The sequence below is a fragment of the Bifidobacterium sp. LH_450 genome (assembly GCF_056356715.1).
The window spans coordinates 173,014-230,684 of sequence record NZ_JBKEUU010000003.1 but is presented as its reverse complement, the minus strand read 5'-3'; the positions used below and the strand labels follow the sequence as shown (position 1 = coordinate 230,684).

Here is a 57,671-nt window from a genome sequence, read left to right as displayed (position 1 = left end):
CTATTCCCGAGGCGACGAGGACTCTGTGTATAGACCCGTCCTTACGGGAGACGTCTACGAGAATCTTCTCCTTCCTGGCTCCACTGGGAAGGAGAAGAAACGCACTGTTATGATTCTCCAGCATCCTTGTTCTATGCGGACCAATGGGGTTGACCTCGCGTGGCACATACTCGCCGCAGAAGTGACTCAGTATAAGCCGCTGACGCCGCAGGAATGGAGTGAGGGGAACTTCCGCCTCATGCCGTTACCCGAATTACGTCCAGAACTCACTACCGGCAAACGAGATCAAGCGGCGAATTTCGTGAACGCGTATACACTTACGCCGGCGCAGCTACAGTCAGCTACGCGAATCGCATCACTGTCTGAATTCGGCATCAACCTGCTCCTGCAAAGATGGGTTCACTACTCTTCCAGGGTGGTGATTCCGACATTCCAATTCCAAACAGTAACCGAGGGCTTCTGCATGGAGGCGGACTTGCTCGAAGAATGGTGTGAGACATTGTCTGACGACGACAGCCCGCAATCCATACACGATGCCTGGGGTGAGTGCATGAACTGGCTGAGAGAGGATCGCGGCGGTTATACCTATCAGGAGATGCTACAGGATGCTCAAAAACGCAGCACCGTCCGCAGGGAAATGCGCAAGGAAATGAAGCGTCGTCTTAGTGGCATCGGCGCGGCGTAGGGTTCAAGTAATCACGAGCTGATACATCCAAATCGCACACTTCGACCTTACGTAGCTCTGTGTCGTAGCAGGGGAGGGCCGGCACTTTTCAGTGCCGGCCCTCTCTCTCTCGATTGAATGGATTCCAAGGAATCCCCATCAGCTTCGGCCATTCTTAAAGCTTTTCAATAGCCTTGAGAGAATGGTAGACGCCCTCCGCTGACGGTTCTTGATTATGATACAGAGATCGGCAACGTTGTGCGCGCTTTCAGGGCCAGCGGCTCAAGCCATGTCAGGAACCGCGCTAAACCCATCGAAGATGCGCAGATCCCCACCACACCAATGCTGCACCAGCTCCTCCGGCATCAGCAAGAAACCACGGATTGATTGGATTGAAACAGCTGGGTGCCGGAAATCAGTAACGTCGCCAAACGCGGAGGCAAGAACCTGCTTGAAGAGGGTTGGATGGCCGCATTCGACTTCGACTGGTTCCACGCGGTTCCAGTGACGATTAGCCATCTGAATGCGCAGTGAACGCACACGGTCGGCGTCTAGAATTCCCAGGCTCGCGCCGCGCGAGATCAGTGCCGCAATGGAGATGCCCCAATCAGCCTTGAGATTGGCATACTGGTCGAGCGTCGTGTGCCTGCTGATGGACGCTCGAGCGTCCTCCTCTGGCATGAGCAGCGCGCCGGCGAATCGATGGGCTTCAAACTCGGCCTGCGCGTCATCCGAGGGCCGACGGAAACGGTGTAGGACGAGGTGGCCCAGCTCGTGAGCAAGAGTAAAGCGTTCACGGTCACCCGGCTTACCAGTGGGAAAATAGCCGACTACATTGTGTGAATGCGGAGCGGCTGGGCAACTGACGCCATCGCCCGACGAGTCCTCGACAGGGGAGGCCATTGGCACCACGAGAACGCCGCTGCGCTCCATATTCCTCATCAGCGCTTTAATGGGGCCGTGGGCCGACTGTTCCCAAACCGTTCTCGTCTCCATGGCGATCCGTTCGATGTCGGAAGGGGAGGGGTCGATGCGTGGAGCGATGCCTTCAAGCCATTTGGCTTCGGGCATCGCGCGGGTCATCCCGGTCAGCCTATCCACAGTCTCCAGCAGCATTGAGAATTCAGACTGCACTCTCATGTACAGCGCTCTGGGCATTTTGGAGAGCTTGCGGAAGGTGAATTGGTCCGTAACGGATTGAGGCGCAGGGGCAGCTAGGAATCCTATGGGGAATTCAGTGACGAATGCGAGACGCTCCGCATCCGCTTCGGTGAAACGGATGCGGTCGTTGAAGATGTTGGACAGGTGATAGGAGGACATGTCGGCACGCCCCGCCAGCTCTGCTTTCGTCCAGCCTCGGTAACGGCGTGCCAGCTCCAACCGTTCGGGGCTGTATTCGCTCATTGATCCTCCATAAAAAGACCGTAAGGCATGTCTGCAAATTTCTCTCAGATTGCAAATTTAGTACGCAAATGTAACATCCGCCTCCGCGTGGACAGCACTGGTTTCAGTGGAATACCAGGCTTTGCGTCCCGCGCAGGTTCATCTCAGAGGTTCCCGTCCTGCGCGTCTAGGCAGCTGAAGAGCCGGATTCCGGGGTATTCGCGGAATCCGGCTCTTGCTCTCGGTTCTGAGAGTGATGAGAGAGATTGGCCTTTATAGAAAGTACGTCTCACTCATCGGTTCCAGCTTCCGTCTCTGCCGGAGCGTCAGCAGTACCCGGAGCAGCCGAAGCATCAGCAGCATCCGCAGCGCCGGCTTCAGCCTCCGCAGCTCCCGTAACCTCCGCGGCGCTCAACGCATTTGCACCGTCCGCGCCGTTCGCGCCTTCCAGCGTGACCGAGTCGGCCGAAGCCTCGGCGGCTTCCAGCGCTTCGGCAGCGGCAGCCGGCGAGGCACCACCTTCCGAGGCAATGCCAGCTCCAGCGCCAGCTTCAGCACCAGCCTCCGAAGCGCCGGCTTCCGAAGCGGCAGCAGCAGCGCCCGAAGTAGCGCCCTCGGCAGCCGGAGCCTCGGTAGGAACGTAAATGGTTTCCGTCTGGTCGGTGGTTTCGAGTTCGGCGGGGACCTCTTCGGGGGAGAACTCGACGACGTTGAGCACGGCGATGCCTTCGTCGGTCTTGACGAACACGTTGGCACGGCCGCCGATTTCCTCAATGCCTTCGAGCAGGTGCGAAATAGGCTCGGAGTCGAGCACGGGCAGCACCTGCGCCACCCCCTCGTCGTCGACGATGCGCAGCGTATCGTCGAGCTCGCCGGTGGCGAGGATCTCGTCGATGCGCGCTTCGAACGCCTTCAGGTCCTTCGCTTCGGCGTCCAGCTCTTCTTCGCTCTCGAAGTTCCCGGTATTCCCGTTATCCTGTGTCGGTTGCGTTTCGGTCATCTGACCCTCCTTAAGCGTTGCCGGCCAGCCAGTGCTAGCCAGTGGTAGGCAATGACTTGAATTGTTCCATCCTATTCGCCTTCTCGACCAGATTACGTTACATGTGCGCAATGTGGCCGTTTCGAAGGCCCGCCCCCTTCCGCCATACTACGCCGCCGCCCTGTGCCGGGCCCGTACGCTTCCACCGACCGCCCGTCTCGGCTCTCCGGAACGTTCCCAAATCGGCGCACGACTTCCGCCACCGTTACATCCAGCCGCTGCATCCAGCCGCCGCGCTCGCCGCCCGGTCCACCCGCCCAGCCTCCCGCATATTCCCAATAAAATCCGTCCGTTATTCCGCAATAAATAAGCTGAACCGCTCCGACCAACCGCTATAAAACACTTTGTGAATACACTGGAAAACATCCGCAAAAAATCGTTATGCTTTGGTACAGTGTTCTGTCGGTACGCCATAAGGGTCCGCATGGGTCAAGGCCGTCCGCAAGGCCGGCTTCTGGGAGGGTTGAGCGTTGACGCAAGGGAAAGTTGCTTCGCATCTTGCCGAATTGGCGCAGCAAGAGGGCGCCAAGGTCATGCACTGGCGGTTCTTCCTGAACTTCTCGCTGATGCTGTTCGATGCCGCCATGTACATCCTCGTGGCCTCCATCTACTACATGGACGCGCTCGAGGAAGCCTCCCCGGTTTCGCACCGCTTCAACTTCGGCATCAACATGGTCGGCTACATCATCGGCTGCGCCGTCATCTGGGTGGTCTGCATCCGCGCGGCCGGCGTCTACCACCGCCATATGCTCGGCGACGGCTACCGCTTGAACCTTACGCTGCTCAAGGGCACGGTGTTCGCGTGGCTCGCCATCTGCGCGCTCAATTTCGCGCTCAACTCCACCATTCCCTTCTCCTCGGTCACCTGGATCTGCCTGCTTGCCTGGGTCGCGGTGATGATTACCCGCTGGATCGTGCGTTTCTTCCTCACGCGCCAGCGCCGCAAGGGATTCTATATGTACCCGACGGTCCTCGTCGGCTCGCCGGAAGGCATCGGCCAGATGCTGCGCGTGCTCGGCAAGCGCTACCAGCTCAACTACCGTCCAGTGGCGGTCTGCCCGATCAAGGTGAACCGCGCCACCGGCGAGATTGAAGCCGACGGCGACTACGACCTCATGCGCCGCAAGCTCAAGGAATGCTGGGGCCAGAGCCTTCCCGTCATGAAGTACGATCACCGTTTGGCGGAACGCATCGCCACGATGGGCGGCCAGACCGTCATGATCACCGACGTCCTGGAACGCTTCTCGGACAATCTCAATACGTTCTCGCTGCGCATGGAATCGATGAACCTTGAGATTGCGCTCGCCACTTCCGCCGTCGACATTGCCGGCCATGTCACGACGATGCGCAATCTGCAGGGACTGTCGATCATGACGATTACGCTCCCGCAGTATTCGCTCTTCTCTCGCTTCAAGAAGCGCGTTTTCGACATCGTCGTTTCGTCGCTCGCCATCATCGTTTCGTCTCCGGTCATGCTCGCGGTGGCTATCGCGATCAAGATTGAGGACGGCGGTCCCGTTTTCTACAAGCAGGAACGCATCGGCTTGCATGGCAAGCCGTTCTACATCCACAAGTTCCGCTCGATGCGCGTCGACGCCGACGCCCACCTGAAGGAAGTGCTGGCCGCGCAGGGCCAGGAACTCGGCGCCCGCTACAAGCTCAAGCAGGATCCGCGCATTACGAAGGTCGGCAATTTCATCCGCAAGACGAGCCTCGACGAGCTTCCGCAGTTCTTCGATTCGTTCCGCGACGTGATGAGCGTCGTCGGCCCGCGCCCGCAGCGCCAGTTCGAGGTCGACGAATACGACAAGATTTACGCCACGCGCCTGCTCGTCAAGCCGGGCATTACCGGCCCGTGGCAGGTCAGCGGCCGCAACGACCTAAACGAAGAGGAAAGTCGCCAACTCGACGTCACCTACGTCCAGCAATGGAGCATCCTCGGCGACATCGTCTACATCCTCAAAACCATCGGCGTAGTCTTCCACCCCAAGGGCGCCTACTGATACAACCCGCCCACCACCCCCACCTGCCTCGCCACCCCCGCGGGCGCCCGCCGCTGAAATATGCAAACGCGGAAGCGTTTGCGGCCTTGTTCGGGGGTCGCTGAGAGCAAGCCGAAGGCGCAGCTCGAAGCGGGGGGGTGGTGAGCAAACCGGCGTCAGCCGGTTTGCGCGAAGCCGAATTTGCCTACGCCTCCAACGCCGCCGGCTCGTCCGATTCGTCGTCCTCCGCCGCCCCGTCGTTCTGATAAGCAGCGAAATGGTACGCCTTCCCGAGCTTGTGGATGGAGTCGAGCAGATCGAACGACTGGGTGAAAATGATCAGCGAGAAGATCTCGTGCGACACCTGCTCGACCATCGTTTCGCCTCCGGGCAGCCGGCTGAGCAGCACGAACGTGAAGAACAGCGTGGGGTAGATCAGCTGACGCTGGAACATGAAGAAAAAGCTCTGCCGTGCCAGGTGATGGACAATGATCGGTATGAGGTTCACGGCAAGGAAAATGATCTGGATAAGGAACAGAATTCCAATGCCTTTATTGAAATTATGGTAGAAAACGACGCCGAAAATTCCGAGGAACAGTATGTCGTAGAGGTTGCAGAACATCAGGTATCCGAACTGCAGCTTGCGTGAGTTGGTGAAGAATCCGGCGACGAAGGCGATGATGACGGAGACTTCGATGAAGATGTCGCTGTAGAACTGCGAGTCGTCGAAGCAGGAAATCACGAGCCCGACCAGCATCGCCGCGAACAGCCCGATGCACACCTTGAAGGCAAGCGTCAGCGGCGCCCATTCGACGGTTGCGGCGGGGGAGGAGCCCACGTGCCAGTCGTAGGTGTTCCGCGCGTCCATGTCGAGTTCGGTTTGCTTCATGCGCATGCGCCGTGCGCGCTTGTTCTTCCCATTCGCCATGCTTTCATTCTGGGGTCGGCTTGCGTTGCTTTGCCCAAGATTGCGCACAAGACTGAATCGGCGCCGGTTCCGCCCGCGTCTTGCGCCATTTCCGCGGCGGCGAGGGAGGGGGCTTGGTCAGTGAAACTCCTATCCCGGGTCTGCCGGTGGGGAACTGAAGAAGCGTAGCGAACCGAACGTCCATCCATGTTCGGTTGTCCACGAGTTGGACGCCCATTCCACGGCGTGTCGAATTTGCACAGCATCTGCACTTAAGCGCATAACCCCTTGCGCTGCCAAACTTTCTTTGCCAGCGAACAGCTTGTTTGCTCATTGAACAAACTGCAAACGTGTGCGGAATCGTCAATTGGATTTACGACACGCGCCCGAAAGTCGTAGAATATATGCACTGCCAACGATTGCAAAACGACCGCTGGGCAGGGAGGAGAAAGCGCTGGCGCAATGATTGGGCCAGTTCGTTTGCAGGGAAGTTCGCCCACAAGGCGGACGGAAAGCTCTAGACAGCTACGCCAAAGTGAAGTGCCGTACCGAGGGGTCTCATCGTTGAAACCGTCAGGACCGCGGGGAGGGCGCTGCACGCGCTCCTGAACGAGAGGGGGCATGGCGAAGCCGGCCAGGGCGCAAACAACCATCGCCGCCGTCCGGCGATTGCGTGTCGGAACATCCGCCACGGAAACGAAGGGCGGCAGGGAACCCCGGAGTACCCGAGACTCGGGGGAGAGAAAGGAAGCACTGTGTGGTCTGAACCCACTGATGAAATGTGCGAAACCTCAGGGGGCATCGCCTTCGGCGACGGCTCCCCGGAGAACAACACCGCACGGCATTCTGCGAAGCGCATGTCGCAGAAGGCAAAGGCACAGAACATTAAGGAACGCACCGGCAAGATGGCGAAGAAGATCGCCGCGCTGGTGCTTTCTGCTGCTACGGCCGTGAGCGGCATGGCCATTGGCGTCTCTTCCGCCAATGCGGCCACCGTTCCGACCACCAGCTACGACCGTACGCTGGGCAACTCCACGTTTGAAACGGCCCGCAAGAACTACGGCCTGGCGCAGGAAATGAGCTACGGCTCCATCCTGCACGCATGGATGTGGTCGTTCAACACCATCAAGAACAACATGGAGGACATCGCCAAGGCCGGCTACACCTCCATCCAGACCGTCCCGATCAGCGAAATCAAGGGCCCGGTCGAAGGCACCAAGTTCACCGAGAACTGGTACTACGTCTACCAGCCGACCGGCACCAAGATCGGCAACGCCGTCGTGGGTACCGAAGACGACCTCAAGGCCATGTGCGCCGAAGCGCACAAGTACGGCATCCGAGTCATCGTCGACGGCGTTATCAACCACTTCTCGTCCGACTGGAGCGCCATTGACCCGGATTGGCAGGACACGAGCCTGTTCCACTCCCGTAACGGCATCTGCTCCGGCTCGAACGGCGACAACATCGACTACTCGAACCGTTGGCAGGTCACCCAGTGCCACCTGCTGGGCCTGTGGGATCTGAACACCCAGAGCCAGACGGTCGCCGACCGCATGGCCTCCTACCTCAAGCAGGCCGTGGCCGACGGCGTTGACGGCTTCCGCTACGACGCCGCGAAGCACATCGAGCTGCCGAACGAATTCGACACGTACTCCCCGTACTACGACACCATTCTGCCGAATGGCGCCCAGTACCAGTACGGCGAAGTCCTCCAGGGCGATTCCGGCCTGAACGCCGCCGCATACCCGGCGCTGTTCGACAAGTATTCGTCCAATGGCGGCGGCAACACCGCGTCGAACTACGGCAAGGCCGTGCGTTCGGCCATCGGCTCCGGCCGCCTGAACGCCGCGTCGCTGCGCAACCTGCAGGGCGACGGCGTCAACGACGACCAGCTGGTGACGTGGGTGGAATCGCACGATACCTATGCGAACGGCGATAAGGAATCGACCTCCCTGAATTCCTATCAGATCCGCATGGGCTGGGCCATCATCGGCGCTCGCGCCGGCGGCGCCCCGCTGTTCTTCAACCGTCCGGTCGGCTCCGGCGGCGACAACCCGCAGTTCTCCGAGCAGACGAAGCTCGGCGACAAGGGCGACGACGAGTGGAAGAGCGCCGAAGTCGTGGCCGTCAACCACTTCCGCAACGCCATGGAAGGCGCTCCGGAGAACCTGCAGAACTGCAAGGACAACACCTCCTGCCTCATGATCGAGCGCGGCATCTCCGACGACACCTCCGACAACAACGGCGTCGTCATCGCCAACATGGGCGGCCAGCAGGACCTCTCCGGCCAGTCGACCACGCTTGACGATGGCACCTACAAGGACCAGGTCAACGGCAACACCATCACCGTGTCCAACGGCACCATCACCTCCGGCTACGCGACCGGCTACAAGGTCTCCGTGTTCTGGAACGCCACCGGCGGCTCCACCGTGGACTCCGAGTCGATCTCCGCGTCCCCGATCAACACCACCTTCACCGGCAACGGCATCGAGGTGACGCTGCGCGCCCAGAACGCCACGAACCTGCAGTGGAGCACCTCCGACGGCAAGTCCGGCACGTTCGTCACCGGCGACAAGATCACCGTCGGCGCCAACGCCGAGGTCGGCGACACCATCACGCTGACGCTGACCGGCACCGGTACGGGTTCCGAAGGCAAGAGCTTCAACCTGAAGTACACGTATACGAAGGTTGAAAGAGCCGCGCAGAACCTAGCCAGTTACTATTCGACGAATACGACCGGCGCAACGACGAAGAAGACGATCACCGTTGACGGCAACGTGAGCGACTGGGACAGCTCCATGCTCATCGCCCAGGGCGCAGCCAACGACGATCCGCGCGTCTACCGCGAGAACTCGATGTACGAGGTCCCGATCGATCTGTATGCGCTCTACGGCACATACGACGACGACAACCTCTACCTCATGTGGGAAATGACGAACGTCCAGGATTACGTCGATCCGGGCGACACCTACCCGATCGGACGTCCGCTGTATGGCGAACTGAACTGCCCGCTGTGGATCGTGCTTGACACGGGCCGCTCGGACAACAAGATCGGCAAGAACCTCAACCTCACCACCGGCGGCACGATCTGGGCTTCCAACAACCAGTGGGAGCAGAGCATCAACAACCTCGTTGCCATTTCGTACAACGGCGCCAACGGCCCGTGGATGTACGGCGGCGATGAGGACGGCCTGAACTCCAACGCCATCTACGGTCCGGGCGCCAACGCGGCGACCAACACCGAGAAGACCGGCATGAAGTTCGCCTATGGCAAGGGCATCAAGAGCACCGAGGTGTGGGGCATCGACGGCGGCTGGGGTGAGAACAACGGCCGTGTCGTCGGCGACATGACCAACCAGAACGCCAACTGGGTGAACTTCAACAGCAAGGGCCACGATTCCGCTGGCCAGGATTCGAACTACGAGCTGTCCATCCCGCTCTCCGAGCTCGGCATCACCGCCGAGGACGTCGCCTCCACGGGCGTCGGCGTGCAGGTCGTCGCCACGATGGGCCTGTCCGGCATGGATTCCCTGCCGTACGACCTCGCGGCCAACGACAACGCCGATCTGCCGGATACCACCTCGCAGCCCAACAACTCCTACGAGAAGTCCGATGACGACAGCTACTCCGTCCCGCTCGCCCGCATCGGCGCTGCCGGCGGCGTCGTCGAACAGATTCCGGTTGAGTCCGTGACCGTTTCCGGCTCCTCCAGCATCGACCTGGGCTCCAGCCGCTACGCGCAGCTGTCCGCCACGGTCGCCCCGTCGAACGCCTCCAACAAGAAGGTGACGTGGAGCTCCTCCAACGAAACCATCGCGACGGTGGATTCGAAGGGCAAGGTGACGGCGAACAAGGCCGGTACGGTGACCATCACCGCCAAGGCCTCGAACGGCGTGACCGGCACGATCAAGATCACCGTGACCGGCGAGCTCGTCCTGCCGACCACCACGACGGTGTACTACCCGTCCACGGTGTACGGCGCCAGCTCCACCTACCTGCACTACCGTCTCGGCACGGGCACCTGGACGACCGTTCCGGGCGTGCAGATGACGGCTGCCTGCGATGGCTACCTCTCCTACACCATCGACAACCCCGACCAGCTGCAGGTTGAGTTCGTGTTCAACAACGGCTCCGGCACCTGGGACAACAACGGCGGCAACAACTACACGGCTACCGGTGAAAGCGTTCTCGTGAAGAACGGCGCGGTAACGGTGGATGCGCCTCCGTGCACCGTCGACGTTCCGGTGACGTCGGTTTCGCTGTCGCCTTCTTCCGCGAGCGTTGCGGTTGGTTCTTCGACTCAGCTTTCTGCGTCGGTGAGCCCGAGCAATGCGACGGATAAGACGGTGACGTGGAGCAGCTCGAATACCGCCGTTGCGACGGTGGATTCGTCGGGCAAGGTGACTGGCGTGAAGGCCGGTACGGCGACGATTACGGCGAAGGCCGGTTCGAAGAGCGCGACCGCGACGGTCACGGTGACGGCTTCTTCGGTGGCGGTCACGGGCGTGACGGTCTCCCCGAGCTCGCTGTCCTTGGCGAAGGGCGCGACCGGCCAGCTGTCGGCGACGGTCTCGCCGAGCAATGCGACGGACAAGACGGTGACGTGGCGTTCGAGCAACACGGCGGTGGCCACGGTGGACGCGAACGGCAAGGTGACGGCGGTCAAGGCCGGCACGGCCGCGATCACGGCCACGGCCGGCGGGGTGACGTCGAGCGCTGTGGCGGTGACGGTGACGGATTCGTCCGTGGTCGAGGTCACGGGCGTGAAGGTGACCAGCCCGTCTTCCAAGAAGCTGTCCATTGTAGAGACGGCATCGCAGACGGTAACCGCTTCCGTGCAGCCGACGAATGCGACTAACCAAAAGATTGATTGGTCGTCGACGAATGCCTCGGTGGCGCGCGTATCTTCCGATGGCGTGGTCACGGGCATGAAGGCTGGCACTGCCAACATTATTGCAAGTGCTAATGGTCACTGTGACATCATCGAGGTGACGGTGACGGCGTTGCGGTTCTCGGACGTGCCTGCGTCGCATTGGTTCTATGACGACATCGAGTGGCTGGGCGCGAACGGCATCTCGACGGGCAACAACGGCAAGTTCAACCCGTCGGATTCCACGACGCGCGCGGAGACGGTGCTGTTCCTGTACCGCCTGGCCGTCAAGGAAGGCGACATGAGCGCGATCACGTATTCGCCGACGGCGGCCGAGTACCAGAAGTTCCCGGACGTGAACGAGAACTCGTTCGCGGCGAAGGCGATCCTGTGGGGCGCGGCCAACGGGATCATCAACGGCAACAACGGCAAGTTCAGCGGCAATGACGACGTGCTGCGCGAACAGACCGCCGCCTTCCTGCACCGCCTCGACACCTACCTGAACAAGTAGGGGCGCATATCTCTCCAGTGGCCGTATAGGCATCACTGACCGAATCGGGCTCCAGCAACAATCCTGCTGGAGCCCGGTTTTCCTTCCCGATTCGTACGGATTCGGATTCATCAGGAACTAAATAGCAAGAGTCAAAAGAGAGCCTTCATGAGATCATCATCATTTGCGGGCACCCTCCGCAAAAAGGTAACCGGTGGCATCGCGGCCGCCGCGATGCTGTTCGCCGGGCTCGGCGTCAGCGCAGTGAAGACGGAAACGGCCGAAGCGGCCGTCACCCGCGACAGCTATTCGGCGACCCGTGGCAATGCGGCCTTTGAAACGGCCCGCAAGAAGTACGGCCTCGCTGAGGAAATGGTGGACGGTGCCACGCTGCACACGTTCATGTGGTCGTTCCAGACCATCCGCGAACACCTCGAGGAAATCGCGCAGGCCGGCTACACGTCCATCCAGATCAACAACGTGTCCGCCATCAAGGACAACCGCGAGCTGGGCCAGGGCAATTGGTACCTCAACTGGTACTACATCTACCAGCCCACGAACAACACCATCGGCAACTACATCCTCGGTTCCGAAGAGGAATTCATCGCGATGTGCGACGAAGCGCACTCCTATGGCCTGCGCGTCATCGTCGACGCCGTCGCGAACCACTTCACGTCAGACTGGGATGTCATCGACGAATCCTGGCAGAACACCGACTACTTCCATCCACAGAAGAACATCTCGGACTACAACGACCGCGAGGACTGCACGCAGAACACGCTCTCGGGCCTGTGGGATCTCAACACGCAGAACAGCACCGTCGAGGCCCGGATGACCGAGTTCTACCAGCGCATCATCGCTGACGGCGCCGACGGCTTCCGCTACGACGCCGCCAAGCACATCGAGCTGCCGGGCGAATTCGGCAACTCCACCTACTGGACGAGCATCCTCAACAACGGCGCCCAGTACCAGTACGGCGAAGTGCTGCAGGACAAGAACGTGCGCGAAACCGATTACGCCGCCATGTTCGCGGCTTCCTCGGTCGGTGGCGGCGGCGTGACGGCTTCCGACTACGGCATCGAGCTTCGCGGCGCCGTGCAGGACAACAGCCTCAACACCCGCTTCTTCACGAACACGCGTATCGACGTGCCGTCTTCCCAGCGCGTGAACTGGGTGGAGTCGCACGATAACTACTGCGACCGCCAGTCCGAGAAGTACACCGAAGAGCAGATCCGCCCGGTCTTCGCTGCCATGAACGCCATGGGCGAGGGCATGTCGCTGTTCTTCAACCGTCCGTATGCTTCCGGCGGCACCCAGGAGTGGTTCTCCGAGAAGTCGAAGATCGGCGACGTCGGCTCCGATGACTGGAAGAACCCGGGCATCGTCGCGTCGAACCACTTCCGCAACGCGATGGTGGGCAATGCCAACAACGTGTCCAACTGCAACAGCGACAACTGCATCATGGTCGAGCGCTACAAGTCCGACGGCAGCTCGGCGAACGACGGCGTCCTCGTCGCCACGAACGCCAACGGCGCCACGTCGCTCGTAGGCCTGTCGACGAAGCTCGACAACGGCACCTACACCGATGAGGTTTCCGGCTCGACGATCACCGTCTCCGGCGGCAAGATCACCTCCGGTTCGGTCGGCGCGAACACCATCGCCGCGTTCTACAACCCGACGATTTCCTACACGTCGATCTCCTCCGCCGAAGCGATGCCGAACAAGGGCAACTTCGACGACACCCAGAAGGTCACGCTCCGTTCGTTCAACATGGCGAATGCGCGCTACACCACGTCCGACGGCCAGTCCGGTTCCTTCTCCGATGGCGACGTCATCAACGTTGGCGCGAGCACCGCTTCGGGCGGCTCGGTGACCGTCACCGTTACGGGTACCGGCAACAACGGCAACACCATTTCGCACACCTATACCTACACGAAGAACAAGGTCATCGACGTCGACTCCGTCGCGATTTCCGGCCAGGGCACTGGCTCGATCAACCTGGCGAACGGACGTACGAAGCAGCTGACGGCTACCGTCAGCCCCGCTGACGCCACGAACCAGACGGTGACGTGGACCACCTCCGACTCCACCGTCGCCACCGTGTCCTCTTCCGGCCTCGTGACCGGCAAGAAGGCCGGTACCGTGACGATTACGGCGACGGCAGGCGGCAAGTCCGCTTCGGTGACGCTGACGTTCACCGGCGAGGTGACGACGACCGACACGACGATCTACTATCCGAGCTCGGTCTACGGTTCCGATTCCACCTACCTGCACTACCGCATCGGCACCGGTGCGTGGACGACGGCTCCGGGCGTCAAGATGGATTCGGCCTGCGACGGCTGGGTGTCCTACACCATTCCGGACACCGACGACGCGACGATCACCTTCGATTTCAACAACGGCTCCGGTTCTTGGGACAACAACGGCGGCAGCGACTACAGCGCCTCCGGCGAAACGATCGTCGTCAACAGCGGCTCGATTTCCGCCACTGTTCCGTGCGGCACCGGCGGCGACGTCGAAGTGTCGTCCGTCTCCGTGTCGCCGACCACGGTGTCGCTTGACCTGAACGGCACGACGACGAAGCAGCTGACGGCCACCGTGTCGCCGAGCAACGCCACGGACAAGACGGTGACCTGGACGAGCTCTAACACGTCGGTCGCTACCGTGTCCTCCTCCGGCCTCGTGACCGCCAAGGCCACCGGCACTGCCACGATTACGGCGAAGGCAGGCAGCAAGACGGCAACGGCTACCGTGACCGTCACGCAGTCCTCCACGCCGGTTGACCCTGAACCGACCCCGGGCACGTCGTCGACGACGATTTACTATCCGTCGTCGAAGTTCGGTGCTGATTCAACGTATCTGCATTACCGTGTTGGCGGCGAGTCTGGTACCTGGACGACTGCTCCGGGCGTCAAGATGACGCAGTCGCCGTGCTCTGGCTACGTGTACTACACGATTGAGAATACGGATGGCGCCGAGGTCGAGTTCGTGTTCAACAACGGCGGCAGCTCCTGGGATAACCGCAATGGCACCTCCGGCCTGAACTACTCGGGCTCGGGTGAAGTGCTGACGTGGCTGAACCAGTCCGGCGACATGTCCTCGACGGCTCCATGCTCGGTGACCGTTGATGTCACGAGCGTGACGGTGTCTCCGACTACTGCTTCGGTGACGGTCGGTTCGACTACGCAGCTGTCGGCTACGGTTGCCCCGTCGAACGCGACGGATAAGACGGTGACGTGGAGCAGCTCGAACACGTCGGTTGCGACGGTGGATTCGTCGGGCAAGGTGACTGGCGTGAAGGCCGGGACGGCGACGATCACGGCGAAGGCCGGTTCGAAGACGGCTACCGCGACGATCACGGTGACGGCTTCTTCGGTGGCGGTGACCTCGGTGACGGTGTCCCCGACGTCGCTGTCCTTGGCGAAGGGCGCGACCGGCCAGCTGTCGGCGTGGGTGTCCCCGTCGAACGCGACGGACCAGGCGGTGACGTGGCGTTCGAGCAACACGGCGGTGGCGACGGTGGATGCCAACGGCAAGGTGACGGCGGTCAAGGCCGGCACGGCCGCGGTCACGGCCACCGCGGGCGGCGTGGTCTCCAGCGCTGTCGCGGTGACGGTGACGGACGCCTCCGCGGTCGAGGTCACGGGCGTGAAGATCACGGACCCGTCCAGCGGCAAGCTCGACGTGGCCGTGGGCGGCACGGGCACGGTCACCGCGACGGTGACGCCGAGCAACGCGACGGACAAGACGATCAGCTGGTCGTCGTCCAACGCGTCGGTGGCGCGCGTGTCCTCGGACGGCGTGGTCACGGGCATGAAGGCCGGCACGGCGACGATCATCGCGTCCGCGAACGGGCATGCCGCGTCCGTGCAGGTGACGGTGACGGCGTTGCGGTTCTCGGACGTGCCTGCGTCGCATTGGTTCTATGACGACATCGAGTGGCTGGGCGAGAACGGCATCTCGACGGGCAACAACGGCAAGTTCAACCCGTCGGATTCCACGACGCGCGCGGAGACGGTGCTGTTCCTGTACCGCCTGGCCGTCAAGGAAGGCGACATGAGCGCGATCACGTATTCGCCGACGGCGGCCGAGTACCAGAAGTTCCCGGACGTGAACGAGAACTCGTTCGCGGCGAAGGCGATCCTGTGGGCGGCGTCGAAGGGCATCACGACGGGCCGTTCGAGCGGCAAGTTCGAGGGGTCGGCCACGGTGACGCGCGCCGAGATGGCGATGTTCATGAACCGGTTCGCGCGCATGCGCGGCGATTCGGCTGCGGCCACGTTCACGGCGTCGGCTTCGGACCTGAAGAAGTTCTCGGACGTGGACGGCACCGGGTTCGCCAACAGGGAGATCCTGTGGGGCGCGGCCAACGGGATCATCAACGGCAACAACGGCAAGTTCAGCGGCAATGACGACGTGCTGCGCGAACAGACCGCCGCCTTCCTGCACCGCCTCGACACCTACCTGAACAAGTAGGGGCGCATATCTCTCCAGTGGCCGTATAGGCATCACTGACCGAATCGGGCTCCAGCAACAATCCTGCTGGAGCCCGGTTTTCCTTCCCGATTCGTACGGATTCGGATTCATCAGGAACTAAATAGCAAGAGTCAAAAGAGAGCCTTCATGAGATCATCATCATTTGCGGGCACCCTCCGCAAAAAGGTAACCGGTGGCATCGCGGCCGCCGCGATGCTGTTCGCCGGGCTCGGCGTCAGCGCAGTGAAGACGGAAACGGCCGAAGCGGCCGTCACCCGCGACAGCTATTCGGCGACCCGTGGCAATGCGGCCTTTGAAACGGCCCGCAAGAAGTACGGCCTCGCTGAGGAAATGGTGGACGGTGCCACGCTGCACACGTTCATGTGGTCGTTCCAGACCATCCGCGAACACCTCGAGGAAATCGCGCAGGCCGGCTACACGTCCATCCAGATCAACAACGTGTCCGCCATCAAGGACAACCGCGAGCTGGGCCAGGGCAATTGGTACCTCAACTGGTACTACATCTACNCGGCAAGTTCAACCCGTCGGATTCCACGACGCGCGCGGAGACGGTGCTGTTCCTGTACCGCCTGGCCGTCAAGGAAGGCGACATGAGCGCGATCACGTATTCGCCGACGGCGGCCGAGTACCAGAAGTTCCCGGACGTGAACGAGAACTCGTTCGCGGCGAAGGCGATCCTGTGGGCGGCGTCGAAGGGCATCACGACGGGCCGTTCGAGCGGCAAGTTCGAGGGGTCGGCCACGGTGACGCGCGCCGAGATGGCGATGTTCATGAACCGGTTCGCGCGCATGCGCGGCGATTCGGATGCGGCCACCTTCAAGGCGTCGGCTTCGGACCTGAAGAAGTTCTCGGACGTGGACGGCACCGGGTTCGCCAACAGGGAGATCCTGTGGGGCGCGGCCAACGGGATCATCAACGGCAACAACGGCAAGTTCAGCGGCAATGACGACGTGCTGCGCGAACAGACCGCCGCCTTCCTGCACCGCCTCGACACCTACCTGAACAAGTAAAACGGGCCGGGACACGCATCCCGGCCCCAGGGCGCGCCCCCTCAGGGCTGCGCCAACCACCACGGGGCTCTCTTCTGCCCGACAACCACAGGACAGAAGAGAGCCCGCACACACATTGCTTATACCAGTGTCTGCAAAAAGAGCAGCTATTCCGCTGCAGCCTTTCCCTCTGCCTTATCCCGAATCTCCCTCCAAATGGTAAAGGCTGCTAAAGTTAATCCATCGACTATCTTCCCCTCCACAATCATCTTGCGGAACGAGGAGACGGGAATCCATTGAAGTCGGGTAAGTTCCCAATCCTTATGGGAATTCGAAGGCATATCGCCATAAAAGGAGTCACTGGTAATCTTCACCACGGCAATGGAATCTTTCACTACCCCTCCATCAGCATGGAGTTCCTGTAAAAAATCAATATCTTCGTTGACGGCCGTATAGCCAGTTTCCTCGCGAAGCTCACGAATAGCGGTGTCTTTGACCCCTTCTCCCTGCTCTCCCATCCCTCTTGGGAATTCCCAACACCACTGGCTAAGAGCAACGCGCCAGTGCAATCCTAAAAGCAGCTCCTCGGTCCTTACCCCGCGATGAATCATTTCTCTTTCACAGATACAGATGACGCCTGTACGTCCTTCCTTTACACTCGCATAGTGAAAGGTCAGCTCTTGGGAGAGTCCACTTATTGCTACTTTCTCCTTCGTAACAGTAAAGTCAGCCCCACCGTATTCCCGAAAAACGCAGGTCGAAGAGAGGGAATGAGGGGAATGCAGTTCATCACTTACTTCACGGGCAGCAGCACCCTTACTTTCCTGTGACATGCTATCCGCTCCCTCCGTGCCCTCCAAATGGAAAGACATTGAGTGTCAATTCCTATACGTCAGGATACACAATCGTGTTGGTACTCGACTTCACACGAAGTATCGTCTTGACGGTAGAAACAAGATCCATATTAGAGATGACGTTAATTGCCCATGACACAATTAGAGCCAGCGCAAAAGGAAGGCTAGACATATCCCATGCCATATCTGCAAGTACAGCCAGTCCAGCAACAACGGAAATAGCTATTAATCCTATTGCCGAATTCCACCCTTCACTTTTTAAAGTGTCCTCATCGTTCATGGCCAAGGCATAATAGGCGATATTTCTGCAGCATTCACGTTTCTTTCGTGTTGGCGTGCTCTTCCCACATGCACGCCATTTTCTAATCGATTCACGATGCTCATAGCAAAAACGCGTAAAGCATACAGCAGGCATCCCGGATAGAATATCAGTTATCTCGCCGCTTAGGATTAGGCCTAATTCGTTCTCCGCTTCATCAGATCCTTCAAGAACGCCTCGCACCGAACAATCTGCTACATCTACTGCTATGAGAGGAGCTCCTAAATACTCTGCAAAGGATCGTTGATACACTACCTGATACCAATCTTTCAGGGCGCGTTTTGTATAAGGAAGCGAGCGGGAATCAGCATCCTGACTATTCTCCGGCAAGGATGACTTGTCGATTTCATTGAACGCCTTCGATCGCTGCGGAATTCTGCTTATCGTTTTTAGCAGCGTAGCGAATTCTTGGCGACAGGAAAAGGGGGATTCCTGGTATCGGATTGAATCAAATGCGTAATGCCGCTCCATTTTCTGCAGATATACCTTTGAAAAATCAGAGAATATATCTTGATAGTTTTCCCCATCATTGGGCTGCTGGATGTAGACTACACGGCCCGATTCCGCTGCATCAAGCCATCGCTTCCAGCACATTCCCAATTCATTAAACCAATCAACACGCTCTCCCTTAGAAGCTTTCTCAGACAGAGAGTAAAGAACATGGGCAAAAGTGTCTGGCAGCAAATCGTCTCCCCACATTGACTGGCTTGCATTTTCAAAACCTGAAAGGTCCATCCCATCGACTGCCCATCCTCCCAGCGAGGAATAAACCATCTGTTTCAAATGCGGAGAGGTTTGAGATTCCTTTAGAGGTTCACCAAAAAGGAAGGCCTCGAAACTCTGGCGCAGAGTAGGGTATTCCCCTAGGATTGCAAGGACTGGTTCGTCGTTATACGCGCACCCGAGAATGCTGTTGATGCGCTCCGGCCCAAGAGCCAAGAAAAAATCCCGTCAAATACTTCAGGAACCGTGACAACAAGCCTCTTCCGATAGAGGTATGCGGTACGTGCAACCCCTGCAAAATAGGTCGAAAACGCCGGAATACGATTAATCAATAAAACTGGATAGTCCTCATCCGCCTTGTTCCATGATATAATTTCACGCTGCTCTCCACATAATGCATTCCAAACCGCTAATTGTTCCGTGGAATCAAAATTAGCCACCATCACTGCATCAATCTTTTCGCTCGGAAGCATGTTGCGCACAGTCCTCTACCTTCCAATGCAACCTAACCATTCCGGATTAGGCAGATAAAATCAGAATAAGGATTTCATCGTACTCGAATATCGACGGCCAGTATTAATCCATACCCTCCCTTCCGAACCCCATTCCATAATTATTCATTCTTATTAATTGATATATTATTAAAATATTTTAATACAACGAGTTAGAAAATAAACGCAATCACTATTTTACCATAAGAACGACTCTGCACGTCAGGACGTTGACGCCATGCTACCCTCGCCAGAGAGAACAATTAACCCGCTATCAGCGCTCAAAGCGCCCCATGGACAGCAGAAAGGATTCCTGGGGCAAGAAGAAATGCTTGGCGCTTGTTAGCCAATCAATTACAATAGAATATGCTTTTAGGAGGAAGCTTCTTGAAGCGACAATGCCTAAGTTATTTTTAAAAAACTAAGGCTCTAACTTTAAGATGGATTAGGAGACGACCACTTGAAGCAAGCTGATTCGAAGGACGGCATGAAGCAGCAACCCGATATTACGGTAATCGTTGCCACACATAAGCCTTACCGCATGCCTACAGACAGCATGTATCTTCCTTTGCACGTTGGAGCGGCTCTTCACCCGGAAGTAACCGCTACTATCGAAGGCGCATCTCCTGACAATACAGGCACTCACATTTCCGACCGGAACGATTTCTATTCCGAACTTACGGGCCTATATTGGTTATGGAAGAACAACCGGAGCAATTACAAGGGGCTCGTACACTATCGGCGTCATTTAGGGACACGGAAGAACCATAGTGTATCTTCCAAGGATCCCTTTGACAAAATCCTGACAAAAAAGGAAGCTCTAGAATTATTTCAACACACTGATATTCTACTCGCAAAACGCCGTAATTATTATATTGAGACCGTCGCTTCTCATTACGAGCATACCCTCGAGAAACGCCATCTCGATGTCTGTCGTGAAATAATTCAGGAGCAGTGCCCTGAGTATCTAGGCGCCTGGGATAAGACCATGCATTCTCGTGGTGCGCATATGTTCAATATGTTCATCATGAAGGAGGAACTTTTTGATTCATACTGCGCTTGGATGTTCCCCATTCTATTCGAGCTGGAAAAACGAATCGATCCAAAGCAATACGACGCTTTTCATGCACGGTTCATTGGCCGCGTAAGTGAGATGCTACTTGATCCCTGGATCACAACACATGGCTATAGCTATGTTGAATTACCTGTCGTGAGTCCCGAACCAATCAACTGGCGCAAAAAGATAACTTCGTTCCTAATGGCAAAATTCTTCGGCAAGAAATACACAAAGAGTTTCTAGGAATGAATATTTTGCAGGTATTGAGTCCGGTGGTTATTGCCTTTTGATGCCAGCATTATTCTGGATTGATGCAGGTGGTTATCGTGGGCGCAGGCCGGCCGGGTTATTGTCCTTTGATGCCGGGGCACGCCGGAAGGCCTGCCGGTGGGGATTTCGTTGCCCGGCCAGCCTTCCGGTTTTCCGGTCATAGCGTTGCGATGGCATTATCCGCCGCGACAAGCCGCGGTTGCGAAGCACGAAAAAAAACCAACTTCCTCCTTCTCTTGCGCTCCACGAAGATGAACTCTTCTTCTCCGCGCCCATCGTGCGGTAAAGGAGCATGGAAACACAGCTGGCCTCAAAGCACAATAACCGTTCCAAAACTAGACGTCCTCAAAACACGGAAACGCTGGCCTCCAAGCACACTGATGTTCGCAAACAGCACGGGCTCCTTTCCGAAACGTCACCTTGACGAAATACAAGACTTCCTGACACGCATCCCCGAAACGAGAGTTTTATTTCACAATCCTTGATTTCTTCTCGTCCTACGTGACAGGTGCAATCCATTAAATTTCTGCCGGCTTCATGTCCACAGTCTTCGATGTCTTCAAGCCGATACTCCATGGAATGAAACGCCTGATGAGCCAATCCTCTGCCCAGAGCAATCCCAGGCAGAATGCAGTGAGTAACAGCCCGATTACCCACTGAACCGCAACTGCACTTTCAGAAACATTGAGGTTCAGAACCTTGAAGAAGAGGATCTTCCCGATATTCAAGGTGAACGCGTTGACGCAATAGAACGAAATGGAATGGCGACCTATATAAGATAACCATTTTGTTCGCCAACAAATCAAAGAGAGGAAGACGGTAAAGGCAGTGCCGAGAAACGCTCCCGCAAATTTAATCCAAAAGTTTAACCATCCGTTTGTGTCCGACGTTTTCAAGAACCACACGGCAGTGATAACGAATAAAACAAGCGTGCCGATGCCTGCAATACCGACTATCCTCTTTTGCGATGGATTATTATCACGGATACCGTGCCAACAAACACTCAGCCATCCTTTACACGCGATGCCCAGTAGAATGAAACCGGCAGCCTTCACCCCAAGAACAAGTTGGAAGGGGATTTTGGAGACAAGGCCAATGTCTTCCATCCTCATACCGATAAATATAAATACTAAACCCATTATTATGTTACCGGCACCGGATAGAGTAATGGCCCGATTAATGCAATACACTAAAAGCTCACCAACAAAATAAGCCCATAAGAACCAGAGACCAGACCCAAAAAAGAGAACCTTGACAAATTGCCAACCGATATCTCCATAATCACGGGATACTCGCATAGCGGCATTCAACTGAGGTGCGATTAGCGCGGAAATGGGCTTTGCTAGGAAATAAAGGGAAAAAACATAGTAAGGCACCAAAAGAGTCTTTGCCTTCCGAGCTATGAATTTTCCAAAAGGAACCGAACCTTTGAATGTCAAGCCACCAAGGAAAAAGAACAAAGGCATGTGGAAAAGATAGACTGCGTCAATTGATCCGTCCAGCGCTGGAAGCCATACGCTCTCTCCACTCCCATTCCGAATATGCCCGAAGCACACCAGAATGATGCCAATTCCCTTAGCTACATCAATCCACTCCACCCTATGGCGTAGACGTGATTCCTTCATCTTCAGTCTCCCTTCTTCGCATCGCTCAACGCCAGGCTGCACGAAATGCTGCGCGACCACCGCGGCCAAAGCCTCACGCACCGGATGCACGCCATCTGCTGGCGGCGCCAGCAGCACACCGAGAACCCGGACCCCGCCAGCAGCCTGATCGACCACTACTACACCAACGAACAGATCGTCCGGCTCTACGAACAGGCATGCGAACACAGCCCGCAAGGCCGGCAAGCCGTCTACGGCATCCCCGCCAGATACGGCACCGGCATCGACTGGAACGAATTCCACACCAGCACCCCATACAACGACACCGACTAGCACCACCCGGCGTCAGCACAGACGCCAGACAACTTTAGCCTATAGCTCTTACTCCGAGCTTGACAGATGCTTCTTTTTCTGACGCTTGTCAGGTCCGGGCTGCCCCGCATTTGAATAGTAGTAGTAGCTACTTCCTGCAAGCTTCTTGCTAGCCTTGGCATAGTTGACGACGAAGCCAGTTAACGAAACCTCAAGATTATCAAGCTCCACCATTATGTCACGCAACTGCCGTTTAAGGGTGTAGCCACAGCGAGAAACGAGAACCAAGCCGCCACCTTGCTTTGCGAAGATTGCCGCTTCATTCGCAACAATCATGGGGGCGGTATCCACGATGACATAATCGTACTGCCGAAGCGCTTGGGCAATCAGCTCTTCCATCAGAGGCGAATTAAGAAGCATGGCAGCGTTAGGAGGTGTTGGGCCAGCTGGCATTACATGGAAATTCGACTTCCAGTACTTCTGTACAACATCCTTCACAGTAGCCTGCCGCGAGAGAACATGGACAAGTCCAGCGCTGCCATCAATTTCCAGCTTCTTGGCAATTGAAGGATGCCGCAAATCAGCGTCAATGAGGAGCACGCTCGATCCTGTCTCGGCCAATGCGGCAGCAAGATTAGCGCAGACTGTCGTCTTACCTTCATTGACCCCTACCGAAGAGACTATGACAAGCTTCGAGTTCGTCCCGCTTACAGGAGTAAAGAATGAGAGATTGGTACCAATCCGCCGGAAATCTTCAGCAATTGGGCTACCCGGTTCATTCATGATAACCGGCACCGTGTCTTTCAGCTCCTCTGTCTGCGGAATTCGTCCAATAATAGGAGCACCGATAAAGGATTCTAATTCAGACTCATCATGAATACGGGTAGAGAAGAGATCTTTCAGGAGTGCCACAAGGATTGCCAGGAACAGGCTGACAAAGAAGCCTATCGCTATATTCATTTTCACTTTAGGAGTGGTAGGTGAACTCGGAGCGACGGCAGGTTGGACGATAGTGAGTTTAATGGGTGATTGCGCACTATCGGAATAAAGAGAATGGCCGACCACCTCCGACAAAGATGCTGCCACCGCATTGGCCATAGCAGCTGCCATCTGTGCGTTGCCATCCTGGGCAGTGATGTTAATAAAGGATGTATTGGTTGGGACAGAAGCTGTAATCTTACCCGCCAATTCTTGTGCAGTTATTCCTGTGCCTAAACTCTCGGCTGCAGGAGCAAGGACAGCCTCTGTGGTGGTCAGAGAGGGATAGGATTTAATTTGGTTTGTGATGTAGCTACTCGCATTATTCGCATTAGCTGATGTCTCATCGCTATTAGAATTTTGCGAATATGTTGCGAAAAGTTTGGCAGTAGCTGTATATTTTGCAGGTTGCAGTAGAGTGAAAACACACACACCAGCGAAGACAATCACAAAGGTTACAATCATAGAGATGATGTGCTTACCCAATAACTCAATGAAGCCAGATAAAGTCATTCCACGTTCGTCGTTAAATTGACCTCTTCGGGGGTCTTCTTTCGCAGAGGTTTTATTCACCGAGGTGTTCAAATCCATTCTCCTATATTCAGTATGCGGCATTCAATGCATACGACGATGCAAAACCGACTATCGCTACATGCTCATATATGAATAATAGTTTATATCAATTCAATATGCATAGGTCGCTCCCGGACATTCACCACTTTTGCCCCTATCTCATCAATAACTCCTTAATGTATATTTTGCATATGATACAGACACCTAGTTGTAGGTCGAATACGGGTCAAAGGAGAAAGCATACGGCAATGGTGTATCATAGTTTCCCTGTACAGGGTATGTGAAGAACCATATTGTTACGAATATAAGAACAAAAGCGCCAATTCCGATCTTTATATATATATTCGGAATCAATCGTAGGAATAGAGGGAATGTAATGATATGGAAAGAAGCGAAAAAGAAGGCAATGCGGAACATCAGCGGAACGCCTTGAAGGAAGCTAACGCTTAGCGCAATGGATTCCATAAAGAATGCAATATAGTGCATCCTTGAAGCGTTCTTTTTCCACTTTAATAATATAATGAGCATGATAATGAAAAAGAACGCTTCCATTAAGACCATCGAAAGACTATCTCTTCCTTGGAAGACCGAATCTATATAGCTCGCAAAACGAGTCTGGGACATGAACCGTAGGACTAGAGTTACTAAAACAGACCTCAATAGGAAAAAGACAATTGGAATAATTATAGAGATTTTCAGTAAGAGATTATTGAAATTCTTTAGGAGTGCAATAATCACAAACGCCACTGCAACGATCACTCCCGACGAATGGATGCATACGCCGAGAATAACGCATACTATTCCGATGGCACGGTTCGGCACTGATTCTTTCCGCCCGAATAGTAAAGCGAACGCTAAAAGGAACATAGCGATAGCCGTGTACTGAGCAACCATTGAAATGGATTTAAAATAGCTGTCATCAAACAGGAATAACAATGTCGAATAGGCAACCAGACCGGTACATAGATATGCCGAGATGAAAACAGAGAGCACCACTAGGGCACCCGTGATGATAAACAAAAGCTGATAATCATCCGATATCCATTGGCTAATACGATATATCGCATTAAAACCAAAGTCGGAATGCACTTCATCACCTATGCGATATCGATAATAATCAGAGACATAGGTAGGGAAGTAATCATAGCCGACACCGTACCGCAAGCATGTAATGAAAAGGACAGGAAGAGGGGCACATAAAAGGCACAACCAATGGATGCAAGGAAGAGCTCTGTTTTCAGCCGGATTCCTCCGTGCGGTTGCATCCGCTATAAGCCCTAAAAGGACAGACATTCCGAAGGCAGAGAGATACACCACCATAAGCTAGAAGCCTCCCTTAGACACGAGAGCGGAATCACTAGTTTCATCCAGCCAGTCCGTAATATTCTTTAGTCGTTTCTCCTGGACTTCATTCAAATGATTGCTGGTCTTATATATCCATGTATCTTTGGAACACAGCTTTTGCAACGATGCGTTCTCCAAAGGGATGTTCTCCAAAACAACGTCCATGATCATTTCACAATGAGTGTTATTATCTGGAACCTTTTCATAGCCTTTTTCCACCGCAGGAACGGAACGCGCGAGGGCAGCTAGATAATACATAAAAAAATAATCGACACTGTATTTATATTTTTCAATATATGATTCAATCATCTTCTTGAATACTTTGTAAAACAATGCATGCGGCTGCGCGCCGAGATAATATATCTGCCACTGAGTTCCATCGGGTATGTACTGAGAGAATTCAAATGGCTTGAGCCCCTTGACCGAATACATGGGGTAAGAAAGAACATCGTCAGGAGTGGGTGCAATTTGAAAAAGAGTAAGATCCATCCAGATCCCTCCATATCGTTCCAAAAGTGCAACCCTGATGTAATCAACTAAATGAGCCGGGGAAAGCATCCCCTTGTGGAAACGCTCCATGATAACTGGCGGTACTTCAATCAGTTCGCATGCACTGGATAAATCCAAGCAACGAACCGTGTAACCGGGATTAAGTTTATGGATACGTTCAAGATTTGTCTTTAGAGTTTGGGGCATCGATTCAACGCCCTGAAGCCAGCATGCCCAAATTGTCTTATCTGAATCGGCCGTAAAAGGAACAGCCGTCTCCGAAGATTCAGCATAACCGTCGACTATGGCTCCAAATTGTTTTGCAAACCAAGTTTCCAGACATCGCACTCTTTTAGAATTGAGCCATCGCCCTGCACAGGATTCAGTAAGATGCAGCTTGCGGAGAACAGTCTTAGCGAACTGCATAAAAGGATATAGAGGCGAAACACTAAACCACATCGCTATTTTCTGTAGTTTTTCCATAGGTTTCATCCAATCTGCCTATTTCTAACGTTGCACATCTGTTCGCACAGCCAGAACCAGTGCAACCGTATCGCCATCGCAAAGATCCTTTTACTAACACTAAGCGTATTAAGTTTAACATTGATAATTGATTTGTGGAAAATGTCTTGCCGGATAAGTCCAGAGAAAGCATCCTTTCGCTCTTTTTTAGTTAAATCGCTATTCGGATTAAAAATATAGTGGACGATAATCATTATTTCATGAAAAACAACACAAGAATCAAAATATTCTGATATTTTCTGGTTGTTTGTCGATAGGACACGTTGCTCAATTACGCTCAAAAATCGAAGGATATCCTCTTCATAATCTCTCCTAAAGGAAGTGACGGTCGATTCCCCATTCCTTTGATAGGCATACAGCTCCTCCGGATAAACGCCAATGCGGGAACTGCGAGATATCGTATCAAATACGAATACGGTATCTTCCCCTAGGGAAAGTGAGGTATCAAAAAGCAAATCGTTTTCCCTGATTAGCGCCGTCCTGTAAATCTTTCCCCACACATTCGCAGTTCCTTGATCCGGAGAAAGAATGCTTCCTAGAAATGCAAAGCGATCGTCAGTATCAGAGATGACTCGCGGACTCCCCTCTTTTCCGTGATGCTCAACGCTATGTCGCATTACGGTCTTATAACCACCCTGCACTACATCACACGTGTTTTTCTCCGCAAATTTGACCATCTCCAGAAGAACAGCATCATCCAAATCATCGTCTGCATCTAAGAATGTTACCCATTCCGTATCAGCATGCTTCAGCCCCTCATTCCGGGCTGCTGACACGCCTCCGTGTGGGATGCTGATTACCTTGCACTGCTCTCTCTTGGACTCATCGACGAGAATTTTCGACATATTGTCTTGCTGTCCATCAAAAACAATAATAATTTTACATTTGGGATTATTTATATATTTATCAATTATAAATTGAATCGTTTGAATGTGAACGTTATAGACCGGTACAATAATGCTTATACTTTGTTTCATCAGTCATTTACTTTCGTTTTGCGACGGTTATGAGACTTTTCAGGGCCGGAAGGACCTCGATAGCTTGGCAGATGATGATGGCAGCGAAAAGAACACAACCCAATACACTTGAGAACGATAAGTCCATCGCACGTATAATGCCTTGGCCAAGAAGAAGCACCTGGGTGGGAATGAGGGTAAGCCAAGATATGGGGAATCGCATAATTCTCCTAGAATCGATCATGCGCAGAATAAGGATTATTCCATTCCCGATAAGCATCGCTACTCCAGCCCCCTGCAATCCGAGCCAGTGAATGAAGATAGGGGTAGCTATAACAACGGCGACCGCACCCACAATGGTCGTTATAAACAGAAACATCGTCTTCATGCTGGCCGTATACAGGGAAGCAAAGAAAGAGCTCATAATGCTATAGAAAACCGCAATCACCATGATAGGGATCAGGACCCATCCGGAATAGAAATTTCCCTGCAGCATAAAGGATGCAATCCATGGAGCAAGCATAATGATGGATGAAGTCAATACAGCCGCTATAGCATGATAGACTTTAAAAATAATGGAATAGAAATTTGCTATATTATTATTTTTGAATTCTTGAAATGCAGAAAGATTCCATGCAGACATAAAAATCTGACTTAGCATGTTAACGATATTCGGAATTTTCCAAGCCGCCGCAAAAATTCCGGACGTAGCAATACCAAGCATGCTGACAATGAAGAATCTGTTGATATTGACACCAATCCACCACGATAATGCATTAGGCATCAACGGGACGGAATAAACAAGCATCTTCTTTAAATAGCCCGAAGAGTTACGTAGTACTTTAAAGTGAATGAAACGATATTGGCGTCCCCCGATCATATAGACGAATATCCCGAAAGAGCCGCCCAAAATAATCGACCAGTAGTAGCCAATAAGCCCCATCCCCTGAGCTCCGATGAGGTACCACGCCAAGATAGCCGTAGAGAACGATACCGCTACCGATGACCATGGGATGAGTTTAATCTGATTGACACCTCTCGCAATATATCCACAGAATTGCTGTATTGCCGCCACGGAATAAGCAACCGTAAAAAAGACCGCATACTTTCCTAAGCCTCCAAAAATACTGGCATTCAGAAGGGGGGAGGCACATCCAACCAGTACACAACTGAGAATAGTGATTATAAAGCCCCACGTTATGTACTTCTGCTGATGATCAGTATCATCGATGCTGAAACGTAAAATGGCTTCTGCAATTTGAAGAGTGGCAAGAGGGAGCGCTAAATTTATTACCGTAGCCGACATATCAGATATTCCGAAATCGACTTCATTCATATAGGCCGTATAAAGCGGGACTAGAAGAAAAGTTATTAACTTAGTTGCTACCGAATTCAGAGCGAATAAAGCTATATTAACGGCTAAATTCTTATATTTAGTCCATTTGCTTCCATGCGAGGCTGCCGGGGATTCCACTTCTTTCCCATCCTCCCTTGTTGCGCCTATAAGAACCGCTTCCTCATCATCCATTATTGCGTGGCTCTCCCTTACAAAATGTCAATCGGCTTAGAACACTCGTATGAATTAAAATAATGCATATATCCTAGCAGCGCCTATAACCGCGAGGGATTTGCGGATATCACTTCCTGCACACTGTACGGATAGCTTCATCAAGCTGCTGGAGTCCTTGATAGGAGAGATTCGCGGCATCCTCTATAGAATGCTCATCACTATACTCTGATGAGAAGGTTGCGAGTTTCTCGCGATAAGGAATTGGTTTTATAGCGACCCCACAGACGACACCGAGAATGCATGCATGCATACGTCCTGAAATAACAACTTCAGCAGACGACAAATCTTCCATAAATTTCTCAAATGAAAAATCATTAGAGAGAACAATCTTATGATCCGTTCTTTGCTGAACTAAGTCGGCAAGGTGCTTAACATAGGGTAGATCACCCTTAACCGTTGATGAGAAAAGAACCGGAAGGTTCGTCTGGTTGAATTGGCTTATCAGGTAATCAGCGTACTCTTCTTCAGTGTGAAGACCCATCGAACTGAATTGTTCACGTGAGAAGGGTACAGGAACACATAGAAGATGCCGAGAGGAGTTCTTCGGCAAAGAATAGAGTTTCTGATACGAGAAAACAACATCAGGCGCATAGGCACATTTAATGCCATATTTATCCAGCATCATTTTTTCTGTAGAATGATCACGCACAGATATATATGCACATTTATGCAAAGCAGCACGATACCGCTCCGCCCTATAATCGTTTGGATAGTTCCCGCTTACGCCAGTAACCAGAACCGGAATACGTTTCTTGTGGAAATAATTGCATAGAGTAGCAAAAGACGAATTAAATCCGCGGTGATCAGCCAACAATTCCCCTCCCCCTATCACAACCGCGTCAAGAGGAGGCATCAGGCAGAGGCTATCTTCCAATCGCGTCAAATTCATATGGTCAATCAGTGGATACACGCGTCGAACCATTTTCGGCAAAATCTCTTTGCGATCTAGCGCGGAGGCAAAACGCTGCTCTACTTGAACCTCATAGGGAAATTCATAGACCTCATGCTGTTGCCCCGACAAGAACTTTGATAGAACCTTGTCAATTGCCTGATCACCAAGATTATTTGTATGACCTTGGTTCACCAATAGGATTCGACTCATCGATTTCCTCCGTCTCTATCGTTCTTCCAGTGAGTTCCCGAACAGCAACGCACTCAACGTTGAATTACCTTCATCATCTTTGAATGGGTATTTTCCCTTCCAAGTGAGTTTATATATAAAAGTATCACCGTTCATAAGTTCATTAAATTTTTCAGCATTCACGGGAGGAGCTGTCATCAGATAATCGCCAAGTTGCTCACACATAAGATTATTGTTAGGCACTTGCGCATACTCCGCTGCACCTCCAGGCAAATCCTCTCGTGCGATCTTTGCCAAATATGAGAATAGGAAGTAATCGATTAGCGTATCGTAATGTTCCCAATATTTCATAAAGCATGCATATATAAAAGAGTATGTCACAGATTGAGGCTGGGAGGCAATGAAATAAGCCTCCCACCCCGTCGAATCACATGCTACCGCGTCACGCGTTGCGTTTGGCTTAATGCCCTTAACGTTATAAATAGGTAGCCCGAAGACTTCTTCAGGAATTCTTCTGGTTACGAAGATGGAGGCATCAATCCACAGACCGCCCCGCTGACAAAGAAGGGCTGACCTCATGGCATCCGCAAATTGCTGCTGCGGCATCTGCCCTTTTTTATATTTGTCGACAAAAGATTCTGCTAATGTACAGAAATCACAATAGTTATCTTTATCAATGAAATACACCGGATGAGTGCCAGCGAACTTCCGGACGCGTTCCACCATTTGCTTTACAAAACTGGGGGCCTCGTCCTCTCCTTGGAGCCAGCAAACCCAGATAGGCGACGATTCCGAATGACCATTGGGCTTGGCAGGATCTTTTTGCGAAAAAGAATGTATCTCCTCAGCAAAAAATTTCCTAGCCCATTTCATGATGTATTTCTCTTTATAGGAAAGGAGCTTATGAGAGAAAGGTTTACCAATCTTTAAAGAAATAGGGCGATCGACTACCGATAGCATTTCTATAAACGCATATTGAGGACCGAAAACACGCACATGCTTCGAGAAACGATTGGCCAGTTCATGAAGAGGCATTATCGTTATCCATCCTTTTCTGTAGTTCTCGATACAACTTTTCAGATGCAGGCAGCGTGAACTTACGCGCAAATAGTATATCTGGCGATTCGAGAAAGGGAAGGTCTTCCTCCGTCAGCACCTTAGGAGAGCAATCATGCGGCCCGAATTGTTTCCATTGGATATAGCGTAAGTTGCCCCTGGAAGAAATTGTATCTTTCAACGGGGTATTCCAGATTTCCGAAAGGACAAAGACCTCATCGCAACAATAGGTCCAGCGATACTCTCGGGAGATACGCGCGCGATTCTCGACTAACAATGAGACGACATCATCAGTTACGCTTATCCAATTTATGTGTCGCTTCATAGGGCGCCCTTTGAAGCGTTCAACTCCTACAGCCCTTTGAAGATAACAGGAGGCGAAATCAACATATTTCCAGAAATTTCTCTTCTTCCCAATCAACGAGTCTTGCAGAAAATGATACTGCTGAAACCTCATCTTGAAATTCGCAGATGAATCGTCGGCATCTTTAAGGCTAATAAAATTCTCACCATCATATCGTTCAAAATATGATTGAATATAGGGTTGACTCTTAACAGGATAGTCAATCCCCGAAAGCATGTGGAAATATCTGTAGTTGCCTTGTTTATAGGCAGCCTCAAATAAATCTAGCTCAACTTCGATTTGACTATTGCCTCCCCAGGATACGGATCGACGATCAATGAAGTTTAACGGGCTATATTTCGTCCGGCCTATAAAAGGTCGGAGATTCATCGTGGATTTTGCGTCAATATGCAGGAAGATTTCATTCCCCGGGTAATCTAAGGCATCAATTAAGGCGCCTAATTCGGCTGGCCTGTCGTGAGCAATTATAAGATAGGCGTGTTTCATTATCCTCCTGCATCATAGAACTGCTCTTACAAAGCTATCGCATGGACGACCCAAGTCTAAACGTCTTTCGTTTTTGATTGCAACTTCAGAATATTTTGCCTTCAATCTGTTCACATCTTTTCTAAAGAAAGACGCGTTGTCTGTCCGGACTGGGTTTGGAGGACTGTGAGACAGATGCGGAATATACGGAGGGACAGCAACATTGTGCTGCTGAGCGGCCATACAGAGTACGCCCTGTCGACAAGTAAAGCGATTAATGAGCTCCATGTCTCTCACATAGGTTGTCATGCTCATTAACCTTGATTACCAGAAACTCCCCTGATACTTTGATTCGTTCCGATTGTCCTCATTATTCTCGCATCTTCATTTAGCCTTGATGCACTCTGAGGATTATGCTGGAGAATGCGTCCATCTTCCAGCTCTTCGCACGGTACAAGGGCGCATACTGCAGTACTAGTGTCTCTGGATGCTCAAGCAAGGATTCTGAATATGCCCTTTTTCCCCGAACGCAATAAGACGCGCTGCTCTCTACGGAACATTCTCATAACTGGAGGAGCAGGATTCATTGGTTCCAATTTCGTCCGTTTTGTTTTTAATAAACATCCGGAAACTCATATCACCGTTTTAGATTGCCTGACATATGCTGGCAATTTAAAGAATATTGAAGATTTATTAGGAAGTCGCGTACATTTTGTATTAGGTGATATTCGAGATGAGGAATTGCTTGATGATTTAGTTCCCCAACATGATGCAATAGTTAATTTTGCGGCGGAGACGCATAATGACCGGAGCATTCGAAACCCCTTCCCCTTCCTCGATACCAATGTCATCGGCACATTTCGGTTGCTAGAGGCCGCACGGAGATACGGCATACGTTTCCATCAGATCAGCACTGATGAAGTATATGGGGATCTCGCGCTTGACGATCCCTCCAAATTCACGGAATCCAGTCCCTACCGACCCTCAAGCCCCTATTCTGCCGCCAAAGCCAGCGCAGACTTATTTGTGCGGGCATCATACCGCACTTATGGTACGCAAGTCACTATCTCCAACTGCAGCAACAACTATGGCCCCTACCAGCATGTGGAGAAATTCATTCCCCGTCAAATAACAAACATTCTTGAAGGGGAAAAAGCGAAGCTTTATGGGGACGGCCTGCATGTACGAGACTGGATTCATGTGAATGATCACTCTGCCGCCGTCTGGAAAATCTTGGCAGCGGGCAGAATGGGTGAGACCTACCTGATTGGCGCACAAGGAGAACACAGTAACCTTTATGTGCTCCAGACATTACTCGAATTAATGGGGCGTTCCAAAGACGATTTCGAGCATGTTGCCGATAGACCTGGGCATGACCGTAGATATGCCATTGATGCTACGAAGATTAGAAATGAGCTGGGATGGGAACCTGTTTATTGTGACTTTAAAGAAGGTTTAAAAAATACTATTGAATGGTATACCAACCATCAAGATTGGTGGCAACCGTCGAAAGAGCCTACAGAAAAAATGTACGCCCGGACCATCAAGGAATAATCAGTCTATCTCCTAGGACCTTTCATAAGTAAGTACTTTATAGGCGCGTGTGGGGGGCTCTTTTCTGTCCGGTGGTTACCAGGCAGGAAAGAGCCCCGGTGGGATTGGCGCGTCCCCTGAGGGGGCGCGCCCTGGGGCCGGGATGCGTGTCCCGGCCCGTTTTACTTGTTCAGGTAGGTGTCGAGGCGGTGCAGGAAGGCGGCGGTCTGTTCGCGCAGCACGTCGTCATTGCCGCTGAACTTGCCGTTGTTGCCGTTGATGATCCCGTTGGCCGCGCCCCACAGGATCTCCCTGTTGGCGAACCCGGTGCCGTCCACGTCCGAGAACTTCTTCAGGTCCGAAGCCGACGCCTTGAAGGTGGCCGCATCCGAATCGCCGCGCATGCGCGCGAACCGGTTCATGAACATCGCCATCTCGGCGCGCGTCACCGTGGCCGACCCCTCGAACTTGCCGCTCGAACGGCCCGTCGTGATGCCCTTCGACGCCGCCCACAGGATCGCCTTCGCCGCGAACGAGTTCTCGTTCACGTCCGGGAACTTCTGGTACTCGGCCGCCGTCGGCGAATACGTGATCGCGCTCATGTCGCCTTCCTTGACGGCCAGGCGGTACAGGAACAGCACCGTCTCCGCGCGCGTCGTGGAATCCGACGGGTTGAACTTGCCGTTGTTGCCCGTCGAGATGCCGTTCTCGCCCAGCCACTCGATGTCGTCATAGAACCAATGCGACGCAGGCACGTCCGAGAACCGCAACGCCGTCACCGTCACCTGCACGGACGCGGCATGCCCGTTCGCGGACGCGATGATCGTCGCCGTGCCGGCCTTCATGCCCGTGACCACGCCGTCCGAGGACACGCGCGCCACCGACGCGTTGGACGACGACCAGCTGATCGTCTTGTCCGTCGCGTTGCTCGGCGTCACCGTCGCGGTGACCGTGCCCGTGCCGCCCACGGCCACGTCGAGCTTGCCGCTGGACGGGTCCGTGATCTTCACGCCCGTGACCTCGACCGCGGAGGCGTCCGTCACCGTCACCGCGACAGCGCTGGAGACCACGCCGCCCGCGGTGGCCGTGACCGCGGCCGTGCCGGCCTTGACCGCCGTCACCTTGCCGTTGGCATCCACCGTCGCCACCGCCGTGTTGCTCGAACGCCACGTCACCGCCTGGTCCGTCGCGTTCGACGGGGACACCCACGCCGACAGCTGGCCGGTCGCGCCCTTCGCCAAGGACAGCGACGTCGGGGACACCGTCACCGAGGTCACCGCCACCGAAGAAGCCGTCACCGTGATCGTCGCGGTAGCCGTCTTCGAGCCGGCCTTCGCCGTGATCGTCGCCGTGCCCGCCTTCACGCCCGTCACCTTGCCGGTCGAGTCCACCGTCGCAACCGACGTGTTCGAGCTCGACCACGTCACCGTCTTATCCGTCGCATTGCTCGGCGCAACCGTAGCCGACAACTGAGTAGTCGAGCCGGCAGCCACCGAAGCCGACGACGGAGACACCGTCACGCTGGTGACGTCGACGGTAGTGACGCACGGGGCGACCGTAGACATCGTGCCGGAGTTGTCGTTGACGACGAACACCGAGCCGGTGCCGGAGTAGTTCTGGCCGGACACGCCGCCGACGTTGTCCCAGGTGCCGGAGCCGTTGTTGAACACGAACTCCACGACCTTGCCATCCGGGTTGTTAATCGTGTAGCTGACGTAGCCGGAGCATTCGCTGGCCGTCATCTTCACGCCCGGAGCCGTCGTCCACGCGCTCTCGCCGGCGGCGTCGCCGCCCACGCGGTAGTGGATATACGTGGAGTTGGCGCCGAACTTCGAGCTCGGGTAGTACACGGTCGTGCTGGTAATCGCCGGAGCGGTACCTGTCACCGTCACCTGCACGGAAGCGGACTTGCCGCCTGCGGTAGCGGTGATCGTCGCGGTACCCTTCGCCACCGCCGACACGACGCCGTTGGACACGGCGGCGACGGCGGAGTTGGAGCTCGTCCACGTCACCGGCTTGCTGGAAGCCTCGGCCGGGGAAATCGTGGCCGTCAGCTGCGCAGTCGGGTTGTCGGTGAGGTCCAGCGTGAGCTTGCCGTCGGCAGCGCCGGAAATCGTGATGGAATCAACGGAAACCGCGGAGCAGGAAGCTTCGGTCCAGGAGCTGGACGAAACCGTCAGATTGCCGTCCCAGATGTAGTCGCCGTCAATCTCAAGCCCTGCTGCGTCGACGTGGTCATCCGGATCGGACGTGACCGAATCAGCCGGGAACTTGTTGCCGGTAATCTCGCCGGCGCCGCCGTTATTGAAGATGATGCGGATCGGGTCGTCGCCAGCGGCGTCGATGATGTCGTCCGGAATCTCGTAGTAATAGTCAGCGGTACCGTCGCAGGTGTTCGCTTCGTTCGTCATCAGCACGCCAGGCCACGCCGCGTTCTCGGTGACGTTGCCGGCCGCGGCGTTGTTGTCGACGTAGACGTACGCGTAGATCTTGGTCCACGTACTCGGCTTCTTCGCGTAGGCCGTGTAGCTGACGGAACCGTTCGGATCCTTCTTCGTCAGCGTTACCGAATCGGTGACGGTCGAGCCGTCCTCGGCGGTGCCGGTGACGGTGACCGTGACGGTGCTGCCGTACGCGGTGTTCGCGCCGACCGTGATCGTCTGGCCGTCCGTATAGGAGCCGGAAGCGCCTTCCGACGTGGTGTAGCGGGCGGAGGTGACGTTGCGGGCGTTCAGCGTGACGGTGGTGGTGTCGGTCTTGAACGTCTTCTTGGCGGCGGTCACCGAAACCGAGGCGCGGGCGGAAGCCGAGGCGTTGAAGAAGACGGAGACCTTGTAGCCCTTGGCGGTGCCGGAGGTGATCGTCTTGTTCGAAACGGTGATGGTGTTGCCGTTCACCTGGTCGGTGTAGGTGCCGTCGTCAAGCGTCGTCGCCATGCCGGACAGGCTCTTGTCGCCGCCCATGTTGACGACGGTGACGCCGTCGTTGTTGCTGTTGCCGTCGGACTTGTAGCGCTCGATCATGAGGCAGCTGTTGTCGCCCTGGCAGTTGCGCAGGTACTCGGCGTTGCCTTCCATGGCGTTGCGGAACTGGTTGACGGCCACGACTTCGTCGCTCTTCCACTCGTTGTCGCCGGCGTCGCCAAGCTGGCTCTGCTCGGAGAACTGGGCGTTGTCGCCGCCGGAGCCGACCGGGCGGTTGAAGAACAGCGGCGCGCCGCCAGCGCGGGAACCGATGACGCCCCAGCCCATGCGGATGAGGTAGGAGTTCATGTAGGTCGATTCCTTGTCGCCGTTCGCGTAGGTATCGTGCGACTCGACCCAGGTGACCAGCTGGTTGTCGGCTACGCCGTCGCCCTGGAGGCTGTTGAGGCTGTTCGCGTTGAGGTTGGAGTTCCACAGGGCGCTACGCAGCGTCTGGCCGTAGCGGGAGCCGGTGTTGCCGCCGCCGTTGGACGAATACTTGTCGAAGAGCGCCGGGTAGGCGGCCGCGTTCAGGCCGGCGTCGCCCTGGAGGACTTCGCCGTACTGGTACTGGGCGCCGTTGTTGAGGATGGTATCGAAGTAGGGGGAGTAGGTGCTGAACTCGTTCGGCAGCTCGATGTGCTTCGCCGCGTCGAAACGGAAGCCGTCGACGCCGTCAGCGACGGCCTGGACGAGGAATTCCTTCATCTTGTTGGCGACCGTCTGGTTCTCGGTGTTCAGATCCCACAGGCCCAGCAGGTGGCAGTGGGTGACCTGCCAACGATTCGAATAGTTGATCTGCGTGCCGTTGTCGCCGCAGCCGCCTTCCGTAAGGGTGTGGAAGTAGCTGGAGTTCTGCCACTCGGGGTCGATGGCGCTCCAGTCGGCGGTGAAGTGGTTGATGACGCCGTCGACGATGACTCGGACGCCGTACTTGTGCGCTTCGGCACACATGGCCTTGAGTTCATCTTCGGTGCCGACGACCGCGTTGCCGATCTTGGTGCCCGACGGCTGGTAGACGTAGTACCAGTTCTCCGTGAACTTCTTGCCGTTCATGGGGCCCTTGATCTCGCTGATCGGCGAGGTCTGGACGGAGGTGTAGCCGGCCTTGGCGATTTCCTCCATGTTGTTCTTGATGGTGTTGAACGACCACATCCATGCGTGCAGGATGGAGCCGTAGTTCATTTCCTGCGAGAGCCCGTAGTTGTTGCGGGCGGATTCGAATGTGGAGTTGCCGAGCGTGCGGTCGTAGCTGGTCGTCGGAACCGAGGCCGCTTCGGCTTCCTGGGTGTAGGCGGTGCTGACGGACAGGCCTGCCAGGAGCATCGCGAGGGCGATGAACAGGCCGGTCATGCGCTTGGCGCCGTGGCGGGTGGCCGTGCCGGCTGCGTTCAGCCGCGCCTTCCAGCCCGCCTTCTCATTCCCCTCGGTGGCTACCTGATTGCTCACCTGGTTGCTCACCTGGGGGGTGTCGTTAGATGACGTCTCCATTGATGATCACTTTCTGCTCCGTGGGCGCGGGGAGGTTAGGGGTTCCTCGCGCCGGTGGCGCTTCGGGTGGTTGTCTTCTCTTCTTTTTCGGTTTTCAGTTGTGGTTGCGGCTGGGCCGGTTGGTTGTTGCGGCTGGTAGCCGGGTTTTGGCTGGTAGCCAGTGGTTCTGGCCGGCAGCCATGTTTCTGGCTGGAAGCCGGTTTGGCTGGCAGCCGGTGTGGCTGCGGATTGCTCATCCCTCGTGGCTGTTGGTCAGAGCCGCAGGGCGCTGAGGCGACAGCTGGAAAGGGCTGGGAATCCATAGAGAGTGCAGAAGAGGTCGTTCGCCCCTTGCTTATGGCCGGCTCGGCGTTGCGTCGGCATCTCTTCTCGCTTCTCTCCGTGTGCTCCTCCCGGATGCCTACCGGTTGCACGGCGCGGTTTTTCGCTTTTGGCTAATAACCATGTCGTGCAATCGTTGGCAGTGTTCACCATTGTACCGCAACTTCGCCAGTTGTGAACCGCGTGTATCAAGCGTTTGCAGTACAGGCTGGAAAGGGCATGTCGGGGGTGTGTACGGGAGGGTGAAAAGGCGTGTGAGATGTACGTGGTGTTTGGACGGATGCGTGTGTGTGGAGTACGGGAGGCGGGGTGCGGGCTGGGCGGATAGCGGATGGATGTGCGGATGTCGCGCGGAGGCCGGGTGGATGTCGCGCAGAGGCCACGCACATCTCGCTCGGGGGCAACTCGTGGTGGCTTGACCGATGCAGGGAAGCCGGTGCCAGGCGGACCGTGGCCGGTTCGGGGTGGGAGCAGGCTGGGTCGTGGTGCGAGCAGGCTGGTTCCTGGCTCCTTTTGTCGCCGAAACGCCCGGGACGGGCGTGTTGGCCGGAAAATCTTGGGTCAGAATATCGCCGGAATGTAGGAGTCGGGCGTGTTGGCGAGAAAATCTTGGGTCAGAATATCGCCGGAATGTAGGAGTCGGGCGTGTTGGCGAGAAAATCTTGGGTCAAAATATCGCCACAATGTAGGAGTCGGGCGTGTTGGCGAGAAAAACTCAATTCAAAGCAGCGCCGGAACGTAGGCGCTGGGCGTGTTGGCGACGCGGGGGAGGGGAATCCGTGCGCTCGCTGCTGCTATCGCAGCCAGAAGTAATGGCAAAAATGTGGCGTCGGGGCAGGTAGTACTCAGTTGTTACCGCAGCCTGCACGTCAGGGCGACGCGCAGCCTGCTGGATGCCGCTAATGCAAATCGAACGGATGCTATCCAACCCAGCGGCAGGCGGGGTAGGCCGAACAGCCCCGGAACGTTTTGCCGGTAGCCTTATTGGTGCGGATGACAGTCGCTTCTTGGCACTTTGGGCACTGAAGCGGCAATGGAAGAGAGCGGAAAGCGGACGGGCAAATCGAATCGCGCAGTTCGTAGATAAAGCGCGAAGGGCGTTTTGTATCGACGACGAAATATACGCGACGTTTGCAGCGTGTCATGGCGACGTAAAACAGTCGACGCTCTTCCGCATTCGGCATCGTTTCCTTCCGTGGCAGCAGCAAAGCCATCAATGGGTCGTCGGGAATAGTGGAGGGGAATCCCTTGACGCCGCCGCGGCAACCAAGAATGAATACGTAGTCGTATTGCAGTCCCTTGGATCGATGAACCGTCATTGAGCGGATGGTGAGATCGGGACGTTCGCTGAAGTGGACGGATCCGTCACGTTCCAAGGAGAAGGGGCTATTGGCAATGAAATCCTTCACGTCGCTCTTGTAGCGTCCGAGCAGCAGGATACTGGCGTTTTTAGCAATGCTTGTTGATCGTAGCTGCTGTGCAACGGCGTCTGCCTGTTCCTTAAGATCCTCGCCGCCGATGGCGCGGATGGAGCGGTCGGTGCGGGGCTTGATGGTCTGGGTTCCCGAAACAAGCGTGGCAGGGGCGGTACGGCTGGTAGAAGACGCCGGAGCTTGCAGCCGCTTGCGGAACAGAGCCGGGTCGCGCATGACGAACTGGCCGCTAGCATCGATGATGCTCTGCCGGAAGCGGCGCGTGGTAGTGATCTGGAACATGTCTGTCGGTCCCCATTGACGCCATTCCTCCTGAAAATCGAGAATCAAGTTGATGTCACTGCCGGCGAACCGATAGATTGACTGCCAGTCGTCGCCCACGCAGAACAGGTCGAAGTCGCGCTGTTGCCGCAGGGCTCGAATGAGGTTTTCGCGCGGCCACGACATATCCTGGTATTCGTCGATCAGCACGTACTTATAAGGATGGTGATAGCGGCCAACCTTTATATGGTCGATTGCTTGATTGATCATGCTGGCAAAATCAACGAGATTCTCTTCACGTAATTTAGCTTCGTATGATAGGAAAATCGGCTCCATCAAATCGATGATGTCAGCGTTACGGCCGGATTCCTGAACCGACGGGCGTGAATTCATGCGTCGCAAGGCAGCGATATCGACGTTGTTTGCGCGCATCTGTTCCACGAGAGTGTAGGCCTTGCGCTGGAAATTGCGTAGATAATCCTGATAAAAAGGCGGAAGGTCTCTCTTGCTCGATGATTCCCTTCGTTGATTGGTCGCAGACGAGGAAGAGGGCTTTTTCCCGGAACTTGCTGGATTTCTTTTCTTGGGATCCTGAGGCATCGTTGAAAGTATGTAGCGGCGATAGCGGGGCTCGTGGATCGGGTCTGAAGTGATGTCTTCGATGACGTCCTCCAGCGTACTCTCCTTTGCAACGCTAGGCTTGTAGGCCGTAGCTTTCTGGCAGATTTCCAGACCGACGCTGTGGAACGTGCCGGCGCGAACTTCGGCGCCGGTTTCCTTGATGATGCGATCCCTCATTTCATGAGCTGAGCTATTTGTATAGGAGAGTACTAGGATTTCGCCTGGATCGGCTAGCTTATTCTTCAAAATCCACGAAACATATCCGACAATCGTCGTTGTTTTTCCGGTTCCGGCTCCGGCAAGAACGAGCGTGTTATGGCTTGCGCCAGCAATGGCGGAAATCTGCTCGTCGCTCAAGTCGTGGCCCTCAATGGTTCCGAGCACGGCACGGGCTTGATCGATGTCGCTTTGCGGAAGAAGCGGGGAAGGGGTGAGATGTGAATGAGCGGACTGAGAGGTGAAGGTGACCTTGGAGGCGCGTGAGGGTGCGGAAGCGCGCGCAGGCGAGGAAGCTGGAGCGGATGTGGAAGCGTGCGCAGGGGCGGAAGTGGGGGCGGGGGCGTCTGAAGCGGATGGTGTGAGGGCATGTGGCGTCAATGGTTGGGATGCCGAAGTCGGTGTTGGCGCTGGAGAGAACTGTATCGGTGCTGGACGCAGCGGGCGGTCGGCGCGACTTACAGGATTGTTGGCAGCGGAAGACGTGCGGCCCGCTGACCCTGTAACCGTTCGGTGCGCTTGCTGATCTTTTGGCTGCGACGACTGGGAAACGGGAGAAGACGTGGTCGTCGCGGATTTTTCGGGAGGTCGTGAGGCGGAATCTTCGAAGCCAAAGATGGTGCGCAGCAGACTTATGAGACTCACGGTTTTTTCCCTTCGTCATAGTGAAAACCTCGCCCATCCTATCGCGTTTCCACGATGGGAATTGCGGGACAGGGACAGAAGCAAAAAACTGTGGGACCTCTCCTCGCTGAATGGGTTGTAGTAGTGGTGCGGAAGGGCGCGTGTAGAATAGATTGGATGATGTTGATGATCCGCGATGACGAGCTGCGCAAGGCCCTGCAATCGCGGCGCAATGTCATTGGATTTACACCATTCTGGGAAAGCTTTGCGACTTTCGCGACAGGTATTTTCTATCTGCCGGCAGCTCTTGCCGAGGGGTGTGCCATAGTCAGATGGGCTATGTTAGCCATCGGGCTGCTTGTAGTCGCCTACGGCATTGCCGGAATGGTGCGGAGGAAAGACGTTACGGAAGAGCTGTATAAGGAGATCGCAGCAATGAACATCATCAGCAGCTCCATCATCGCCCTGCGGGAACCAGGCGTGTCGGATTCGAATCGTTACTTGCTGTACCGGGACGAGCAATGGAATTGCTGGTTCTTTCCGAATCGTCACTCCACTGCAAACGTTGCCGACGATGAACGCGACATACTGAATTTCCTGTCGGCCGAGTTCAAGGTGCCGCAGGGAGACTGCTCGCTGGAACTGCGCGGCACTGAATCTAGTGTAAAGCTGTCGACGGAGCACAACGAGGAACGTCATTATGATTACCGTCTCTATGACGCGACGGTGAAAACGATGCCCTCCGCATGGTCCGCGGAAGGCGAGTTCACGGTCGGTGGCCACGCTTGCCGCTTCATGTCGATTGCCGAAATGCTGAGCAACGAACGCATTAAGGAAGTCAATCATGACGTGGTTGACATGGTGCGCAAGTACGCATAAGGCTGGCCGCTGCTCTAGTCGAGGCCGCGGGCGAAGCGTTCGAAGTCGGAAAGCTGGTCGAGACTCGTTTCGTTGAACTTCCTTAGCTCGGCCTTTGCCTTCTCGTCGGCTTGCTTGCGGGTGACGGTGCCGTTGCCATCGAGCGTGGGCGCGCCGGTGAGGTTGATGTAGGAGTCGACCAGTGCAACGCACTCTTCCATCGTCGTTGTCTGCATGTTCTCGAGGCGGGACTCGATCATGTCCAGGAAACCGCTGGAAAGGCGGTTGAGCGCGGCCATCTCCTTGTCGTCGAGGTAGTTCTTCGCGACCGTGACGTCGCTGGAATGGATGCGGCCCTCGGGAGCGTCGCGCCACGTCGTCAGTCCCATGTGCGGCTTGGCGGCGTCGGCGCGACCGTGGATGATTTCCGGCGCCGTGTGGCGGGTGACGGCGTAATGGAAGCGGTTCTGGACGTTCTGGTAGAACTCGCGAGCGATCGGGCTGCTCTTGTCGTAGTCCACGCAGATCTCCTGGAAGACGTCGCAGACCTGCAGGTAGAAACGGCGTTCGCTGGCGCGGATGTCGCGGACGCGCTGGAGCAGTTCGTTGAAGTAGTCTTTGCCAAACGGGCGGCCGTTCTTGAGCATGTCGTCGTTCAGCGCGAATCCCTTGATGATGTATTCGCGCAGGACGCGCGTGGCCCACTGGCGGAAGCGGGTGGCTTCGCGGCTGTTGACGCGGTAGCCGACGGCGATGATGGCGTCGAGGTTGTAATGGGCCACTTCCCTTTGGACAGTCCTGGCGCCTTCGAGACGAACTATTCGGATTTTCCGAATAGTTGAGGGTTCGTCCAGTTCGCCGGTGTGGAAGATGTTCTTCAGATGCTCGTTGATGGTGGGCACTGACACGTTAAACAGATTGGCCATCTGGGACTGTCTCAGCCAGAACGTTTCGTCCTGGTACATGACTTCGACGGGAACGTTCCTGCCGTCCTGCTGGTAGAGGGCGATTTCCGCACTCTGGGCTTCGCTGCTCATCTTCTCTTCCTTCCTCGGGCTTCCTTGGGCTTCCTCGGACACTGAAATGGGTGACTACATATTACTTTGTTGGCGCTGGGCTGTGGTGTCGAATGTGGCCAAAATGCAGGCGTCTGGCGTGTTGGCGAGAAAAGGGCGCCCTGGAATATCGCCACTTGGTAGGAGCCGGGCGTGTTGGCGAGAAAATAGCCCCTGGAAATGTCGCCGGTTGGTATCCGTCTGGCGTGTTGGCGAGAAACTAGGCGTTCCCAACGTCGCCGCCACGCCATTGATGGGCATGTTGGCGACATGAGGTGGGGATGCAGGAAGTGGTGCGGGTCAGCGTTGCTGATTTCCTTGGGGTATTTTCTCAATAGCCATGTAGGTGGATTTAATTGGCTACCTCCTTTAGGCGTTTATCATTTAAATGAAGTGACGGAAGCGGAGAATGTCAATGGTGCGTATTCAGGATGCAGCGGCATGTGTGTTGCGTAATTGTCCAACGCTCGCCACTATGAAGATGCATAAGCTTGTCTTCTACTCCCAGGCGTTATCGCTTGTCGAACGTGGCGTACCTCTTTTTGATGATGATTTCCAAGCGTGGCGGAACGGCCCTGCAGCACCCTCTTTGTTTGCGATGCATAGACGCATGTTTCTGATTCATGATGGGGAATTGGATGGTGATGCGGATGCTCTGGACGCCGATGAAAAGAACATCGTGAAAAGGGTATGCGATGCATTGTGCGAGCAAACAGGAAATCAGCTGAGCCTGCGTACTCATCGCGAGGATCCTTGGAAGGATGCGCGTGGGGATATTCCTGATGTGCAGCGGAGCAATGCATTGATCAGCAAGCAATCGATGATGAAATATTATTCCGAGCATCCAGTGCTGTAGAAAAAATGCTGGGCCGAGAAAACTGGCCCGGCATTTTTCTATTGAAAAGACAACAGAATGCGTAAATGCGGGGTTATTGTTTGGGATGCGAGGGACGGGATTATTTCATTCTCGGCTGACGGTAAAGTGGGGACGGACTGACTGAAAAGGGGTTCTATGACTCGCGATACTGGGCTTGGGAACGGCTCGTACGGCAATAACGATGATGAAACCTATGGCGCAGGCGCATTGGGTGCCAATGCTGCGGGAGCTGGTTCCGGGGGTTCCGGAGGTGCCGGTGTCTACGGTGCGGTAAATAGCGGAGCAGGTGTTTCGGCAGATGGAGCAGGTGTTTCGGCAGATGGAGCCGGGGCTTCGACGGACGGGGCGGACTGGTTTAATGACGCGGAATGGGCGCGGCCGACACAGCATCATCACCACCATCACCATGACGAAGCCCATGCAGCCGATGATGGGACGGCCGACGGCGACGGATCCCACCATTCCGAGCATTCCGGGGAGAGGCGTACACGTTCTGCGCGTTCAGGCTCCGAGCATTCGCATTCCGAGCATTCGCATTCGGGGCATTCGCATTCCAGCCATTCCTCGGCGGGGCATTCGGGGGATGGGCACCGGAGGCGGCGCAAGAAGAAGAAAGTGTGGCCCTGGGTCCTCGGCATCGTTATCGTCGTCATCGTGGCGCTCGCCGCGGTGGCCGGAATCTGCGGCTCCAAGCTGTACTCGGAAGCCAAGGAAGTCCAGTCGCATGAAGAGAAGGCGCTGTCGCTGATGGGCAGCCTCTCGTCGGCGCAGAATCTTGAATCCTTCTCGGACCTGTCCGGAAAGATCGGCGAGATCCAAAACGAAACGAAAGCCGCCAACGACATCGCGCACGGTTCGCTGTGGAACATCGCCGCGAAAATGCCGTGGATCGGCGACGACTTCACCACCGTGCAGGGCATGACGGAAGTCGTCGAGGATCTGAGCAGCAAAGCGGTGCCGCAGTTCATGGACGTCGTCAGCTCGCTGGAAAACGCAACGCTGACGGACGCAGACGGGTCGCTGAATCTTCAGCCGATTCTCGACTCGCAGAAGAACATGGCGTCCGCGAACGAGGATTTGCAGCGGGAAGTCTCGAAATATGAGAACCTGCCGGAACCGAAGATCTCGATGGTGTCGTCCGCGTACGAAACCGGCAAGACGAAGCTGACCGGACTGGCGGATACCGTCAACCAGCTGTCGAATACGTTTGCAATGCTGCCATCGTTCCTAGGCGCCGATGGGGAGCAAACGTATGCAATCATGGCGGTGACGCAGTCCGAGCTGCGTTCGTCGGGCGGTTTGACCGGTTCCGTCGGCGAAATGACCACCGATGACGGGCATATTTCGGTTGGCGACTTCCGCTCCACGAACGAATACCTGGAGTACGGCCACGTTCGCGGCGAAATGACAACGGACGAAGCGAACGTTTTCACCGAAACCGGGCCGATGAAGATGTCGTTCGATATCCGAGACCTTTCGGCGCTGCCGGATACCTCGCATGTCGCCGCGGCGCTGCGGTCGATCTGGAACATCACGTCGTGGGGGCAGGGGACGACGCTGGACGGGCTCATCATCGCCGATCCCGTGTTCCTGCAGGAACTGGTCGGCATCAACGGCAACGTCACGCTGAGCAACGGAACGGTGCTGACGGGCGAAAATACCGCGCAATACCTGCTCAATACCGTATATATGGAGTACGGCAACGATAGCGAGGCAACGGACGCCGTGTTCCAGGAGGTCGCGGAGGAGAGCATCAGCAAGATGTTCGCGAACCTGAACGTTTCCAAGCTGATCAAGGTCGGCAGCGCGTTGAGCGAGATGGCGCAGGAGCGGCACTTCTCGATGTACTCGTTCAATGCCGATACGGAGAAAACGATTGCAGCCGCGGGCTTCACCGCAACGTCCCCGTCGAGCGAGGAGGATCCGGAAGTCGGCATCTACTTCAACGAACAGCAGGGTTCGAAGATGGGCTGGTACCTCGAGCGCAACGCGACCGTGCAGGAAACCTACTGCCGCGACGACGGAGCGAAGATGTACCAGGTGGAGTACACGATGAAGAACACGATGACCGAGGAGGAAGCCGCGACGCTGCCCACCTACATCACCGGCACCACGAAGGGTCAGGAAGGCTGGCTGCTGGAGAAGACGCTGATCTACGCGCCGGCGGGAGGCTCCATTTCCGGGCTGTCGATTACCGGAACGGGCACGTCCACCACGCCGCAGGAAGTGTCGATGGACGGGGCGACGCCGTATATGTCGGTGATCACCCTCAAGCCGGGGCAGTCGGTGACGATTTCGTTCAGCGTGCTCACGTCCGCGAAGGCGACGCAGACGCTCGGCATCGACCAGACGCCGCTCAACTACCCCGGAACGAACGTGACCGTGGAGAAGGGCGGCTGCAGTACGTCGTCGAAGTAAGTAGTAAGTAGTTAGCAGTTAGTAGTTAGTGGCTGGTCGGCCGCGGGCGGTCGTTGCTGCTTCTGTGCGAAGTGGGGACGCGTGCGCGGCGGGGCGGCGGCTGCTGCGTGTAGTAAGAGCGCGTGCGTGACGAAACGGCGGGGCTCCAACGTTTTTCGAGACGTTGGGGCCCCGCCGTTCTTTGGTGGGGTCCATTGCTTTGCTGGGCTGAGAGGGATGGCTGAAAGAGAACCCGCGCTGCTGTAACGGTAGAGCTGGGCGTGCAAATCATGCATTAGAGGTCGTGCAGATCATGCATTAGACCCTGCGTAAATCATGCATTAGGGTGTGCGGAAATACTGCATTAGGATGTGCGGAAAACATACATTAGAGGTTGCGTAAAACCTACATTAGGAAGCGCGGAAATCATGCATTAGCGGATGGATACTCACGGCTCTTCGGGATGAGAAGGAAGGTTTTCAAGATGGAGCACTGGTTAGGAAACACTGAAATTGCAAGTATTCTAGAGTGGTACAGAGCTATCAGTGGTTGCTGCGTGGATCCTGCACTAGGATCTGCGTAAAACATGCATTAGGATGTGCGTAAATCCCGCATTATGGTATGCGGAAATCATACATTAGAGGGTGCGGAAAACATGCATTAGGGGTATACTGAGGCGGTAGAAAGGAAGGTGGAAGCGTGATTACTCGGAGCATTCAAGGGCGGCTGGAAGAGTATGCGCGGCAATTCCGTGCCGTCAGCATTACCGGTCCCCGGCAGGCCGGAAAGTCTACCCTGGCGATGAAAACGTTCCCGGACTACGAATACATCTCCTTTGAAGAACCGGATGTTCGGGCGACGGCGCTGGATGATCCACGCGGCTTCCTGGATGAGCATCCGCGCCACGCGATCTTTGACGAAGTCCAGCGCGTGCCGGAACTTTTTTCCTATCTGCAGGGCGCAATCGACCGCGAAAACGAACCAGGCCAGTATATTCTTTCTGGCTCGCAGAATTTTCTGCTTACCAAGGGGATTTCCCAATCGTTGGCCGGACGTGTGGGCGTATTGAATCTGCTGCCATGCTCCTATTCCGAACTTAAAGAATCCGGTGTCAAGCTGGAAAATATCAACGAATATATTTTCCGCGGCGGGTATCCGTATCTTCATGGCGTAGCCGATAACCCTACGACGTATTTCGATTCCTATGTCGCGACGTATATTGAACGCGACGTGCGTGCGGAACTGGGTGTACGGAAAATCAGCGCGTTTCGACGGTTCCTTATCCAATGCGCGACGCGTATTGGATCGACACTCAATATCGCGCAGCTGGCGAACGATGCCGGTATCGACTCGCGGACGGCGAGCGACTGGCTGTCGGTGCTGGAAGCCAGTTATCTGGTGTATATGCTGGAACCCTACTCGAAGAATTTCGGAAAGCGTTCGGTGAAATCTCCGAAATTGTATTTCACGGATACAGGTTTAGCTTGCCAGCTGCTGAATATTAAATCCGTGGAACAGCTTGAATCCAGCGAAATGCGTGGCCATTTATATGAGAACGCAGTGATTATGGATTTCATCAAGGTGGCGCATGCTGCTGGAAAGGATGCCGATCTTTCGTTCTGGCGCGACGAACGGCAGAACGAAATCGACCTTATCGTCGAGCGCGGCGGGGCGATAGACGGAATCGTCGAAGTCAAGTCGTCGTCTACCTACCGGCCGAGCGCGTTCGCGACGATGGAGCGGCTGGCGCCGATGTTCGGCGTGGGGGAGGATCATCGCTACCTGCTGTACGCCGGCGACGAGTCGTTCGATACGCGCCATGGCCACGTCCTCGGCTTCGATTCCATTCCGCAGCTTGTGGGGGTGTAGCCGGGTTTCTCTTATGTCGCGGGTGGTGAGCTGATTTTTGGAGTCATCTAGAATGGATGCAGTGTTCTGGCCGTGGACTCGTAAAGGAAGGAGGAGCCATGGATGCCGCTGCGGTAAAGATTGCCGTTAAGAGACCGGTGCTGGATTGGATTCTGCGGATTGGCGATCGCTCCTCCTCTTCTTCCAGGGGCAGCCTGCGTGAACGGTTGGCGGGTGCGAAAGGCGAGACCGCGCCGCTTAGCGTAGACCAGATCAATGAACTGAGCCACGATCTCAATGTTCCGTTCGGGTATTTCTTCCTTGACGAACCGATTGACGATATTCCGGCGTTCGTGAAGCAGCGTACGGTGAAGAACCATGGGATGGCCGAGCAGCCGTCCCGCGAACTCGTCGATACCGTTCACCAGATGCGTGCCATTCAGGACTGGGCGCATGATGAGGCCATTGCCACGGATGAGGATCCGGTGGTCTTTGAGCGGCTGGAGCCGGGGGTGTCCATTGATGGGGCGGCTGGAAAGGTGCGCCGGTTTTTGCGGCTGGAACCGGACTGCTTCGCTGACGGGAACCTGTGCCGCGGCGACGGTGCATTCCGTTTCCTGCGCGGGCGTCTGGAGGAAAAGCGCGTCATCGTCATGATGAATGGGGTGGTGGGCGACAATACCCACCGGCCTTTGGATCCGAAGGAATTCAGGGCTTTTGCGCTGTCCGACGACTATGCGCCGCTGATTTTTATTAACCGCCGTGATGACTCCAGCGCTGCGCGGACGTTCTCTTTGCTGCACGAACTGGTTCATCTGATGCTCGGAGGCGATGACGTTCTTGCTCCTTCCGCGGCGGCTCCGGACTCTGAGCGCGTCGAGGTCTTCTGCAATGAGGTGGCCTCGGAAGTCGTTATGCCGGATAAATTGTTTGAGGCTGCTTGGGAAAAAGAGCGGACGGACGATGTCGGTTTCCGTGTAGTAATTGAGCGCGTGCGCCATATCTTCCCGGTTTCCTTGACAGCGGTGGCACTGCGTGCGCGTCGCCATGGATTCATTTCCCAAAGTGAATATGAGGAATTCGATGGGGAGATTGCAGCCCTGCAAAATGGCGGGGTGAATGGCGATCGCACTGGCGCCAGCGGAGGAGACTATTACAGAACCAAGCGCAGTCGTTTTGACGGAAGGCTGCTGGAAGAACTTGCCGCAAGCGTTGCGGAGGGACGCACTGAATATCAGGCAGCGTACCGGCTGACCGGAACGAACAGGGCGACGTTCGCGAATCTGGTGGAAGGGGCGGAACAATGACTTCAGAAAGTTCCGTGCTGTATCAACCAGAAATGACCGCAGTGCATAATGACTATCTCATTGATACGAATTCACTTATCACTGCCTATAACAAGTGCTATCGGATGTCCTTTAAATTCACGCAAGATGCTTTCTGGAATCCGCTGCAGGAGCTGATTGAAGATGGCACTATCGGCCTTCTCGACAAAGTATGGCGCGAAGCTTATGGCAAGAAAGAATCCGATGACCAGCTGAATACGTGGCTCGAAAAGGTGCAATCGCTGTGTATACCAACGGAATCGGATGGCGCAATCCTGGAGCAGTATCGGCAGGTTTTGAATTTAGTGACCAATTGTCCCGATCTTTTCCGGCAAGAGGCAGTTCAGGATTGGGTTCCCAAAAACATTGCCGATCCGTGGCTGATTGCAGCCGCTAAACATCGGGGCGCAAAAATCATCACCTTCGAGCGATATCAAAAAATCACCACCCCCGGGAAGCATCCGAAAATTCCCACGGTTGCGCGGCAGCTCGGCGTAGAATGCCTGACGCTGTACGATTTCATGGAGGAAAACGAACGATTCTAGGTGAGACAGGGGGGCCGTGGATTGTTTCAGCAGACGGTACGCGATGGCGAGCGATACCACTCCCTTATTTCCTCTACGGGGCAGCTGCCGATGGGGTTCGTCTTTGAAAAGTTACTGACCACCTTGACTGCATTGACGGGATGCTCGCATCGCCGATTGATGTGCTTAACGACCTCCGAATGGAACTTGGGGGAAGACTTTACTGATGTGAGGGCTCGAAGAGCATCATTTCTGAATGTGGTGGCATACCTTACGGTATGCCACCATGCATCGGTTAATGGTCGGCGTTCTTAGGCTTGTTTTCGCGGCTCTTCTTAAATGTTTCAGAGTCGATATAGTCGAGCATGCACTGAATAGACTCTCCTAATACGGCCTCATATTCATTCGTAAGTTTCTTGATTTTGTCGGGAGTCGCATTACCGCGATTGGGAAGGTTCTGGAATTCGTCCAGAATCCTCTTCTTCTCTGCGATGGATTCGGGATGATCGATACAATTCCTGACGTAGACGGGCAAAGGCTCTTTGACGATAGGAGGCACATTCAGCTTCTTATCAAGGCATCGACTATCAAGCCGCTCTTTCTCTCGAATGCATTCCTCGCCGTTGATTTTCCAAGCTCTCATTTTTTCAGCAACACTGCGCAATGTTTTGGCGCCAAGTTCCTTTTGGATGTATCCGAAGAGTTCGCTGTGAAACTCGGCGCTAGGAAGCTGGAAGGCGTAGTAGCTTATTGCTGCTAGCGATGGCGTACCGGTAGGGTGCTTTGTGAATTCCGTCTCGGATTTTATCCGTTCATCGCCATGCTGGACGATAAAAAGTTTTGTTCGTTTGCGAGAGATATCAGTATTGCGGACGCTTGCCAACCCCTGAAGTATGTAGGGGGAGTGCGTGGCAACCCAAAGCTGCTCGCTCTGTCCGATTTCTCCGAGCGCCCTCGATAGATTCATTTGACCTCGAGGGTGAAGCCATGTTTCAGGCTCGTCGACGCAAAGGAAGAGAGGCTTTACCGGGTGGCTAGGTGAATCATCGGTTTTGAATGCGCTTGTATGGAGCTGTTGGGCATACAGACGAATGGCAGCTAAGGCAATCGACCGCTGCAGCCCGCTTCCTTCTTCTTGGATAGAGGTATCGCTGCCGTTTTCGTGGAGAAGGATTTCGCCCATTTTTACGAAGATGTCACTCTTTGGTGAAGAAAAAGATAGTTTAATTTCTAGACTATCATCACCAAATTGATCCTGTGTAATCTTCGAAAGTGAGTCGGCTAAAGATGAGAGACGTTGACCAAATCCATTCTCTTCAGAGAAAGCCTTTCGGTGGGACTCGAGAAAGTCGGCCCATTCCTTTGATTCCTCAAATTCATTCTTGTTCTGCTCAATCAGCTTCCCTAGGATCTTTGTATTGGAAAAATCGAGTATGCTTTCGGGTGTGTCATCGACCCGGAAGAAAGTCGGGGAGAAAAGCTCTTGAAAGACGCTGGCTGGGATGCCGCTGATGTTTTTGAAGCCTTCTTCGGGATCCCAGGTCTCGATGATTTTCGCTTTGCTGTCCTCTGCAAAGCTCCGGCGGAAAGTAAGGCCGTCGTTCTGTATACAGTCCTTGATTGCGGCGCGCTTCTTCTCGTCTTTGACGAACTGAGCGACGGCTTCTTCGATGTTCCCCTCAAGGGTGATGACTACGTAGAACTCGTCACCCTCTGGATTCCGCGATTTAAGATTGTCGCAGTTTTCCCCTCTTTTTAAACCATTGTATAGGAAATCGAATGCGTTGAGCAGTGTGCTCTTTCCGGCGTTATTGTTGCCGACGAAGATATTGATACCTTCGCAGAATTCAATATTATGTTGTCCGCTGAATGATTTGAAATTGCATATCTCCATGCTTTTTATGTACATTTCGCTCCTTAATTGAAGCCCGGGAGGCGCTTCTCTGCTGCTCTCTAGATAATTGTGGCCATATTTAATAATGCCTGATGGCTTCTATAGTATGCCATCCTTGACCTGCGCTTGTCTACGGCACTGTATTTACGATTAAGCTGCTTAACGCTGTGAGGCATCGTTGAGGTTCTTTCGGGAATGGAGAGGGTTCGAGGGATTGTGTATTGATGTATGGCTCGTGAGAGGTTGTTTTTCGGTTGCGCTGGCGCCGTAGAGTCATTCTGAGTGTGCTCGGTTTATAGGAAAGGTTGTTCGAGCCGATAGTGCCAAACGCTTACGTTTCTCTACGGTATTTAATCTGGTAGCCGAGTTTTGTATAAGAAAGCAAAATCTGATTTGGTTATGGGTTCGCGGATAAGCTGGTATAACAAGGTTTCTGAGGACATGCGCGAGTTTGCGGAGAGATATAGTGATGTTTAGAATGGGTTGAAAATATTCTCCGATGGAGGAGGTGGCATGTTGGAGGCGCGCGAAGAAGCGGTGACGTATGAGCCGGGGCGGATTTTGATGGCCCGGCAGATGACCGGGGTCACGCAGCGGGAACTTGCCGCGAAGTCGGGTATTGGGCAGGGGCGGTTGAGCCGCCTGCAAAACGGCGTGCTGCCGCTGACGACGTCAACAATATCGATCATCGCCAAGGCGCTGGATTTCCCCGAATCCTTTTTCGCGGTGTCGGGCCAGGCGTTTCCGATGTCCGAATTGACCTACCGGAAAACCAGCAAGACGAGCATGCGGCTGCTGGCAGAAGTAGGAGCGGAATTCTCAGCACTGGAAGCAGCCGTCCAGCGGCTGAGGCGCAAGCTGCGCCTCAAGAACCGGGCGCAATGGATTGATGAGCTCGCGCCGCATGGCAACGCGCTCAGCGGCGAGCGCATTGAGCGGATTGCCGTGGATGCCCGTAGCGCGCTGGGCGTTCCTGTCTCTGGGGCGATCCGCAATCTTACGCGCAGCCTCGAACGGTCGGGCATCGTCGTAGCGCCCTTGTATTCCATTGGCGGCCACGGTGAGCTTCATCCCGACGGCGAGGGCATTTGCCGTCCCGATGATGACAACCCCATCATCGGCCATTTCGCTTTGGGGGCTCTTCCCGGCGCCCGGTTGCGTTTCGCCATTGCACACGAACTGGGGCACCTGATCCTACACCGTTATCGCAAAACGTTGTCGCCGCGCGTCATGGAGCGCGAAGCGCGTCGTTTCGCCGGAGCGCTGTTCTTGCCGCAGGAAGATGCCGAACGGGAGCTGTCGGCTGATTCCACGCTTCTGCAGTACGTGGACGTCAAGGCTGCATGGGGAGTGTCCGTAGCCGACACCATCCGCCGTGCATACGATCTGGGCATCGTGGACGAAAACCGCTACCAGTCTCTCAACATTCAGCTGACTTCGCGGGGCTGGCGCAAGAAGGAGCCGGTAATGGTGGAGAACGAGCGTGCCGTGCTGTTCCAGCAGATGATGCGCGCCGCTTACTCGGCCGGCTCGATAGACGAAGTTGCAACAGACCTGCCCATCGATTCGTTTGCCGCCGTCAACGAGCTGGGTATCCCCTTCCGCTACCTGGACTACTGGGCGGAAGGCCTCCGAGAGGAAGGGGAGGAGCTGGGGTTTCAGGAAACGCGGTTCCCGAAACGCAGTTGACGACATGCGGTCGCCTGTCTTGCAAGGGAATCGCTTGCTAGGGCGTAAACATTATCGGTCAGGCTACTTGTGCTTGCGAATGAGAGTGTGGGTCGATGGAACTAGGGGCGGCAGGTGAGGACGGTTAGGCCTAGGAGGGCGATGAGGGTGAGGGTGATGCCGGCGGCGAGCAGGGATGATGTTCCGGGACCGCCGGTCGAGGGCAGCATGCCCTCGGGCCTGTTTGTGATGGTGAAATCGAAGCTCAACTGTTCGTCGCCCCATACGTTGGTGGCGTCGATGGTGAAGGTGATTGGCGTGGCGTCAAGGACGTAGCCGTCCGGAGCCTTTATCTCCTTCAGCACGTAGAAGCCCCAGCCGAGCCCGGCCACGGTGATGACGCCGTTGAACGCGTAGGAAATGGTTTGGTCGCTGATCGTCGCCAACCCATTGTTGCCGAGGCATCCTGGCTGTCCCGTGCAATCGATGAAAGTCGTGGTCTTCGTCTGGCCGGTGTCCGACGTATACTCCAGTGTCCACTGCGCGCCGGGCAGAATCTGGGTGTCGTCTTCGGAGGAAACCTTCGTCCACTGAACCATCCCCAGAATGCGGTAGAGGACGATCTCTCCGCTGGCACCGTCGCCGGAAATCTTGATTATTCCAGCCGCCGACGTAACTTGAAAGCGGCGCCAATCCGCATCCATTGAGTATCCTCGCGGCGCTTCGGACTCGTGCAGGTAGTAGCCATTGACTGGAAGGTACTTTACCGAGAACGAACCAGGGGCCGGGTCGGTGTCGACGGCCCAGTTGTTGACGCTGGCAGCGGGGCAGACATCGACGCAATCTTGAATCGTTGCCAGGACGGTGTCCGGGCCGGAATTGTAGATATCCCATGTCGTGCCCGGCAACGCGGCCCCGCTCGTGCCGTCGATGACGCTCCAGACGACTTCGGTCGGCGCATCCGGAATCCACAGCACGCCGTCGCTGTCCGGCTGCAACTCGCCACTCCACGCCACTGCGCCATCGGAAACCGTGAACTCGAAGACGGTAGGGTTCAACGTGAAACCAGTCGGCGCAACCGTTTCGGTGAGAGAATAGGAACCGTCGGGTAGGTCCGCGACTTTGAAGTAGCCGGCGCGGGCGTCGGAGTCCTCTACCGTTGCCGACCTAGCGGACAGCGTTTCGTTCGCGGTATCAGTATCCGGCTGGGCGGCGGCGGACGACTGGGGCGAGGTGTTGTCTTCGATAGGGTAGTCGATGGTCGTCGCGTCGCCGTCGATGTAGCTCAGCGTCCACTGCGAGCCTTCGAGTGCGGTCTTGGACTCGGCTGTGTCGTTTTCGTCGTACTTTGCCCAGGCTACGTCAGCGCTCGCGGCGATGGTTGCGGGGGCGTCGTTGGCGGCGCCGCTGTTGTCGCTGTTATTGATGTGGAGCGGATTCGGGGATGAATTGGCGGCGGTACCAGAATCGGTGTCGGACTGACCGTTGGTGATGCTGCCGATGTCGCTGTTGTTGTCGGTGTCGTTGTCAGTGATGATGTTGTCGGCGTCGGGTTGAGCGTTGCTGGAACCGGATTGGGTGGCGTCGGCATTGATGTCGGCATCGGTCTGGACGTCACTTGTATCGGGTTGGGTGTCACCAGTGTTGGGTTGGACGTCGTCGGGGTCGGTCTCGCTGGGGCTGCTGGCCATGCAATCTGGGGCCGTCGTATCCGGTGTGCAGAGGGTGGCGTTGACGAGTTCCTCGGCGTTCGCGTCGGCAGCGTTGGCGAATAGCGGGACGATGGTGACGGTGGCAAGCGTGGCGACGATGATGGCGATGGCGATGGCGCGGCTGGAAATTCGGCGGGACTGGTGCGCCTGTGGAATGGTTGGGGCTTCTCTCATATTTTTCTCTCTGATCATGCATCCCTGATAGGCAGACGTAGATTCAAAATATAAGGTATGACGGACGGGAAGCGCCATAATGTCTCATTATGGTTTTGCCCACGCTCAATAGGGCCGCGCGGGTAGAGGGAATGGATGTGGCATGTCGCCAACACGCAGAGGAGAGGCGTGTTGGCCGTCTGAAACCGGGGCAGAATGTCGCCGATTCGTAGGGCACTGGCGTGCTGGCGCTATTTGGAAGCGCATTTATGTCGCCAACACACCCATTCTCTGCGTGTTGGCGACATTTTCCATCCTAGACGGGCTGCTGGTGTGGTTCCGGGTAGCCCCCTCCTCACCCATAAGGTGGATGAGATAAAGGAATGGGGCGAGCCAACCGTCCAATCAGCCTCGTCTATAAAGGCGACTGAATACGTCAGGCGGCGGGGGCGCAGGTGCGGCGGCGGGCGGCGTGGACGCCGCGGGGGGTGGCTACGGCGTCGGCGATGGCGGCGATGGCCATGCCGATCTGCTCGTGGGCATCCTCGAACGCGTCGAATTCCTTGCGGAACGGGTCGGCGATGTCTTCGGTAGCGCCGACCATCGGGCGCACGAGCGAGGACTGCGCGAGCACCGACTCGATGCGCTCCTGCAGCGTGTCGCCCTTCACCAGGCCCTCGGCCGCGCAATACTCGCACAGCGCGGCGAAATCGTTGAGCGTCGACGTCTTGCGTCCGACGGTCGGCGCGAGGGACACGATCTGCTTCTGCTGCTTCTTCGAGAAGCACAGGATCAGGTCGCTTTCGCGCGCGAGCTGCGGCGTGAGCCGCTTGGAGCGGAACGCCGAGGAGTCGATGCCGTCGGCGGCCATCAGCTTGCCGCTGGACGGGTCGATTTCATGGTCGATCAGACCCTGCGTGCCCGCGGAGTCGACGACAAGCCCCTCCTCGCCGTCGAAAAAGCGGGGGAACAGCAGCTCGCCCATCGGCGACCGGCAGATGTTGCCGGTGCATACAAACAAAACCTTCATCGGCGTTCCTTCCTATCGATACTTTCAAAATATAAAGGAAGCTCCCTACCGTTGGTAGGGAAATAGGCAAAGGTGACGATTTTATTTACAAAGCCATCGAAATCTTGTTTTTCGTTGACGAAAGTAAAGTATTAGCAAGCTGCGATTTTGAAAAATAGATGGGGGGGGGGTATTGTTGGTGCGAGAAGGCACTGCAGTCGAAAAAGGGTTTTGGTTCAGGAATCTTCCAGTTAAAAACGTTAGGTTGGGTTGCTGAAAACGACTCACTGAAATTGCAAAAACCTGAGGTTTAAATTAAGCTGGTATTTACTTGAACGACGACGAAAGGAAGTGTTAGATGTCGTTGCTGCAAGGTTTTGAGGCCGTGAGCCCAGCCGTCACCGCCGGAAAGTCCGTGCTTACCGTCACGGACGCGAGCCTCCATTTTAATAAGGGAACCGTTCTGGAACTGGGCAATCCGGAATATATCAAGTTCTATATCAACGCAAAGGCCAAGCAGTTCGCCATACAGCCGTGCGCCGGCGACGATGCGAACGCCATTGCGTTCTGCAAGCCCGGCAGCCCCCGCGCTTCGGTGACGCTGAAGACGCCCGTGCTGCTGGAAGCGATGAAAAAATATTTCCAGTTCGAGGAAACGCCGGAAGACCAGATCGCCTTCGCGTCGATGCACGGCACGTCGTTCCTCGACGATAAAGCAGTCGTATTCGACGTCAATGAAGCGACGTACGGCATCATGAAGAAGCGCGGCCGCAAGAAGGCAGCCTGAGCTTTTTCCCGCTATAAAAACGAACCCCCGCCGAGAACCAGGCGGGGTTTCTTTATGTCCGGATGCTGGCGCGGCTGCGGAAAGCGCTGCTGGACGGTAGGGGGGGGGGAAAGAACTCCTCGCGGATTACGATGCTGGCGGAACTGCGGAAAGTGCTGCTGGACAGGAGGGGAGTGCGGAAAGCGCTGTACAGAAAGTGACGTCGCTGGAAAATAGTTAACGGGATCGCTTTCGGAAAACGGAGCAAAAAAG

37 protein-coding genes are annotated in these 57,671 nt (G+C 55.3%); 16 read left to right on the top strand and 21 right to left on the bottom strand.

Going from position 1 to position 57,671, the window contains the following annotated elements; all coding sequences use genetic code 11:
• Nucleotides 1-181 precede the first annotated feature (181 nt).
• Nucleotides 182-685, top strand: coding sequence for a hypothetical protein (locus tag AC1AXT_RS05635; RefSeq protein ID WP_476562626.1), 504 nt, complete (start codon nt 182-184; stop codon nt 683-685).
• A 261-nt stretch (nt 686-946) separates the two neighbouring features.
• On the opposite strand, the gene AC1AXT_RS05630 is transcribed toward AC1AXT_RS05635, so the two are convergent.
• Together AC1AXT_RS05630 and AC1AXT_RS05625 are read right to left on the bottom strand one after the other, a co-directional pair.
• Entirely contained in the window at nt 947-2,068 is a 1,122-nt protein-coding gene (locus tag AC1AXT_RS05630) for an XRE family transcriptional regulator (RefSeq protein ID WP_476541865.1), read from the bottom strand.
• 268 nt (nt 2,069-2,336) lie between these two features.
• Nucleotides 2,337-3,047: a hypothetical protein gene (locus AC1AXT_RS05625; RefSeq protein WP_476541863.1), complete on the bottom strand. Its 711-nt coding sequence runs from the start codon at nt 3,045-3,047 to the stop codon at nt 2,337-2,339.
• 509 nt (nt 3,048-3,556) lie between these two features.
• Here AC1AXT_RS05625 and AC1AXT_RS05620 point away from each other — a divergent pair.
• Nucleotides 3,557-5,089 (top strand): sugar transferase, encoded by a 1,533-nt coding sequence (locus AC1AXT_RS05620; RefSeq protein ID WP_476562942.1) that lies wholly within the window; start codon nt 3,557-3,559, stop codon nt 5,087-5,089.
• Nucleotides 5,090-5,273: 184 nt separating this feature from the next.
• Here the strand turns inward: AC1AXT_RS05620 and AC1AXT_RS05615 are convergent, their stop codons facing one another.
• Nucleotides 5,274-5,996, bottom strand: a complete 723-nt coding sequence (locus AC1AXT_RS05615; RefSeq protein ID WP_476541859.1) for a hypothetical protein — start codon at nt 5,994-5,996, stop codon at nt 5,274-5,276.
• Between the two features lie 758 nt (nt 5,997-6,754).
• Here AC1AXT_RS05615 and AC1AXT_RS05610 point away from each other — a divergent pair.
• The 3 genes from AC1AXT_RS05610 (at nt 6,755) to AC1AXT_RS05600 (ending at nt 16,842) form a co-directional block, all read left to right on the top strand.
• Nucleotides 6,755-11,356 (top strand): Ig-like domain-containing protein, encoded by a 4,602-nt coding sequence (locus AC1AXT_RS05610; protein WP_476562940.1) that lies wholly within the window; start codon nt 6,755-6,757, stop codon nt 11,354-11,356.
• Between the two features lie 147 nt (nt 11,357-11,503).
• Nucleotides 11,504-15,811, top strand: a complete 4,308-nt coding sequence (locus AC1AXT_RS05605; protein ID WP_476562939.1) for an Ig-like domain-containing protein — start codon at nt 11,504-11,506, stop codon at nt 15,809-15,811.
• A 611-nt stretch (nt 15,812-16,422) separates the two neighbouring features.
• Nucleotides 16,423-16,842 carry an S-layer homology domain-containing protein gene (locus tag AC1AXT_RS05600; RefSeq protein WP_476562938.1) on the top strand — a complete coding sequence of 140 codons (420 nt, stop codon included), beginning with the start codon at nt 16,423-16,425 and terminating at the stop codon, nt 16,840-16,842.
• A gap of 146 nt (nt 16,843-16,988) precedes the next feature.
• Here the strand turns inward: AC1AXT_RS05600 and AC1AXT_RS05595 are convergent, their stop codons facing one another.
• From AC1AXT_RS05595 to AC1AXT_RS05585, 3 genes are all read right to left on the bottom strand, one after another.
• Entirely contained in the window at nt 16,989-17,654 is a 666-nt protein-coding gene (locus AC1AXT_RS05595) for an NUDIX hydrolase (protein ID WP_476542202.1), read from the bottom strand.
• 52 nt (nt 17,655-17,706) lie between these two features.
• The gene (locus tag AC1AXT_RS05590) at nt 17,707-18,777 is read right to left on the bottom strand and encodes a hypothetical protein (RefSeq protein ID WP_476542200.1); all 1,071 of its coding nucleotides are present in this window, start codon (nt 18,775-18,777) and stop codon (nt 17,707-17,709) included.
• Nucleotides 18,778-18,857: 80 nt separating this feature from the next.
• Nucleotides 18,858-19,199, bottom strand: a complete 342-nt coding sequence (locus AC1AXT_RS05585; protein ID WP_476553055.1) for a hypothetical protein — start codon at nt 19,197-19,199, stop codon at nt 18,858-18,860.
• Between the two features lie 469 nt (nt 19,200-19,668).
• Here AC1AXT_RS05585 and AC1AXT_RS05580 point away from each other — a divergent pair, with 469 nt between their 5' ends.
• Nucleotides 19,669-20,508, top strand: coding sequence for a DUF4422 domain-containing protein (locus tag AC1AXT_RS05580; RefSeq protein ID WP_476542197.1), 840 nt, complete (start codon nt 19,669-19,671; stop codon nt 20,506-20,508).
• A 545-nt stretch (nt 20,509-21,053) separates the two neighbouring features.
• On the opposite strand, the gene AC1AXT_RS05575 is transcribed toward AC1AXT_RS05580, so the two are convergent.
• Entirely contained in the window at nt 21,054-22,160 is a 1,107-nt protein-coding gene (locus AC1AXT_RS05575; RefSeq protein WP_476542195.1) for an acyltransferase family protein, read from the bottom strand.
• Between the two features lie 45 nt (nt 22,161-22,205).
• Between AC1AXT_RS05575 and AC1AXT_RS05570 the strand changes: the two genes are divergently transcribed.
• The gene (locus tag AC1AXT_RS05570; protein WP_476542194.1) at nt 22,206-22,472 is read left to right on the top strand and encodes a hypothetical protein; all 267 of its coding nucleotides are present in this window, start codon (nt 22,206-22,208) and stop codon (nt 22,470-22,472) included.
• Between the two features lie 48 nt (nt 22,473-22,520).
• Here AC1AXT_RS05570 and AC1AXT_RS05565 read toward each other — a convergent pair whose 3' ends face one another.
• From AC1AXT_RS05565 to AC1AXT_RS05530, 8 genes are all read right to left on the bottom strand, one after another.
• Nucleotides 22,521-24,020, bottom strand: coding sequence for a tyrosine-protein kinase domain-containing protein (locus AC1AXT_RS05565; protein ID WP_476542193.1), 1,500 nt, complete (start codon nt 24,018-24,020; stop codon nt 22,521-22,523).
• Between the two features lie 186 nt (nt 24,021-24,206).
• The gene (locus AC1AXT_RS05560) at nt 24,207-25,322 is read right to left on the bottom strand and encodes an EpsG family protein (protein WP_476542191.1); all 1,116 of its coding nucleotides are present in this window, start codon (nt 25,320-25,322) and stop codon (nt 24,207-24,209) included.
• Nucleotides 25,323-25,325: 3 nt separating this feature from the next.
• Complete coding sequence (locus AC1AXT_RS05555) at nt 25,326-26,318, bottom strand: capsular polysaccharide synthesis protein (RefSeq protein ID WP_476542190.1); 993 nt, start codon at nt 26,316-26,318, stop codon at nt 25,326-25,328.
• Between the two features lie 5 nt (nt 26,319-26,323).
• Nucleotides 26,324-27,334, bottom strand: coding sequence for a glycosyltransferase (locus AC1AXT_RS05550; protein WP_476542188.1), 1,011 nt, complete (start codon nt 27,332-27,334; stop codon nt 26,324-26,326).
• Between the two features lie 7 nt (nt 27,335-27,341).
• Nucleotides 27,342-28,841 (bottom strand): lipopolysaccharide biosynthesis protein, encoded by a 1,500-nt coding sequence (locus AC1AXT_RS05545; RefSeq protein WP_476542186.1) that lies wholly within the window; start codon nt 28,839-28,841, stop codon nt 27,342-27,344.
• A 109-nt stretch (nt 28,842-28,950) separates the two neighbouring features.
• Entirely contained in the window at nt 28,951-29,967 is a 1,017-nt protein-coding gene (locus AC1AXT_RS05540) for a polysaccharide pyruvyl transferase family protein (protein ID WP_476542185.1), read from the bottom strand.
• A gap of 33 nt (nt 29,968-30,000) precedes the next feature.
• Entirely contained in the window at nt 30,001-30,999 is a 999-nt protein-coding gene (locus tag AC1AXT_RS05535) for a capsular polysaccharide synthesis protein (protein ID WP_476542183.1), read from the bottom strand.
• Complete coding sequence (locus tag AC1AXT_RS05530; protein WP_476542181.1) at nt 30,986-31,870, bottom strand: beta-1,6-N-acetylglucosaminyltransferase; 885 nt, start codon at nt 31,868-31,870, stop codon at nt 30,986-30,988. Before AC1AXT_RS05530 ends, AC1AXT_RS05535 begins: the two co-directional genes overlap by 14 nt.
• Nucleotides 31,871-32,359: 489 nt before the next feature.
• On the opposite strand from AC1AXT_RS05530, the gene rfbB reads away from it, so the two are divergent.
• On the top strand, nt 32,360-33,403 hold the full coding sequence (rfbB, locus tag AC1AXT_RS05525) for a dTDP-glucose 4,6-dehydratase (RefSeq protein ID WP_476542179.1): 1,044 nt from the start codon (nt 32,360-32,362) through the stop codon (nt 33,401-33,403).
• Nucleotides 33,404-33,564: 161 nt separating this feature from the next.
• On the opposite strand, the gene AC1AXT_RS05520 is transcribed toward rfbB, so the two are convergent.
• A complete protein-coding gene (locus AC1AXT_RS05520; protein WP_476562937.1) occupies nt 33,565-37,836 on the bottom strand; it encodes an Ig-like domain-containing protein in 4,272 nt (1,423 codons plus the stop codon).
• A 1,241-nt stretch (nt 37,837-39,077) separates the two neighbouring features.
• Nucleotides 39,078-40,829 carry a UvrD-helicase domain-containing protein gene (locus tag AC1AXT_RS05515; RefSeq protein ID WP_476541408.1) on the bottom strand — a complete coding sequence of 584 codons (1,752 nt, stop codon included), beginning with the start codon at nt 40,827-40,829 and terminating at the stop codon, nt 39,078-39,080.
• Nucleotides 40,830-41,489: 660 nt separating this feature from the next.
• Here AC1AXT_RS05515 and AC1AXT_RS05510 point away from each other — a divergent pair.
• On the top strand, nt 41,490-42,191 hold the full coding sequence (locus AC1AXT_RS05510; RefSeq protein ID WP_476541407.1) for a hypothetical protein: 702 nt from the start codon (nt 41,490-41,492) through the stop codon (nt 42,189-42,191).
• Nucleotides 42,192-42,205: 14 nt separating this feature from the next.
• Here the strand turns inward: AC1AXT_RS05510 and rhuM are convergent, their stop codons facing one another.
• Nucleotides 42,206-43,207: a RhuM family protein gene (gene rhuM, locus AC1AXT_RS05505; RefSeq protein WP_476541405.1), complete on the bottom strand. Its 1,002-nt coding sequence runs from the start codon at nt 43,205-43,207 to the stop codon at nt 42,206-42,208.
• A 493-nt stretch (nt 43,208-43,700) separates the two neighbouring features.
• Between rhuM and AC1AXT_RS05500 the strand changes: the two genes are divergently transcribed.
• From AC1AXT_RS05500 to AC1AXT_RS05480, 5 genes are all read left to right on the top strand, one after another.
• Nucleotides 43,701-44,081: a Panacea domain-containing protein gene (locus AC1AXT_RS05500; RefSeq protein ID WP_476541403.1), complete on the top strand. Its 381-nt coding sequence runs from the start codon at nt 43,701-43,703 to the stop codon at nt 44,079-44,081.
• A 636-nt stretch (nt 44,082-44,717) separates the two neighbouring features.
• Entirely contained in the window at nt 44,718-46,520 is a 1,803-nt protein-coding gene (locus AC1AXT_RS05495) for a DUF4012 domain-containing protein (RefSeq protein ID WP_476541402.1), read from the top strand.
• Between the two features lie 678 nt (nt 46,521-47,198).
• Nucleotides 47,199-48,368 (top strand): ATP-binding protein, encoded by a 1,170-nt coding sequence (locus AC1AXT_RS05490; protein WP_476541400.1) that lies wholly within the window; start codon nt 47,199-47,201, stop codon nt 48,366-48,368.
• A 98-nt stretch (nt 48,369-48,466) separates the two neighbouring features.
• Nucleotides 48,467-49,654, top strand: coding sequence for an ImmA/IrrE family metallo-endopeptidase (locus tag AC1AXT_RS05485; protein WP_476541398.1), 1,188 nt, complete (start codon nt 48,467-48,469; stop codon nt 49,652-49,654).
• Nucleotides 49,651-50,217, top strand: a complete 567-nt coding sequence (locus AC1AXT_RS05480) for a DUF4411 family protein (RefSeq protein WP_476541396.1) — start codon at nt 49,651-49,653, stop codon at nt 50,215-50,217. Before AC1AXT_RS05485 ends, AC1AXT_RS05480 begins: the two co-directional genes overlap by 4 nt.
• A gap of 274 nt (nt 50,218-50,491) precedes the next feature.
• Here AC1AXT_RS05480 and AC1AXT_RS05475 read toward each other — a convergent pair whose 3' ends face one another.
• Nucleotides 50,492-52,105: an ATP-dependent nuclease gene (locus AC1AXT_RS05475; RefSeq protein ID WP_476541394.1), complete on the bottom strand. Its 1,614-nt coding sequence runs from the start codon at nt 52,103-52,105 to the stop codon at nt 50,492-50,494.
• 498 nt (nt 52,106-52,603) lie between these two features.
• Between AC1AXT_RS05475 and AC1AXT_RS05470 the strand changes: the two genes are divergently transcribed.
• Complete coding sequence (locus tag AC1AXT_RS05470; RefSeq protein ID WP_476541392.1) at nt 52,604-53,779, top strand: XRE family transcriptional regulator; 1,176 nt, start codon at nt 52,604-52,606, stop codon at nt 53,777-53,779.
• Between the two features lie 101 nt (nt 53,780-53,880).
• Here the strand turns inward: AC1AXT_RS05470 and AC1AXT_RS05465 are convergent, their stop codons facing one another.
• Together AC1AXT_RS05465 and AC1AXT_RS05460 are read right to left on the bottom strand one after the other, a co-directional pair.
• On the bottom strand, nt 53,881-55,662 hold the full coding sequence (locus AC1AXT_RS05465) for an MSCRAMM family protein (RefSeq protein WP_476562936.1): 1,782 nt from the start codon (nt 55,660-55,662) through the stop codon (nt 53,881-53,883).
• A gap of 397 nt (nt 55,663-56,059) precedes the next feature.
• Nucleotides 56,060-56,653 (bottom strand): arsenate reductase/protein-tyrosine-phosphatase family protein, encoded by a 594-nt coding sequence (locus tag AC1AXT_RS05460; protein WP_476541388.1) that lies wholly within the window; start codon nt 56,651-56,653, stop codon nt 56,060-56,062.
• Between the two features lie 337 nt (nt 56,654-56,990).
• Between AC1AXT_RS05460 and AC1AXT_RS05455 the strand changes: the two genes are divergently transcribed.
• Complete coding sequence (locus AC1AXT_RS05455) at nt 56,991-57,419, top strand: hypothetical protein (RefSeq protein WP_476541386.1); 429 nt, start codon at nt 56,991-56,993, stop codon at nt 57,417-57,419.
• Nucleotides 57,420-57,671: the final 252 nt, after the last annotated feature.

Bases quoted from the DNA above. Each gene is read 5' to 3' on its own strand.
- AC1AXT_RS05630 (WP_476541865.1), bottom strand. From the start codon at position 2,068: ATGAGCGAATACAGCCCCGAACGGTTGGAGCTGGCACGCCGTTACCGA.
- AC1AXT_RS05625 (WP_476541863.1), bottom strand. From the start codon at position 3,047: ATGACCGAAACGCAACCGACACAGGATAACGGGAATACCGGGAACTTC.
- AC1AXT_RS05615 (WP_476541859.1), bottom strand. From the start codon at position 5,996: ATGGCGAATGGGAAGAACAAGCGCGCACGGCGCATGCGCATGAAGCAA.
- AC1AXT_RS05610 (WP_476562940.1), top strand. From the start codon at position 6,755: ATGTGCGAAACCTCAGGGGGCATCGCCTTCGGCGACGGCTCCCCGGAG.
- AC1AXT_RS05605 (WP_476562939.1), top strand. From the start codon at position 11,504: ATGAGATCATCATCATTTGCGGGCACCCTCCGCAAAAAGGTAACCGGT.
- AC1AXT_RS05600 (WP_476562938.1), top strand. From the start codon at position 16,423: ATGAGCGCGATCACGTATTCGCCGACGGCGGCCGAGTACCAGAAGTTC.
- AC1AXT_RS05595 (WP_476542202.1), bottom strand. From the start codon at position 17,654: ATGTCACAGGAAAGTAAGGGTGCTGCTGCCCGTGAAGTAAGTGATGAA.
- AC1AXT_RS05575 (WP_476542195.1), bottom strand. From the start codon at position 22,160: ATGAAGGAATCACGTCTACGCCATAGGGTGGAGTGGATTGATGTAGCT.
- AC1AXT_RS05570 (WP_476542194.1), top strand. From the start codon at position 22,206: ATGCTGCGCGACCACCGCGGCCAAAGCCTCACGCACCGGATGCACGCC.
- AC1AXT_RS05565 (WP_476542193.1), bottom strand. From the start codon at position 24,020: ATGGATTTGAACACCTCGGTGAATAAAACCTCTGCGAAAGAAGACCCC.
- AC1AXT_RS05560 (WP_476542191.1), bottom strand. From the start codon at position 25,322: ATGGTGGTGTATCTCTCTGCCTTCGGAATGTCTGTCCTTTTAGGGCTT.
- AC1AXT_RS05555 (WP_476542190.1), bottom strand. From the start codon at position 26,318: ATGGAAAAACTACAGAAAATAGCGATGTGGTTTAGTGTTTCGCCTCTA.
- AC1AXT_RS05550 (WP_476542188.1), bottom strand. From the start codon at position 27,334: ATGAAACAAAGTATAAGCATTATTGTACCGGTCTATAACGTTCACATT.
- AC1AXT_RS05545 (WP_476542186.1), bottom strand. From the start codon at position 28,841: ATGGATGATGAGGAAGCGGTTCTTATAGGCGCAACAAGGGAGGATGGG.
- AC1AXT_RS05535 (WP_476542183.1), bottom strand. From the start codon at position 30,999: ATGCCTCTTCATGAACTGGCCAATCGTTTCTCGAAGCATGTGCGTGTT.
- AC1AXT_RS05530 (WP_476542181.1), bottom strand. From the start codon at position 31,870: ATGAAACACGCCTATCTTATAATTGCTCACGACAGGCCAGCCGAATTA.
- rfbB (WP_476542179.1), top strand. From the start codon at position 32,360: ATGCCCTTTTTCCCCGAACGCAATAAGACGCGCTGCTCTCTACGGAAC.
- AC1AXT_RS05520 (WP_476562937.1), bottom strand. From the start codon at position 37,836: ATGGAGACGTCATCTAACGACACCCCCCAGGTGAGCAACCAGGTGAGC.
- AC1AXT_RS05510 (WP_476541407.1), top strand. From the start codon at position 41,490: ATGATGTTGATGATCCGCGATGACGAGCTGCGCAAGGCCCTGCAATCG.
- rhuM (WP_476541405.1), bottom strand. From the start codon at position 43,207: ATGAGCAGCGAAGCCCAGAGTGCGGAAATCGCCCTCTACCAGCAGGAC.
- AC1AXT_RS05500 (WP_476541403.1), top strand. From the start codon at position 43,701: ATGAAGATGCATAAGCTTGTCTTCTACTCCCAGGCGTTATCGCTTGTC.
- AC1AXT_RS05485 (WP_476541398.1), top strand. From the start codon at position 48,467: ATGGATGCCGCTGCGGTAAAGATTGCCGTTAAGAGACCGGTGCTGGAT.
- AC1AXT_RS05480 (WP_476541396.1), top strand. From the start codon at position 49,651: ATGACTTCAGAAAGTTCCGTGCTGTATCAACCAGAAATGACCGCAGTG.
- AC1AXT_RS05475 (WP_476541394.1), bottom strand. From the start codon at position 52,105: ATGTACATAAAAAGCATGGAGATATGCAATTTCAAATCATTCAGCGGA.
- AC1AXT_RS05470 (WP_476541392.1), top strand. From the start codon at position 52,604: ATGTTGGAGGCGCGCGAAGAAGCGGTGACGTATGAGCCGGGGCGGATT.
- AC1AXT_RS05465 (WP_476562936.1), bottom strand. From the start codon at position 55,662: ATGATCAGAGAGAAAAATATGAGAGAAGCCCCAACCATTCCACAGGCG.
- AC1AXT_RS05460 (WP_476541388.1), bottom strand. From the start codon at position 56,653: ATGAAGGTTTTGTTTGTATGCACCGGCAACATCTGCCGGTCGCCGATG.
- AC1AXT_RS05455 (WP_476541386.1), top strand. From the start codon at position 56,991: ATGTCGTTGCTGCAAGGTTTTGAGGCCGTGAGCCCAGCCGTCACCGCC.